Source organism: Georgenia sp. AZ-5, assembly GCF_043952095.1.
Classification (GTDB): Bacteria; Actinomycetota; Actinomycetes; order Actinomycetales; family Actinomycetaceae; genus Georgenia.
Map to the genome: position 1 here is coordinate 278,559 of NZ_JBINOU010000001.1, position 55,616 is coordinate 334,174.

52 protein-coding genes (2 of these 52 cut by a window edge) are annotated in these 55,616 nt (G+C 73.6%); 18 read left to right on the forward strand and 34 right to left on the reverse strand.

The annotated features are described in order from the left end of the window. The 4 genes in view from ACF0H8_RS01350 to ACF0H8_RS01365 are tightly spaced (at most 27 nt apart) and all read left to right on the forward strand, a layout consistent with a single transcriptional unit that may run on beyond the window. Nucleotides 1-744, forward strand: partial view of a dihydrodipicolinate synthase family protein gene (locus ACF0H8_RS01350; RefSeq protein WP_395287201.1) — the 3' portion only. Its footprint begins 177 nt before the window's first position; only the last 744 of its 921 coding nucleotides appear in the window; its start codon lies off the left edge, out of view; the stop codon is at nucleotides 742-744. Beyond that, nucleotides 732-1,232: a tripartite tricarboxylate transporter TctB family protein gene (locus tag ACF0H8_RS01355; protein ID WP_395287202.1), complete on the forward strand. Its 501-nt coding sequence runs from the start codon at nucleotides 732-734 to the stop codon at nucleotides 1,230-1,232. The genes ACF0H8_RS01350 and ACF0H8_RS01355 overlap by 13 nt, the downstream gene beginning before the upstream one ends. After that, nucleotides 1,229-2,737 (forward strand): tripartite tricarboxylate transporter permease, encoded by a 1,509-nt coding sequence (locus tag ACF0H8_RS01360; RefSeq protein WP_395287203.1) that lies wholly within the window; start codon nucleotides 1,229-1,231, stop codon nucleotides 2,735-2,737. The genes ACF0H8_RS01355 and ACF0H8_RS01360 overlap by 4 nt, the downstream gene beginning before the upstream one ends. Before the next feature lie 27 nt (nucleotides 2,738-2,764). Next, on the forward strand, nucleotides 2,765-3,718 hold the full coding sequence (locus ACF0H8_RS01365) for a ribokinase (protein WP_395287204.1): 954 nt from the start codon (nucleotides 2,765-2,767) through the stop codon (nucleotides 3,716-3,718). Between the two features lie 210 nt (nucleotides 3,719-3,928). On the opposite strand, the gene ACF0H8_RS01370 is transcribed toward ACF0H8_RS01365, so the two are convergent. Both ACF0H8_RS01370 and ACF0H8_RS01375 read right to left on the reverse strand, forming a co-directional pair. Next, complete coding sequence (locus ACF0H8_RS01370; protein WP_395287205.1) at nucleotides 3,929-5,293, reverse strand: aspartate aminotransferase family protein; 1,365 nt, start codon at nucleotides 5,291-5,293, stop codon at nucleotides 3,929-3,931. A gap of 20 nt (nucleotides 5,294-5,313) precedes the next feature. Further along, nucleotides 5,314-6,840, reverse strand: a complete 1,527-nt coding sequence (locus tag ACF0H8_RS01375) for a CoA-acylating methylmalonate-semialdehyde dehydrogenase (protein ID WP_395287206.1) — start codon at nucleotides 6,838-6,840, stop codon at nucleotides 5,314-5,316. A gap of 178 nt (nucleotides 6,841-7,018) precedes the next feature. On the opposite strand from ACF0H8_RS01375, the gene ACF0H8_RS01380 reads away from it, so the two are divergent. Beyond that, entirely contained in the window at nucleotides 7,019-8,650 is a 1,632-nt protein-coding gene (locus tag ACF0H8_RS01380) for a PucR family transcriptional regulator (RefSeq protein WP_395290787.1), read from the forward strand. Nucleotides 8,651-8,731: 81 nt separating this feature from the next. Here the strand turns inward: ACF0H8_RS01380 and ACF0H8_RS01385 are convergent, their stop codons facing one another. The 6 genes from ACF0H8_RS01385 to ACF0H8_RS01410 all read right to left on the reverse strand — a co-directional run bounded on the left by ACF0H8_RS01385 (nucleotide 8,732) and on the right by ACF0H8_RS01410 (nucleotide 16,879). Then, on the reverse strand, nucleotides 8,732-10,144 hold the full coding sequence (locus tag ACF0H8_RS01385; RefSeq protein WP_395287207.1) for an amidase: 1,413 nt from the start codon (nucleotides 10,142-10,144) through the stop codon (nucleotides 8,732-8,734). 64 nt (nucleotides 10,145-10,208) lie between these two features. Next, nucleotides 10,209-12,062 carry an ABC transporter ATP-binding protein gene (locus ACF0H8_RS01390; protein WP_395287208.1) on the reverse strand — a complete coding sequence of 618 codons (1,854 nt, stop codon included), beginning with the start codon at nucleotides 12,060-12,062 and terminating at the stop codon, nucleotides 10,209-10,211. Further along, complete coding sequence (locus ACF0H8_RS01395; RefSeq protein ID WP_395287209.1) at nucleotides 12,062-12,943, reverse strand: ABC transporter permease; 882 nt, start codon at nucleotides 12,941-12,943, stop codon at nucleotides 12,062-12,064. The genes ACF0H8_RS01390 and ACF0H8_RS01395 overlap by 1 nt, the downstream gene beginning before the upstream one ends. A 1-nt stretch (nucleotide 12,944) precedes the next feature. Continuing rightward, nucleotides 12,945-13,892, reverse strand: coding sequence for an ABC transporter permease (locus ACF0H8_RS01400; RefSeq protein WP_395287210.1), 948 nt, complete (start codon nucleotides 13,890-13,892; stop codon nucleotides 12,945-12,947). Between the two features lie 270 nt (nucleotides 13,893-14,162). Beyond that, nucleotides 14,163-15,704, reverse strand: a complete 1,542-nt coding sequence (locus ACF0H8_RS01405) for an ABC transporter substrate-binding protein (RefSeq protein ID WP_395287211.1) — start codon at nucleotides 15,702-15,704, stop codon at nucleotides 14,163-14,165. A gap of 416 nt (nucleotides 15,705-16,120) precedes the next feature. After that, nucleotides 16,121-16,879 carry an ArsR/SmtB family transcription factor gene (locus ACF0H8_RS01410; RefSeq protein ID WP_395287212.1) on the reverse strand — a complete coding sequence of 253 codons (759 nt, stop codon included), beginning with the start codon at nucleotides 16,877-16,879 and terminating at the stop codon, nucleotides 16,121-16,123. 194 nt (nucleotides 16,880-17,073) lie between these two features. Between ACF0H8_RS01410 and ACF0H8_RS01415 the strand changes: the two genes are divergently transcribed. Both ACF0H8_RS01415 and ACF0H8_RS01420 read left to right on the forward strand, forming a co-directional pair. Further along, a complete protein-coding gene (locus ACF0H8_RS01415; protein ID WP_395287213.1) occupies nucleotides 17,074-17,541 on the forward strand; it encodes a hypothetical protein in 468 nt (155 codons plus the stop codon). A gap of 44 nt (nucleotides 17,542-17,585) precedes the next feature. Next, nucleotides 17,586-18,464 carry a DUF4870 domain-containing protein gene (locus ACF0H8_RS01420; protein WP_395287214.1) on the forward strand — a complete coding sequence of 293 codons (879 nt, stop codon included), beginning with the start codon at nucleotides 17,586-17,588 and terminating at the stop codon, nucleotides 18,462-18,464. A 69-nt stretch (nucleotides 18,465-18,533) separates the two neighbouring features. On the opposite strand, the gene ACF0H8_RS01425 is transcribed toward ACF0H8_RS01420, so the two are convergent. After that, on the reverse strand, nucleotides 18,534-18,986 hold the full coding sequence (locus ACF0H8_RS01425) for a DoxX family protein (RefSeq protein ID WP_395287215.1): 453 nt from the start codon (nucleotides 18,984-18,986) through the stop codon (nucleotides 18,534-18,536). Nucleotides 18,987-19,290: 304 nt separating this feature from the next. Between ACF0H8_RS01425 and ACF0H8_RS01430 the strand changes: the two genes are divergently transcribed. After that, nucleotides 19,291-20,514, forward strand: coding sequence for an MFS transporter (locus ACF0H8_RS01430; RefSeq protein ID WP_395287216.1), 1,224 nt, complete (start codon nucleotides 19,291-19,293; stop codon nucleotides 20,512-20,514). Between the two features lie 24 nt (nucleotides 20,515-20,538). Here the strand turns inward: ACF0H8_RS01430 and ACF0H8_RS01435 are convergent, their stop codons facing one another. Then, a complete protein-coding gene (locus ACF0H8_RS01435) occupies nucleotides 20,539-21,957 on the reverse strand; it encodes an Nramp family divalent metal transporter (protein ID WP_395287217.1) in 1,419 nt (472 codons plus the stop codon). 223 nt (nucleotides 21,958-22,180) lie between these two features. Between ACF0H8_RS01435 and ACF0H8_RS01440 the strand changes: the two genes are divergently transcribed. From ACF0H8_RS01440 to ACF0H8_RS01450, 3 genes are all read left to right on the forward strand, one after another. After that, nucleotides 22,181-22,957, forward strand: coding sequence for an alpha/beta hydrolase (locus tag ACF0H8_RS01440; protein ID WP_395287218.1), 777 nt, complete (start codon nucleotides 22,181-22,183; stop codon nucleotides 22,955-22,957). A gap of 247 nt (nucleotides 22,958-23,204) precedes the next feature. Further along, a complete protein-coding gene (locus tag ACF0H8_RS01445) occupies nucleotides 23,205-25,337 on the forward strand; it encodes a hypothetical protein (protein ID WP_395287219.1) in 2,133 nt (710 codons plus the stop codon). 308 nt (nucleotides 25,338-25,645) lie between these two features. Next, the gene (locus tag ACF0H8_RS01450) at nucleotides 25,646-26,410 is read left to right on the forward strand and encodes an FkbM family methyltransferase (protein ID WP_395287220.1); all 765 of its coding nucleotides are present in this window, start codon (nucleotides 25,646-25,648) and stop codon (nucleotides 26,408-26,410) included. A gap of 173 nt (nucleotides 26,411-26,583) precedes the next feature. On the opposite strand, the gene ACF0H8_RS01455 is transcribed toward ACF0H8_RS01450, so the two are convergent. Continuing rightward, nucleotides 26,584-27,045 carry a glycosyltransferase gene (locus tag ACF0H8_RS01455; protein WP_395287221.1) on the reverse strand — a complete coding sequence of 154 codons (462 nt, stop codon included), beginning with the start codon at nucleotides 27,043-27,045 and terminating at the stop codon, nucleotides 26,584-26,586. 676 nt (nucleotides 27,046-27,721) lie between these two features. Here ACF0H8_RS01455 and ACF0H8_RS01460 point away from each other — a divergent pair. Next, on the forward strand, nucleotides 27,722-27,901 hold the full coding sequence (locus ACF0H8_RS01460) for a hypothetical protein (RefSeq protein WP_395287222.1): 180 nt from the start codon (nucleotides 27,722-27,724) through the stop codon (nucleotides 27,899-27,901). 6 nt (nucleotides 27,902-27,907) lie between these two features. Here the strand turns inward: ACF0H8_RS01460 and ACF0H8_RS01465 are convergent, their stop codons facing one another. The 4 genes from ACF0H8_RS01465 to ACF0H8_RS01480 form a co-directional block, all read right to left on the reverse strand. Then, complete coding sequence (locus ACF0H8_RS01465; RefSeq protein ID WP_395287223.1) at nucleotides 27,908-28,330, reverse strand: GNAT family N-acetyltransferase; 423 nt, start codon at nucleotides 28,328-28,330, stop codon at nucleotides 27,908-27,910. Nucleotides 28,331-28,451: 121 nt separating this feature from the next. Beyond that, a complete protein-coding gene (locus tag ACF0H8_RS01470; protein ID WP_395287224.1) occupies nucleotides 28,452-29,015 on the reverse strand; it encodes a hypothetical protein in 564 nt (187 codons plus the stop codon). A 199-nt stretch (nucleotides 29,016-29,214) separates the two neighbouring features. Continuing rightward, the gene (locus ACF0H8_RS01475) at nucleotides 29,215-30,243 is read right to left on the reverse strand and encodes an SDR family oxidoreductase (protein ID WP_395287225.1); all 1,029 of its coding nucleotides are present in this window, start codon (nucleotides 30,241-30,243) and stop codon (nucleotides 29,215-29,217) included. 115 nt (nucleotides 30,244-30,358) lie between these two features. Then, nucleotides 30,359-32,323: a glycoside hydrolase family 15 protein gene (locus ACF0H8_RS01480; RefSeq protein ID WP_395287226.1), complete on the reverse strand. Its 1,965-nt coding sequence runs from the start codon at nucleotides 32,321-32,323 to the stop codon at nucleotides 30,359-30,361. A gap of 162 nt (nucleotides 32,324-32,485) precedes the next feature. On the opposite strand from ACF0H8_RS01480, the gene ACF0H8_RS01485 reads away from it, so the two are divergent. From ACF0H8_RS01485 to ACF0H8_RS01495, 3 genes are all read left to right on the forward strand, one after another. After that, nucleotides 32,486-33,577, forward strand: a complete 1,092-nt coding sequence (locus tag ACF0H8_RS01485) for an aromatic acid exporter family protein (protein WP_395287227.1) — start codon at nucleotides 32,486-32,488, stop codon at nucleotides 33,575-33,577. Between the two features lie 110 nt (nucleotides 33,578-33,687). After that, nucleotides 33,688-33,870, forward strand: coding sequence for a hypothetical protein (locus tag ACF0H8_RS01490; protein ID WP_395287228.1), 183 nt, complete (start codon nucleotides 33,688-33,690; stop codon nucleotides 33,868-33,870). Nucleotides 33,871-34,304: 434 nt separating this feature from the next. Then, complete coding sequence (locus ACF0H8_RS01495; RefSeq protein WP_395287229.1) at nucleotides 34,305-34,520, forward strand: hypothetical protein; 216 nt, start codon at nucleotides 34,305-34,307, stop codon at nucleotides 34,518-34,520. A 115-nt stretch (nucleotides 34,521-34,635) separates the two neighbouring features. Here the strand turns inward: ACF0H8_RS01495 and ACF0H8_RS01500 are convergent, their stop codons facing one another. From ACF0H8_RS01500 to ACF0H8_RS01510, 3 genes are read right to left on the reverse strand one after another with little or no spacing between them, the layout of a single operon-like run. Further along, nucleotides 34,636-34,791: a hypothetical protein gene (locus ACF0H8_RS01500; RefSeq protein ID WP_395287230.1), complete on the reverse strand. Its 156-nt coding sequence runs from the start codon at nucleotides 34,789-34,791 to the stop codon at nucleotides 34,636-34,638. A 12-nt stretch (nucleotides 34,792-34,803) separates the two neighbouring features. Further along, nucleotides 34,804-34,962, reverse strand: a complete 159-nt coding sequence (locus ACF0H8_RS01505; RefSeq protein WP_395287231.1) for a hypothetical protein — start codon at nucleotides 34,960-34,962, stop codon at nucleotides 34,804-34,806. 54 nt (nucleotides 34,963-35,016) lie between these two features. Beyond that, the gene (locus ACF0H8_RS01510; protein WP_395287232.1) at nucleotides 35,017-35,184 is read right to left on the reverse strand and encodes a hypothetical protein; all 168 of its coding nucleotides are present in this window, start codon (nucleotides 35,182-35,184) and stop codon (nucleotides 35,017-35,019) included. 309 nt (nucleotides 35,185-35,493) lie between these two features. Between ACF0H8_RS01510 and ACF0H8_RS01515 the strand changes: the two genes are divergently transcribed. After that, entirely contained in the window at nucleotides 35,494-37,062 is a 1,569-nt protein-coding gene (locus ACF0H8_RS01515) for an SIR2 family protein (RefSeq protein ID WP_395287233.1), read from the forward strand. Between the two features lie 344 nt (nucleotides 37,063-37,406). Beyond that, a complete protein-coding gene (locus ACF0H8_RS01520; protein WP_395287234.1) occupies nucleotides 37,407-38,447 on the forward strand; it encodes an esterase-like activity of phytase family protein in 1,041 nt (346 codons plus the stop codon). Nucleotides 38,448-38,645: 198 nt separating this feature from the next. On the opposite strand, the gene ACF0H8_RS01525 is transcribed toward ACF0H8_RS01520, so the two are convergent. The 9 genes from ACF0H8_RS01525 to ACF0H8_RS01565 all read right to left on the reverse strand — a co-directional run bounded on the left by ACF0H8_RS01525 (nucleotide 38,646) and on the right by ACF0H8_RS01565 (nucleotide 47,554). Beyond that, nucleotides 38,646-39,530, reverse strand: coding sequence for a phytanoyl-CoA dioxygenase family protein (locus ACF0H8_RS01525; RefSeq protein ID WP_395287235.1), 885 nt, complete (start codon nucleotides 39,528-39,530; stop codon nucleotides 38,646-38,648). Nucleotides 39,531-39,535: 5 nt separating this feature from the next. Continuing rightward, entirely contained in the window at nucleotides 39,536-40,558 is a 1,023-nt protein-coding gene (locus tag ACF0H8_RS01530) for a PspA/IM30 family protein (protein ID WP_395287236.1), read from the reverse strand. 10 nt (nucleotides 40,559-40,568) lie between these two features. After that, nucleotides 40,569-41,168, reverse strand: coding sequence for a hypothetical protein (locus ACF0H8_RS01535; RefSeq protein ID WP_395287237.1), 600 nt, complete (start codon nucleotides 41,166-41,168; stop codon nucleotides 40,569-40,571). Between the two features lie 190 nt (nucleotides 41,169-41,358). Then, entirely contained in the window at nucleotides 41,359-42,105 is a 747-nt protein-coding gene (locus tag ACF0H8_RS01540) for a fumarylacetoacetate hydrolase family protein (RefSeq protein ID WP_395287238.1), read from the reverse strand. 12 nt (nucleotides 42,106-42,117) lie between these two features. Beyond that, nucleotides 42,118-43,059, reverse strand: a complete 942-nt coding sequence (locus ACF0H8_RS01545; protein WP_395287239.1) for an NAD(P)-dependent oxidoreductase — start codon at nucleotides 43,057-43,059, stop codon at nucleotides 42,118-42,120. Between the two features lie 139 nt (nucleotides 43,060-43,198). Further along, nucleotides 43,199-44,569, reverse strand: a complete 1,371-nt coding sequence (locus ACF0H8_RS01550; protein ID WP_395287240.1) for an MFS transporter — start codon at nucleotides 44,567-44,569, stop codon at nucleotides 43,199-43,201. A gap of 124 nt (nucleotides 44,570-44,693) precedes the next feature. Continuing rightward, nucleotides 44,694-45,770 (reverse strand): sugar kinase, encoded by a 1,077-nt coding sequence (locus tag ACF0H8_RS01555; RefSeq protein ID WP_395287241.1) that lies wholly within the window; start codon nucleotides 45,768-45,770, stop codon nucleotides 44,694-44,696. An 11-nt stretch (nucleotides 45,771-45,781) separates the two neighbouring features. Further along, nucleotides 45,782-46,408 (reverse strand): bifunctional 4-hydroxy-2-oxoglutarate aldolase/2-dehydro-3-deoxy-phosphogluconate aldolase, encoded by a 627-nt coding sequence (gene eda / locus ACF0H8_RS01560; protein WP_395287242.1) that lies wholly within the window; start codon nucleotides 46,406-46,408, stop codon nucleotides 45,782-45,784. A gap of 357 nt (nucleotides 46,409-46,765) precedes the next feature. Next, nucleotides 46,766-47,554 carry an IclR family transcriptional regulator gene (locus ACF0H8_RS01565; protein ID WP_395287243.1) on the reverse strand — a complete coding sequence of 263 codons (789 nt, stop codon included), beginning with the start codon at nucleotides 47,552-47,554 and terminating at the stop codon, nucleotides 46,766-46,768. 124 nt (nucleotides 47,555-47,678) lie between these two features. Between ACF0H8_RS01565 and ACF0H8_RS01570 the strand changes: the two genes are divergently transcribed. Next, on the forward strand, nucleotides 47,679-48,176 hold the full coding sequence (locus ACF0H8_RS01570; protein ID WP_395287244.1) for a hypothetical protein: 498 nt from the start codon (nucleotides 47,679-47,681) through the stop codon (nucleotides 48,174-48,176). Nucleotides 48,177-48,302: 126 nt separating this feature from the next. On the opposite strand, the gene ACF0H8_RS01575 is transcribed toward ACF0H8_RS01570, so the two are convergent. The 7 genes from ACF0H8_RS01575 to ACF0H8_RS01605 form a co-directional block, all read right to left on the reverse strand. Beyond that, nucleotides 48,303-50,030 carry an FAD-dependent oxidoreductase gene (locus ACF0H8_RS01575; RefSeq protein ID WP_395287245.1) on the reverse strand — a complete coding sequence of 576 codons (1,728 nt, stop codon included), beginning with the start codon at nucleotides 50,028-50,030 and terminating at the stop codon, nucleotides 48,303-48,305. Nucleotides 50,031-50,041: 11 nt separating this feature from the next. After that, nucleotides 50,042-50,935 (reverse strand): hypothetical protein, encoded by an 894-nt coding sequence (locus ACF0H8_RS01580; RefSeq protein WP_395287246.1) that lies wholly within the window; start codon nucleotides 50,933-50,935, stop codon nucleotides 50,042-50,044. A 112-nt stretch (nucleotides 50,936-51,047) separates the two neighbouring features. Next, entirely contained in the window at nucleotides 51,048-52,508 is a 1,461-nt protein-coding gene (locus ACF0H8_RS01585; RefSeq protein WP_395287247.1) for an FAD-binding oxidoreductase, read from the reverse strand. A gap of 10 nt (nucleotides 52,509-52,518) precedes the next feature. Then, nucleotides 52,519-52,911, reverse strand: coding sequence for a universal stress protein (locus tag ACF0H8_RS01590; protein ID WP_395287248.1), 393 nt, complete (start codon nucleotides 52,909-52,911; stop codon nucleotides 52,519-52,521). Nucleotides 52,912-52,937: 26 nt separating this feature from the next. Then, nucleotides 52,938-54,458, reverse strand: coding sequence for a tripartite tricarboxylate transporter permease (locus ACF0H8_RS01595; RefSeq protein ID WP_395287249.1), 1,521 nt, complete (start codon nucleotides 54,456-54,458; stop codon nucleotides 52,938-52,940). 55 nt (nucleotides 54,459-54,513) lie between these two features. Beyond that, entirely contained in the window at nucleotides 54,514-55,059 is a 546-nt protein-coding gene (locus ACF0H8_RS01600; RefSeq protein ID WP_395287250.1) for a tripartite tricarboxylate transporter TctB family protein, read from the reverse strand. Next, on the reverse strand, nucleotides 55,056-55,616 hold the 3' portion of the coding sequence (locus ACF0H8_RS01605) for a Bug family tripartite tricarboxylate transporter substrate binding protein (protein ID WP_395287251.1). The gene runs 456 nt beyond the window's last position; 561 of the gene's 1,017 nt are visible here — the last part of the coding sequence; its start codon lies beyond the right edge, outside the window; its stop codon occupies nucleotides 55,056-55,058. The genes ACF0H8_RS01600 and ACF0H8_RS01605 overlap by 4 nt, the downstream gene beginning before the upstream one ends.

Sequence of the window (55,616 nt, forward strand, 5' to 3'; positions counted from 1 at the left end):
GCCGGCACCACCGGTGAGTTCACCACCCTGGAAGACGACGAACGGCTCGCGGTCCTCGAGGCCGGGCTCGAAACCTTCGGCCCCGAGCGGGCCTATCTGCACGTCGGCGCCGCGCACACGCGCCACGCCGTCAACCTGACGCGGGCGGCGGTGTCGCTGGGCGCTCGCAAGCTCGCCGCGATCACCCCGTACTACTTCCCCGCGCCGCTGGAAGCCGTCATCGACTACTTCCGGCAGGTCGTCGACGCCGCCGACGGCGCCGCGGTCTACGCCTACCTGTTCACCGCCCGCACCTGGACTGCCGTGCCGCACGACGCGCTGCCCCGCCTCGCCGAGCTGGGCGTCACCGGCGTGAAGATCAGCGGCGAGACCGACGAATCAGTTGCGGCCTACCTCGCCCACGCCCCGGCCGGGTTCGAGGTGCTCTCCGGCAACGACATCGCCTACGGCGAACTGGTCCAGGCGGGCGGCCAGGGCATCATCTCGGGTGTCTCCTCCGTCTTCCCGCAGCCCTTCCTCAACCTGCGCGGCGCCCTGCGCGCCGGCGATGCCGACGGCGTGAGCGCCGCAAAGGCGGACGTCGCGCGCGCCGTCGGGCTCGTCCGCGCCGGCAGCCTCACTCACCTCAAGGCGGGCCTGGAGCTCCAGGGCCTGTCGGCCGGCCCTGTGCGCGCCGCCGTCGAGGCCATCTCCGACGAGGACCGCGCCGCCATCGCCCGGGAGCTCGAGCGATGGAACGGGTGACCACGCCGCCGGAGGTCGAGCAGCCGGAGGGCTACATCGCCCCGGCCTCCCGGCGTCTCGAGCTGGTGATCGCCGTTCTCGCGGTGGCCCTCTCCGCCGTCGTGCTCGTGCTCAGCCAGGGCATCGAGTCCCAGGTCGACTCCGGGGGCCTCGCCCCGAGCTGGTGGCCCTCCGTCCTGGCCGGCGCCGCGCTCGCCATCTCCGCCGTGCTGCTCATCCTGGCCCTCGTCCGGCGCCCGGCCGAGCGTGGGGACCTCCAGGCGGGCACCCGGCAGGGCTGGTACCGCGTGCTCATCAGCTCGGCGCTCTCGGTGCTCTTCCTCGTCGCCTGGGAGCCGGTCGGCTTCGTCATCGTCTGCCCGCTCTACCTGGCGGCGCTGCTCGCCACGTACGGCCTGCGCGGCCTGCGCGGGCTCCTGATTTTCCCGGTGGCCATCACCGCCCTGATCTACGTCCTCTTCGCCCTGATCCTGAGGGTTCCGCTATGAGCACACTGCTCGAAGGGCTCAGCTCCTTCACCGACCCGACGTTCCTGCTGTGCATGGCGGTCGGCACCGTCCTCGGCCTGCTCGTCGGCTTCTTCCCCGGCGTGACCATGACGATGGCGGCGGCGCTGGCGAGCGGCTTCACCCTCTCCCTGGAGCCCGAGCAGGGCCTCGCCGTCATGCTGACCATCTATGTGGCCGGCCAGTTCGGCGACCGCATTCCGGCGATCCTGGTCAACACCCCCGGCACGCCGTCGTCGATCGCGACCACGCTCGACGGCTACCCGATGGCGAAGAACGGCCAGGCCGGGCTGGCGCTCGTGGTCTCCGCGCTGGTGACCACGGCGGCGTTGCTCGCGAGCATGCTGCTGTTCATCCTCGTGGCCCGGCCGGTGGCGGACTTCGCGCTGAAGTTCGGGCCGGCCGAGATGTTCGCCCTGGTCCTGTTCGGCCTGACGATCATGATCAGCATCGCCTCGAAGTCGATCCTCAAGGGCCTGATCGCCGGGCTCTTCGGGCTGATCATCGCGGTGATTGGCCGGGACCCCATCACGGGCGACGCCCGGTTCACCTTCGCATCCAACGACCTCAGCTCGGGCCTGGAGTTCATCGCCGTCATCATCGGCCTGTTCGGTATCGCTGAGGTGCTCGACCAGATGCTCACCCACCGCGCCACCACGGTGCGGCCCATCTCGAGCCTGGGCCGCTGGTGGCCCACCAAGAAGGAGCTCAAGGAGATCGCCAGGCCCGCCGCCGTGGGCACCGGCGTCGGGCTCGGCGTCGGCATCGTCCCCGCCGCCGGCGGCGACATCGCCGGCCTCGTCGGCTGGGACCGGGCGCGCGCCGCCTCCAAGCACCCGGAGAAGTTCGGCACCGGCTACATCGGCGGCGTGGCGGCCTCGGACAGCGCGTCCAGCGCCACGCTCGGCGGGGCTCTGACCACCACGATGGCCCTGGGAATCCCCGGCGACTCCGTCATGGCGGTGATGATCGGCTCGATGATCATCTGGGGCATCCAGCCCGGTCCGTCGATGTTCACCCAGCACCCGGACATGGTGGTGCTCATCGCGGCCATCATGATCATCGCGACCCTCGTCACCGGCGGGCTGAGCCTGCTGCGGACGAAGGGCATGGTCAGGCTGCTGGACATGAAGCCGCAGCACCTGTGGGTGATCATCCTGATCTTCTGCATGGTGGGCACCTACGCCACGACCAACAACCTGTTCACCGTCGCCACGATGCTGGTCTTCGGGTTCATCGGCCTGGCCCTCAAGCGGGCGGGCATCCCCGCCGGGCCGGTGGTGCTCGGACTGCTGCTGGGCCCGCTTGCGGAGAGCAACCTGCGCCGGGCGCTGGTAATCGGCGGCCCGGAGAGCCTGGTGGGCAGCCCCATCTCGATCACCCTGATCGCCCTGACCGTCGTGGTGCTGCTGGGCACGGTGCTGCGACGTAAGAAGCGCAGCGGCAAGCCGAGCGCGACCCCCGAGCGGGACACGGTCTCGGTCTGAGACCGCTGGGAGAAGGGAGCAGGAGCAATGGAGCAATCGCAGGTCGTCGTCGTGGGGTCAGCCAACGCCGACCTGGTGCTCGACATCGACCACCGCCCCGCGCCGGGCGAGACGATCCTCGCCTCCGACGTCGTCACCACTCCCGGCGGGAAGGGCGCCAACCAGGCGGTCGCCGCCGGGAAGGTGGGCGGGCACGTCGCGTTCCTCGGGTGCGTCGGCGATGACGACCACGGCCGCCTGCTGCGCGGCTCCCTCGCTGGGGCGGGGGTGGACCTCACGGGGCTGCGCACTGTGGACGCACCTACCGGTACGGCCATCATCGCGGTCACCCCCGACGGGGAGAACTCGATCATGGTCTCCCCCGGAGCGAACCGGCACGTCACGCCGGCGATGCTGGACGGGCTGCGGCAGGTGTGGTCGCAGGCCGCGGTAGTAGTGCTGCAGCTGGAGATCCCGATGGAGAGCGTCGCGGCGGTGGCCACCGGGGCCGCGGGCCGCGTGTTGGTCAATGCGGCCCCGGCCGCTCCCCTGCCCGCCGATGTCCTCGCCGCCGCGGATCCATTGGTCGTCAACGAGTCCGAAGCGCGCTTCCTGCTAGGGCTTGACCAGGCGCTCTGGGTCGACATCCCGGATGACGGTCGCGGACGAGACCGACTCGCCCGCGACCTCCTGGCCCTTGGCCCCCGCTCGGTCGTCCTCACCCTTGGCGCGGGCGGCGCGATGATCGCCGATGGCACGCCCGACACCGAGCCCCGGCCGCCGGAGTGGGTGCCGGCCCGGCGTGTCACCGTGACGGACACCACGGGGGCCGGCGACGCGTTCGTCGGCGCGCTCGCCGTCCAGCTGGCTGGAGGTGCGTCGCTGCGCGAGGCGGTTGAGCTGGCCACCGCCGTGGCGGCCGTGGCGGTCACCCGCCGCGGCGCTCAGACCTCCTCGCCCACCCCGGAGGAGGTCGAGGCCATGCTTGGGGCTCTGCCCTGACCCGCCGCGCTGGTACGGGACGACACCGCGCCGTCAAGGCGCGGGGTCATCCCGCGTGGGCCGCTCAAGCTTGGCGTACCGGCGCTGAGGCGCTCGCCACGGGACCCCGCCTCCGCCCGTCCCTCGGTCCCCGAGACATGGGGAGGCACCACGGTGAGGTTGGATCGGTCGGCGAGGTCCAGCTACTCATGGCGCGGACCCCTCTCGGCCTCACACCTTGACCGCCGACCCCGCGGTGGTGTGCGCGTCCGCGAGGGACAGCACGTCGTCCAGGATCCGCAGCCCCTCGTCCAGCTCCGCCTCGGAGACTGTGCACGGCGGGACCACGTGGATGCGGTGGTAGTTGTTGAACAGCAGCAGCCCCGCCCTCTTGGCGGCGCCCATGAGCTCGGCGATGGCCGCGGAGGTGCCGCCGTACGGCGCCAGCGGTTCCTTGGTGCGGCGGTCCGCCACCAGGTCCAGCGCCCAGAACACTCCGAGCCCGCGCACATCCCCGATGACCGGGTGCCGCTCGGCCAGCTCGCGCAGCCGGGGGTCGAGGACGTTCTCCCCCACCGCGGCGGCGTGCTCGACGATGCCCTCCTCCTCCATCGCGGTGATGGTGGCGACGGCGGCGGCGCAGGCCAGCGGGTGGCCGGAGTAGGTCAGCCCGCCGGGGAAGACCCGGTCGTCGAAGGTCGCGGCGATCGCGTCGTTGATGAGGACTCCACCCAGCGGCACGTAGCCGGAGTTGACGCCCTTGGCGAAGGTGATGAGGTCCGGCGTCACGCCGTAGTGCTCGACGGCGAACCACCTCCCGGTGCGGCCGAAGCCGGCCATCACCTCGTCGGCGACGAAGACGATGCCGTACCGGTCGCACAGCTCGCGCACCCCGGCGAGGTAGCCGGGCGGCGGCGGCATGATGCCTGCGGTGCCCGGGATGGTCTCGAGCACGATCGCGGCGATGGTGCCGGGCCCCTCGAAGGCGATGACCTGCTCGAGGTGCTCCAGCGCCCGCTCGGACTCCTCGGCCTCGGTGGTGGCGTGGAACGGGGAGCGGTACAGGAACGGGCCGAAGAAGTGCACGAACCCGGCGTTGCCGAACTCGTTCGGCCACCGGCGCGGGTCGCCGGTGAGGTTGATCGCCGTCGTCGTGGCCCCGTGGTAGCTGCGGTAGGCGGAGAGCACCTTGGCGCGGCCGGTGTGCAGGCGGGCCAGGCGCACGGCGTTCTCCACCGCCTCGGCGCCGCCGTTGGTGAAGAACACCTTGTCCAGGCCCTCGGGCGCGTGGGCGGCGATGAGGCGGGCGGCCTCGCTGCGGGCGGTGTTGGCGTGGCTGGGGCCGATGGTGCACAGCACGTCGGCCTGGGCCTTGACGGCGGCGATGACCTTGGGGTGCTGGTGGCCGATGTTGGTGTTGACGAGCTGGGAGGAGAAGTCGAGGTACCTCGTGCCGTCGGCGTCCCAGACGTAGGAGCCCTCGGCGCGGGACACCACCATGGGGTCCAACGCCCCCTGGGCGGACCAGGAGTGAAAGACGTGGGCGCGGTCGAGCTCGTAGGCGCGCCGGCCGGTGGGGTCGGAGGGTGCGGGCATGAGCGGGTCCTTTCGCGCCGTCAGTGGTTCTGGGGGAAGCCGAGGTTGATGCCGCCGTGGCTGGGGTCGAGCCAGCGCTCGGTGACGACCTTGCCCCGGGTGTAGAAGTGCACGCCCTCGGCGCCGTAGGCGTGGGAGTCGCCGAACAGCGAGGCCTTCCAGCCGCCGAAGGAGTAGTAGCCGACCGGCACGGGGATGGGCACGTTGATGCCCACCATTCCTACCTCGACCTCGTTCCGGAAACGACGGGCGGCGCCGCCGTCGTTGGTGAAGATGGCGGTGCCGTTGCCGTACGGGTTGGCGTTGATGAGCTCCAGGGCCTCCTCGTAGGTCTCCACCCGCACCACCGACAGCACCGGACCGAAGATCTCGTCGGTGTACACGCTCATCTCCGGGGTGACGTGGTCGAGCAGCGTGGGGCCGAGCCAGAAGCCGCCGGCGGCGCCGTCGGGCCGGACCGTTCGGCCGTCGACGACGACGCTGGCGCCGGCTGCCTCGCCGGCCTCGACGTACCCGGCGACCTTGTCACGATGCGCCTGGCTCACGAGGGGGCCCATGTCGCAGCCGCGGCGGCCGTCGCCGGTGCGCAGCGTCGCGGTGCGCTCGGCGATCTTGGCGACGAGGTCGTCGGCCACGGGGCCGACCGCGACGAGGGCGGAGACGGCCATGCACCGCTCCCCCGCCGACCCGAAGCCGGCGTTGACCGCGGCGTCCGCGGCCAGGTCGAGGTCGGCGTCGGGCAGCACGACCATGTGGTTCTTCGCCCCGCCCAGGGCCTGGACGCGCTTGCCGCATCTGGTGGCGGTCTCGTAGACGTACCGGGCGATCGGGGTGGAGCCGACGAAGGAGACGGCCTTGACGTCCGGGTGGGCGAGCAGGGCGTCGACGGCGACCTTGTCGCCCTGCACCACGTTGAACACCCCGGAGGGCAGGCCGGCCTCGGCCCACAGCTCCGCCAGCCAGAGCGAGGCGGACGGGTCCTTCTCGCTGGGCTTGAGCACGACGGTGTTGCCGGCGGCGATGGCGACGGGGAAGAACCACATGGGCACCATGGCCGGGAAGTTGAACGGGGAGATGATCGCCACCGGGCCGAGCGGCTGGCGGATGGAGTACACGTCGACGCCGGTGGAGGCGTTCTCCGTCATGCCCCCCTTGAGCAGTTGCGGGATGCCGCAGGCGAGCTCGACCACCTCCAGGCCTCGAGCCACCTCGCCGAGGGCGTCGGAGAGGACCTTGCCGTGCTCGGCCGTGATGATCTCGGCGAGCTCGTTCTTGCGGGCGTTGAGCAGCTCCCGGAACGCGAAGAGGACCTGCGTGCGCTTGGCGAGCGAGGTGTCGCGCCAGGCGGGGAAGGCCGCCTTGGCGGAGGCGACGGCGGCCGCGACGTCCTGCTCGGAGGCGAACGCCACGAGCGAGGTCACCTCGCCGGTCGCAGGGTTGAACACCTGGCCGCTGCGGGTGGACGTGCCCGCGTAGGGCCCGCCGTCCAGCCAGTGGGAGGCGGGCACCGTCCCCGTCGGGGCGGGCGCGGTCTGCGTGGTGGTCATGATTCTCCTCAGGTCTTGAGCCAGACGTGCCAACCCTGCGCTCCGGCCTGACACCTTCTCGTCGCGGTGCCCGGCGCCGGTGTCGGCGATGTCCCCGATTGTGTGCCGCCGGACCTTGGCGCCGGAAGCGGCACTGTGTCTCACGTGCGCGCCGAATCCGTACACTGTGTCCGTGCCCATGACCGTCAGCCAGGTGCTGGCCAGCCCGGCCGTTCAGGCGGGGCACCCGGAGCTGCTCAGCGCGGCCGACCAGCTCGACCGTCCGGTCCGCTGGGTGCACGTCTTCGAGGGCTCGGACCCGGCCGCGCTGCTCTCCGGCGGGGAGCTCCTGCTCACCACCCTGCTCGCGCTCCCTGACGACCCGGAGGAGCAGCGGGCGTACGTTCGTGCGGTGGCGGCTGCGGGCGCGGTTGGCCTGGTCATCGAGCTGGGCCGGCGCTTCGCCAAGGTGCCCGGCGTCATGGTGGCCCAGGCGGCCTCGGTGGACCTGCCGCTCGTGGCGCTGCACAAGGTCATCAAGTTCGTCACGGTCACCGAGGCGGTGCACGCCCGCATCGTCGACGAGCAGCACGACGTCCTCACCTTCTCCCAGCGGGTCCACGAGGTGTTCACCGAGATCGGGGTCGAGGGTGCCGACGCTCAGGACATCGTCGAGCGCACCGCCGAGATGGCCGGGACCGCCGTCGTCCTGGAGGACCTCGCTCACGACGTCATGGCGCACGCCCTCGCTGGGGCACCGGCGACGGTGGTGCTGCGGGACTGGGCCGCTCGCTCCCGGCTCGTCCCCGGGGGCGGCACGCGGGCGGCTTCCGCGAACGACTGGCTGCTCGCCGACGTGGGCTCGCGCCAGGGGGTGTGGGGACGTCTCGTGCTGGTGGGCGCCCCGACGGTGCCGGAGCCGGCCGCCCGCATGCTGCTCGAGCGCGCGGCCCAGGCTCTCGCCGTCGCCCGCCTCATGGAGCGCGACGTCGCGTCGCTGCGCTCGCGCGCCCAGGCGCGGTTCCTCACCGAGCTGCTGCACGCCCGCAGCGGCGCCGAGGAGGACCTGCGCGCGGCAGCGGAGGTGCTCGGGCTGGCGCGGGCGTCGCGCTACCTGGCGGTGTGCGCGGCGCCGCGTGCCGGCTCCGCGGCGGAGGGCGGCGCGGCCGGGGCCGATGCGTACCTCGAGGGGCAGCGGCGCGACCAGGCGCTCACCGAGGCCGTGGCAGGCGCCGCGAGTGTCGCCGGGCTGTCAGCGCTGGTGGCTCCGCTGGAGAACGGCGTGGTCGGCGCCGTCGTGGCCCTGCCCGGCCGGCTCACCGAGGAGGACGCGCTCACCCGCCTCGCCGCGGCGCTGCGCGCCGGAACCGGTCCGGCGCACGTCCGGGCGGTGGCCCGCGAGCGCGACATGCTCGTCAACGCCGGCGCGGATCTTGCCGAGACCGCCTACGTCGCGCGCGCCGCCGCGATCGTGCCGGACCTGTGCCCGCCGGAGTACTACCGCATCGGGGACATCCGCATCCGTGGCCTGTTGATGCTCCTCGGCGGTGACGCCCGCGTCACCGCCTTCGCCGAGCGGGAACTGCAGCCTCTGCTGCTCTTCGACGCCCGGCACGGGACGGACCTGGTCGGCGTCCTGCGGCTGTACCTCCAGGCGGGCGGCAACATCGCGGCCCTTGCGCGGACCTCGCACCTGAGCAGGCAGGCGCTGTACTCGCGCCTGCGCACTATCGAGCGGGTGCTCGGCGCGGACATCGCGGACGCGGAGACGCGCACGAGCCTGCACGTGGCCCTCCTCGCGAAGGAGGTGGCAGCGGCCCGGGGAGGCTGACCCACCAGCGGTCGGGCTCGCCGCCCGCCGCATCGCGCACCTCGCGCCGGTCGTCTCGTCAGCGACGGCAGGAGGTGGCGCTCATGCCGGCCACACGGGGTCAGCGTCCGCGGGCCGGTTGGCCTCGTACCAGGCGGTCGCCTGGAGGACGGCGAGGTCCTGGAAGGACCGCCCCGCGATCTGCAGGCCGATGGGCCGCCCGTCCGACGTGAAGCCGCAGTTGACCGAGGACGCCGGCTGGCCGGACATGTTGTAGGGAACCGTGAAGGCGATGTGCGTCATCGTCGTCTCCGGGTCGGAGAACGGCATCGGCTGCTCGGCCGGAAACGCCGCCATGGGCGCCACCGGGGAGAGCACGAGGTCGAAGCCGCTGGTGGCGAGGATCGTGGCCCGCCGCATCTCGGCGATGCTGTCGTACTTCTCCACCGCCGTGGCGCCGTCGAGCGTGCCGCCGCGGGCGCACCACTGCGCGATGTACGGCAGCACCTGCCGCTGCTCGGCGGGAGCCATCGCCCGGTACTGCGCGTAGAACCGCACGCGCCAGAAGTCGTCGAGGTCGTCCAGCAGGCCCTGGTTGATGAATGGCGGGATCTCCACGATCTCGGCGCCGGCGTCGGCGAAGACGTCGACGGCCTGCTCCACGGCGGTGGCCACCTCGCGGTCGGTGATCGCCCCGGCGCCGGCATCGGTGTGCACGCCGATGCGCAGCCCGCGCACGTCCCGGTCCAGGTCCGCCCAGTCGATGTCCTGGTACGGCATGCGGGTGTAGTCGCGGACGTCCGGCAGCGACAGGATCCCCATGACCGCGGCCGCGTCGGCGACCGTGCGGGTCAGCGGCCCGGCCGCGCGACCGAGGTACGGGGTGTCGAGGGCGATCCGGCCGGCCGAGGGCTTGAGCGCGACGAGACCCTGCCAGGTGGCGGGCAGCCGCACGGACCCGCCGATGTCGGTGCCGACGTTCAGCGGCGCGTAGCCGGCGGCCGCCGCAGCGCCGGCACCGGCGCTGGAGCCGCCGGTCGTCCACGCCGGGTTCCACGGGTTGCGGCTGATCCCGTGCAGGCTGGAGACGCCGGAGGACAGCATCCCCCAGTCGGGCATGGTGGTGGTGCCGAGCACGACGCCGCCGGCCTCTCGGACCCGTTCGGTGATGGGGGCGTCGTGGTCGGCGACGACGGCGTCCCGTGCCGCGGTGCCACCCGGCATGGGCAGGCCCTTGACGGCGATGTTCTCCTTGAGCGTCACCGGCACACCGTCGAGGGGACCGAGCTGGGCGCCGTCGGCCCAGCGGTGGGCGCTGGCCCGTGCCGCCGCGCGCGCCGCCTCGGGCTCGAAGCGGTAGAAGGCGTTGAGGACCGGCTCCTTCTCCTCGACCCGGGCGATGACGGCCTCGACGACGTCGACCGGGCTGAGGTGGCCGGCCGCATAGCCGGCGGAGAGATCGGCGGCGCTGCGGTGGTGGAGCGGCGTGTCGACGGACTGCGTGCTGGTGGTCATGGGTTCCTCCTGGGCTGCGCGGTGGGTGGTGCGTGGTGGCCGGTGGGGCGGGGCGCCCGTCGGCCTACCCGCCGGTCAGGGCCGCCTCCCGAGCGGCGAGCTCCGCCCGCAACGACATCGAGGAGCCCACGAGGGCGCGCGTGTAGCCGTGCCGGGGCCGGGTGTAGACGTCCTCCGTGGTGCCCGACTCGACGATCTCGCCGGCGTGCATGACCACGACGTTGTCGCAGATGTGACGGACCACGCCGAGGTCGTGGGAGACGAACACCAGGGTGAGGCGGTACTGGTCGACGAGGTCGGCGAGGAGGTTCAGCACCTGGGCGCGCACGGAGACGTCCAGCGCGGAGACGGGCTCGTCAGCCACGAGCACCTGTGGCTGGCAGATGAGCGCGCGGGCGATGGAGATGCGCTGACGCTGGCCGCCGGAGAACTGGTGGGGGTAGCGCTCGGCGGCGTCGGCCGGCAGCCCGACCGCCCCCAGCATGTCCCGCACCATCTTCCTCTCCAGGTTGCGGCCGACGCCGGCTCCCGGGGTCTGCAGCGGCTCGGCGACGACCTGTTCGACGGTCATGCGCGGGTCGAGCGATCCCATGGGGTCCTGGAAGACGATCTGGAGGTTGCGGCGCAGCTCGGTGAGGTCGCGCTCACGCGCTCCCGCGACCTCGTTGCCGGCCACCTTCACGCTGCCGGAGGTGGGCTGGTCGAGACCGGCGAGGATGCGCAGCAGGGTGGACTTGCCCGAGCCGGACTCCCCCACCACGCCGAAGCGTTGCCCGGCGGCGACGTCGAAGGAGATCGCCCCCAGTGCGCGGACCTGCGTGGGCTTGCCGAAGAGGCGGGCCCGGCCGCGTGCGTAGGTCCGCACGAGGTCCTTGACGGAGATGACGGGCGGCTCGTGCGCGACGCCGGGGACGGGGTGCTCGCGCACGACCGGTGCTACGTTCGCGTGTCCGGCCCGGCCGATGCCGGCCGGCCGAGAGGGTGACGCCTCGCCCGTGGGCCCCAGGTCGCCGGCCGGCGGGCGGTCGACGGCGGGCGGGACGTACGCCGCCGCGGAGACGACGGTGAACAGGCGGCCGCGCTCGTCGGTGGAGTCCAGGTCCGAGGCCGCCAGCAGGCCGCGCGTGTACGGGTGCTGCGGGCGGGTGAAGACCTCCTCGGTGGTGCCCTGCTCGACCACCCGACCGCCCGTCATGACGAGCACGCGGTCGCAGACGTTGGCTACGACGGCGAGGTCGTGCGTGATGAACAGCAGCCCGGTTCCCCGCTCGGTCACCGACTCGAGGATGAGGTCGAGCACCTGGCGCTGGACCGTGACGTCCAGGGCGGTGGTGGGCTCGTCGGCCAGCAGGAGCGCCGGGTCGTTGGCCAGCGCCATGGCCAGCATGACCCGCTGGCGCTGCCCGCCGGACAGCTGGTGCGGGTACGCGCGGGCGGCCTGGGCGGGGTCGGGCAGCCGCACCTTGTCCAGCAGCTCCACGGCCCGGGCGCGCGCCTCGGCGCGGGAGGGGGCGGTGCGGTGGACGAGCATGACTTCCTCCACCTGCGCGCCGACACGCATGAGCGGGTTGAGCGCCGTCAGCGGCTCCTGGAAGACCATCGCCACGTCCTTGCCACGCACGCCCTGGAGCTGGCGGTCGGTGGCGGTGACGAGGTCCGGCTCGACGCCCGCGAGGCGGATGGAGCCGGTGGCGGTGACGCCCTCCGGCAGCAGCCCCATGAGCGCCAGGGTGGTCATCGACTTGCCCGATCCGGACTCGCCGATCAGGCCCACCCGCTCGCCGCGGGCCATCGAGAAGCTGACGCCTTGCACGAGCGGGCGCCGCGCGGACGCGACCGAGAGGTCCGCGACGTCGAGGAGGGCGTCGGTGCCGGTGTGACCGGCCCGCGCGGCGGTGGTGGTCGGCGCGAGGGACATCAGCGCTCTCCGTTCAGCTTGGGGTCGAAGCGGTCACGCAGGCCGTCACCGAGCAGGTTGAAGCCGAGGACGGCGACGGCGATGGCTAGACCGGGCCAGACCGCGAGCATCGGCTCGGTGCCCAGGAACTGCTGGGACTCCTGGAGCATCCGGCCCCAGGACGGCACGGGCGGCGGCGTGCCCAGCCCCAGGAAGGACAGGCCCGCCTCCGCCAGGACGGCCAGGGCGAAGGACGTCGAGCTCTGCACGATGACCATGCCGACGATGTTGGGAAGGATGTGCCGGCGTGCGATCCGCACGGGGCGCTGGCTGGCGGCGCGGGCCGCCATGACGAACTCCAGGCTCATCACCTGGAGGGTGCCGCTCCGGGCGACGCGCGCGAAGGCGGGGATCGAGGCGATGCCGATGGCGACCATCGCCGTCGTCGTGCTGGCGCCGAACACGGCGCCGAACATGATGGCGAGGAGCAGGGCGGGGAAGGCGAGCATGACGTCGGAGGCGCGCATGACGAGCTCCTCGAGCCATCCTCCCCGCATGCCCGCGGCGATCCCCAGCGGGGTGCCCACGAGCAGCGCGATGCCGACGGCGACCACACCCACCAGCAGGGTGATCTGCGAGCCGGCGAGGATGGCGGAGAAGATGTCGCGGCCGTAGCGGTCGGTGCCCATGAGATGTGCGGCGCTGGAGCCCTGGAGCCGGTCGGCCGGGCTGGCCTGGGTCGGGTCGTACGGCGTCCAGACGAAGGACAGAAGCGCAGCCGCCACGACGACGGCGACCAGGGCGGCGCCGACGATCAGGGTGGGTGCGAGGGGGCGACGGGCCGTGGGGGCGACCGCGGCGGGCAGCGCGGCCGGGTCCGTGGTGGTCGGGGTCAGGGACATGTCAGGCCTTCTTCCGGATCCGCGGGTCGAGGACGGTGTAGAGGACGTCGACGACGAGGTTGATGGTCAGCACGATGGCGACGAGGACCATGACGACGCTCTGGACTGCGAGGAGGTCGCGGTTGCCGACGGAGTCGAGCAGCATCGAGCCGAGGCCGGGGATGACGAAGACCCGCTCGATGACGACGGCCCCGATGACCAGGGCGGCGAGCTGCACGCCGGAGACGGTCAGCACGGGGACGGCCGCGTTGCGCAAGCCGTGGCGCACGAGTGCCCGGGTCGGGCTCAGGCCCTTCGCACGGGCGGTGCGCAGGTAGTCCTCGCTCATCACCTCCAGCACCGCCGAACGCACGTACCGGGTCATCACCGCGCCCTGCACCGAGGCGAGGGCGAGGACCGGCAGGGTGACGCGGCGCAGGAAGTCTGCAGGGTCGATGGCCGGGGCGGTCCAGCCGTTCGAGGGCAGCCAGCCGAGGGACACGGCGAAGACGACGACGAGCAGGATGCCGGCGAGGAAGCTGGGGATGGCCACACCCACCGGGGACAGGCCGGAGAGCAGCACCCCGCTGAGCCTGCGGTGCCGGACGGCCGCGATGGTGCCCAGCGGGACGGCGACGATCAGCGCCACGAGCATCGCCAGGCACACGAGGATGAGGCTGACCTGGACCCGGTCGAGGATGAGGGGGCTGAGGTCCTGCTGGGTGACGAAGGAGCTGCCGAAGTCACCGAGCGGCAGCCCCAGCGCCCAGTCGAGGTACTGCACGACGAGCGGCCGGTCGGTGCCGAACTCCGCACGGGTCTGCGCGAGCAGCTCGGGGGTGGCGTTGACGCCGAGAGCGATCTGGGCTGGATCGCCGGGGATGAGTCGCATGAAGAGGAACACCGCCACGGACGCCGCCACAAGGGTGGCGACGAACCGTGCGACGTAGACCAGGACCTGCTGGGTCACGGAACATCCTTTCTCTCGCCTGACGGTGGCGGAACGGCCTGTGCCGCCGACGATCGCTTCGGGCGGGCATGGTCGACACGCGTCCGCTGACGCTGGGCGCTTCCCAATGCCTGCGGGCGCCGGGGGTGACGGCGACGAGCCGGGCAACGGCCACGCGGTGCCCTGGGCGAGCACGCGGACGTCCACTGCGGGACGGTCGCCCGGACGATCGCACGGCCGCGCGAGCCTGGTGCCCGCCGGGCGCGCCGCTGGGGGCGCGCCCGGCGGCCGTCAGGCGCGGCCCATCTCGGTCAGGTCCAGCGCCTCGGTGACGGAGTTGGCGGGGATCCCGGTGACGTCCGCCTTGGCGATGATGATGTTCGGGAAGAGGAACAGCGTGTCGGCGGGGGCGTCGTCGACGACCGTGCGGACGACCTCCTGCATCTTCGAGACGTACTCCTCCTCGTCCACGGCGGCGTCGGCCTCCGCGGCGAGCGTGGCGATCTTGGAGTTGTCGTAGCCGATGTAGTAGTCGGGGTTGTTGAAGATGGTGAGGAAGTCCTTGGCCTCGACAGCCAGGACCACCGACATCTGGTAGTCGTGCTGTGTGAAGACCTTGTCCAGCCAGACGGCCGGGAACTCCGCCGACGCGATGGTGGCGTTGATGCCGACCTCGGCGAGCTGGGAGACGACGATCTCCGAGACCGCTGTGGCGTAGGGCCGGGTCGGGACGTCGAAGACGATGTCGAGCCCGTCCGCGTAGCCGGCTTCCGCCAGGAGCTCCCGCGCCCTCTCAGGGTCGTAGGAGTAGGCGTCGGTCTCCTCGTAGTACGGCTCGGTGGGCGGGACGGCCGCGCCGCCCACGTCCGTGCCGTAGCCGTTCCAGGCGGTGTCGATGACCGCCTGGCGGTCGATGGCGTACATGACGGCCTGGCGCACCCGGACGTCGTCGAAGGGAGCGGCCTGGTTGTTCATCGACAGGATGATCTCGCCGTTCGAGGTGCCCTCGATGACCTGGAACTGGTCGTCGGACTCGAAGGTCTCGAGCAGCTCGGGGGCCTGCATGTTGTAGACGACGTCGACGTCGCCCGAGCGCAGGGCGTTGGTGGTGGCGACGGCGTCGGCGAAATAGCGCAGGACGGCGGTGTCGACCTTCGGGGCCTCGCCCCAGTAGTCCTCGCGCGCGGCCATCGTGATGGACTCGCCGCGCGCCCACTCCTCGATGGTGAAGGGTCCGGTGCCGACGGCCGCGTTGGCGAGGTCGCCCACACCGGAGGGGTCGAACATGGCGCCGACGAGGGTGCCCATGCTGAACAGCCAGGCGTTGGACGGCCGCGACAGGTTCACCGCTACCTCGGTGTCCGAGAGCACCTCGACGGACTCGACGACGTCCATCTGCTTCTTCAGCGAGGACACCCAGGCGTCGGACTTCACACGCTCGATGCTGAACTTCACGTCCTCGGCGGTGAAGGCCTCACCGTTGGAGAAAGTCACGCCCGACTGGAGCTCGAAGGTGTAGGTCCGCCCGTCCTCGCTGACCGCCCAGGACTCGGCGAGCAGCGGCTGGATCTCGCCGTCCTGGTCGATCTCCACCAGGCCCTCGTAGACGTTGGACATCAGCGCCTGGGGGATCGCCGAGCCTGCGGTGGTGGTGAAGTCGAGGTTGGTGGGCTCGCCGGTGAGTGCGACCGTGATCGTGCCACCGTCAGCGGCGCCGGCACCGGTGGAGTCGGGCGCGGACTCGCTGTTGGCGGCGCCGGCGCTGCAGGCGGCCAGAGCGGTGGCGGCCACGGCGGCCAGGGCGGCCGTCCGCGTGACCTTCTTGTGTGTCATGTGCGTTCCTTCGAGGGGCGCCGGTGGGTGGGCTGTCGCCTGATCCTGTGCGCCCCACGTTTCGGCCCCGTTACGGGCCGGTGCCGGAGTCGTAAAACCTGACCACATCCGTCCTGAAAACTGCGCACATGACACTATTTATTTGAACAAAAAGCGCCCGGATCGTTTCATCGGCGCGGAGACGGAAATTCTGCCGCGCCGCCCCGTCACACACACGCATAGACGAAGGCGGACCGGCATGGGCGCCCCGCCCACGGCGGCGACCCAGCGGCCGTCGCCGCCGTCGGGCAACCGTGACGGCCTCCCAGGAAGACGCCGCCGACCGTGCCACCCACGGTCAGGTCGGGCGGGCGCACGCCGTGAGCTCGGCGGCCGCAGACCAGGCCGGACCCCACAAAGCCGTGGCCGGCCGCGACTCAGCTGCCGGAGGCGTACATGATCGACCCCGGCGTGGTCAGGATCTCCCCCGTCTCCAGCCAGGTCTTCAGGCCGGAAAGGATCATCGGCCAGCCACCGTAGAGCTGCTCGTTGGCGCCCTCGCGCAGCTGGTCGTGGATGAGGGTCAGCCGGCAGGAGTCCTGGACCTGCTCGATCTCCCAGGTGACGCGCGAGAAGCCCTCGCCCTCGACGTCCTCGCCCCACAGGGCGCGCATGGTGTGCACGAGCCGGCGGGGCGGGTCGGCCTCGAGCACCTCGCCGTCGCCGAGGACCTCCCCGTTGCCGGGTCGCATCTCGATGCGTGAGCCCACCTTCCAGTCCGACTCGGACCGCATGCCGAAGCTGTACTTCGCGCGGATCTCCGGGTCGGTGATCGCCTCCCACAGACGATCGGGGGTGGTGCGGATGTAGATCTCGAAGACCTTCTCCATCGGAGTCTCCAGCCTGCTCTTGAGGTCGCTGAGCGTCGCCGCCCACGGCTCGGCGTACTTGCTCACCCACCGGTCGTGGATGAGCCGGATGGGAACTGCGTTGAGGAAGTGGAGCTTCTCCCGGCCCCGGCGCCGGACGACGACGAGGCCCGCCTCCTCCAGCTGCCTCAGGTGCTTGGCCACACCGAAGCGACTCATCTCGAAGTGCTGCTCGAGCTCGGTCATGGACTGGCCGTCCCGGCGGAAGAGCAAGTCCAGGAGCCGCCGGCGGGTCGGGTCGGCGAGCGCCCTGAACACCTCGTCCACACGAACCATTATGTGACCATGTGGTCACATGTCGATGTCGCTCGATGCCCGAGCCCCGACTGGCCCCTCGAGCCACCGTCGCCCCACGGCGGGCCGGCTGGCTCATGTCCGTGCGCCCCGGCCGCTGACCCGAGGATCCGCCACGTGGGCGGACTCTGCCCGGGCTCGCGCCGGGACCACTACCGTCCGAAGTCATGAGCCCCCGCACCCACGTCGCGTCGCTGCCGGTGGCTGTGGCGGGCGCGCTCGTGCTGGCCGGGTGCACCCTGTCCGTGCGGCCGGGCCCGCGCGACGTCGCGATCACCGAGTGCCGGCAGATGGCCGACAAGCAGACCGAGCTCGAGACGCCCGGCCGGATCACCGACATCCGCGCCCTCGCCGTCGAGGGCGACGAGGGCTGGCAGGGCTGGGAGATCACCGGTCGGCACGAGGAGACGGATCTGCACCTGGAAGACCAGGAGCACCGCCGGCGGGACGTACGTCGAGACGGAGATCGACACCCGGCCGGCGAACGAGCCCACCGCCTGACGACAGGACCGCTCAGGGGCCCGGACGTGCGGGCGGCACTCTGGGAGCCGCCGCGTTGGCCGACACGGCGGGACCGCCCCGTCGTCCGAAAATCGCAACGTTCTGTACGTTGTGCCGTGACCGCGGGATGCTGATAACCAGTGCACCGCCCAATCCGACCGTGAAGTGGTGACGACCGATGAGCAGCAACCCCTGGGACGCACAGCACGGCCAGAACCCTGACGAGGCCGGCCAGCAGCAGGGCGGCGCGTCGGGCGCACCGCAGGAGGGCGAGGCGGGCGCGACGGCGGCCGGCGAGCACCCCGGCTACGGCGCGACCGGCCAGCCGGCCGGGCAGGACGGTGAGACGTCGTACGGCCAGGAGGGCGCGACGGCGTACGACCAGGCACCGGAGTCAGGCTACGGCGCGGACCAGAGCGGCCAGCCTGGCGGAGGCCAGTACGTGCAGGGCCAGTACGGGCAGCCGGGCGAGGGGCAGTACGGGCAGGGCCAGTACGGGCAGCCGGGCGAGGGGCAGTACGGGCAGGGCCAGTACGGGCAGCCCTACGGCCCGGGCCAGCCGGGTTACGCGGCTCCGCCGTCGGGCGCCCCCTACGGGCAGCAGTACGGTCAGGGCCAGTACGGCCAGCCCTATGACCAGTACGGCCAGGGCCAGCAGGGCCAGTACGGACAGGGCCAGTACGGACAGCAGCAGTACGGCTACGGATACCAGCAGGGCTACCGCCCGGTCATGAGCGACGCCGACCAGCGCCTCTGGGCCACCCTGACCCACCTGAGCGGCCTGGTGTTCCTGCTCTTCGGCCCGCTCATCGCCTACCTGGTGCTCAAGGACCGCGGCGCGTTCGTCGAGGACCAGACCAAGGAGGCGCTGAACTTCAACATCACGCTCGCCATCCTCGGCGTGGTGTTCACGATCGTCACGATCGTGACCTTCGGCATCGGCGGGCTGCTGTTCTTCTACTTCATCGCCGCCATCGTCTTCATGATCCTGGCGGCCGTGGCCGCCAACCGCGGCGAGCGCTACCGCTACCCGCTCACCATCCGCCTCGTGAAGTGAGCCGCCGGTAGTCACATGCCCACGAGGGGGCGCGACGACGTCGCGCCCCCTCGTGCCGTCTCCCGGCCGTCAGCGGGCGGCGACGGTCTCACGATCGCCGGTCGCCCGCTTGGCGAGGACGCCGTCGAGGCTGAGGCGACCGGCACCGAGGGCACCCACGGCCAGCGCCCCGGCGGCCAGCGCCAGGACGAGCTCGTAGCCGTTCTCGGTCACCCAGATGCCGTTGGGCAGGTGCACGATCAGCACCGCGGCGATCATCTCGACAGCGAGGAGCAGCGAGAAGACGGGGGTGAGCAGCCCGAGGATGAGCGCAGCTCCGCCGACCGTCTCCAGGAGGGCGGCGACCCACGCGGAGAGCGTCGGCACGGGCACTCCCATCGCCGCGAACCCCTCGGCCGTGCCGGCCATGCCGTTCGAGACGAGCTTCTGCAGCCCGTGCGCGAGGAAGACGGCGCCGAGGCCCACCCGCGCCAGCAGCAGCAGGATGTCGGTCAGGGCGCGGTTCGGCTGGATGAGTCGCATGTGTTGGTCCTTCGCGTTCGTAGGAGGCCGCTTGGAGCGGCTTTCGATCGGCCTGGGCGAGGACGTCGGGTCAGGGCGACCGCAGGGCGCGGTGACATCCACACGCACCGACCGGCACCACGGGCGCAGCGCGCCCACGTCCCCCCGGCGCGCGTGCGCCGGCCAGCCATCCGCACCCTAACCGGATTTAATTGATGCATCAACTAAGCGGCTAGCTGCGCCGCCCTCCGTGACCATCCCGACAGCGGCGGGAGCCACGTGACGCCGCTCCGCCGCGCTCGCGTGGGGGATGATCGACCACGCCATGCTCACCACCCGCCGGACGCCTGCCGCCCTACCCCGCGAGATCTGGGTCCTCGTCGCCGCCGCGTTCGTGATCGCGATGGGCTACGGCCTCGTCGCCCCGGTGCTGCCGCAGTTCGCCCGCAGCTTCGACGTCGGCGTCACCGCCGCCTCCGTCGTCGTGAGTGCCTTCGCGTTCTTCCGCCTGGTGTTCGCCCCGGCCGGCGGGCGGCTGGCCGGCCGGCTCGGCGAGCGCCCGGTCTACCTCGCCGGGCTGCTCATCGTGGCCCTCTCGACCGGGGTGACGGCCTTCGCGCAGAGCTACGCCCAGCTGCTGATCTTCCGTGGCCTGGGCGGCATCGGCTCGACGATGTTCACCATCTCCGCCATGGGCCTGATCGTCCGGCTCGCGCCGCCCGCCGCCCGCGGGCGCGCCTCCTCCGCCTACGGCACGGCGTTCCTGCTGGGCAACATCGGCGGCCCGCTGCTCGGCGGCCTGCTCGGCGGCGCCGGGCTGCGGGTGCCGTTCCTCGTCTACGCCGCCGCCCTGCTGGTGGCCATCGCGGTGGTCGCCCTGGCACTGCGCCCCGCGGCGCTGCGGCTGCCGGCGGGCACGACGGCGCAGCCGCCCATGGCCCTGCGGGAGGCCCTGGCGCACCCCTCCTACCGCGCGGCGCTGGGCTCCGCCTTCGCCAACGGCTGGTCGAACCTGGGCGTGCGGGTGGCGATCGTGCCGCTGTTCGCCGCGGCGGCCGTCACCACCGCCCCATGGGTGGCCGGCGTCGCGCTGGCCGCGTTCGCCGTCGGCAACGCCCTCGCCCTGACGCTGGCCGGGCACCTCGCCGACGCCCGCGGCCGCAAGCCCCTGGCGCTGGTCGGCCTGGTCGTGAACGGCACGCTCACCGCCGTCACCGGGCTGGCCGGCGCCGTGGGGCCGCTGCTCGTGGTCTCCGTGCTCGCCGGGATCGGCGCGGGGCTGCTCAGCCCCGCCCAGCAGGCCACGGTCGCGGACGTCGTCGGCCGCGAGCGCTCCGGCGGCCAGGTGCTCGCGGGGTTCCAGATGGCCGGGGACGCCGGGCAGATCGCCGGCCCGATCCTCGCCGGGCTGCTGGTGGACCACGTCGGCTACGGCGCCGCCTTCGCCCTCTCCGGCGCGATCGCACTGCTCGCAGCGGTGCTGTGGCTGCCGGCGCGCGAGACGCTGGCGCCGCACGTGGTCGACGGCCGGGGCAGGACCACGTCCTGACACCCGGCCGCCCACCACACCGGGTCAGCCGACGCTGATCAGCCCCGCCGAGCTCAGGGCGCTGTAGACGCCGAGGGCGATGATGGCGACGGCGCTCACCGCCAGCGCGACGGCGGAGCCGCGGCCCCCGCGCAGCTCCGGATCCACCTCGTGCCGGCGCAGCCACCAGGCCGCCACGGCGACGGCCGCGAGGAAGATGCCGCCCGCGATGCCGCCGACCAGGATCATGACGAACGGCGAGGAGATCCACAGGTAGGTCGCCAGCCACGTCAGCGGCAGCGCGACGATGAAGACGCGCATCCAGCGGTTGCGCCGCTCGGCGTCCGCCCAGTCGAAGACGCCCACGATGGACAGCGCGTTGGCCCAGGAGCGCGACCACGAGGGGATGGCCGCCCAGATGGTCGAGCCGAGGGCGGCCAGCGCGCCGGCCAGGTAGAGGTACTTGCCCCAGTCCCCCAGGGTGCTGGAGTAGGTGTTGGAGAGCACGAGGATCATGTCGTTGCCCTGCGGAAGGAGCCCCTGGGGGTGCAGCACCGCGGCGCCCATGATGTAGAAGGACATCGTGCTGACCGTGTAGATCACCCAGGACGTCGCGGCGTCCTTCTGCATGACGGCGATCCAGCCCTTGGCGCGGCGCTTGTAGCCCTCGGAGCCGTCGTTGGGACCGGTCCAGCGGGCGTAGCCCTTCTCCAGGCACCAGTAGGTGTAGGCGGTGATCTCCTCCGAGCCCACGCCGGTCAGGCCGAACATGGCGATCGCGACGCCGATCGCCCCGACGGGCAGCTGGAGCGACAGGCCGCTCGCGAGGTCGCCGCCGGTGTAGCCGTACTCCGTCATCGGCAGGCCGAGCGTGATCACCAGGGTCACGACCACGAAGAGCATCGTCAGGAAGACGGCGCCCTTCTCGATGATCCCGTAGTTGTTCTTGTACAGCGTCAGGATGGCGACGGCCGTGACGATGACCGCCCAGATCGTCAGGCTGGTGGCCTCGAGCGGGCCCGAGCCGATTGGCAGGAGGATGGACAGCGCCGCCGCCATGCCGCCGATGAGGCCGCCGGTCTGGATGAGCTTGGAGATCGCCATGAGGGCCCACATGAGGAGGACCCACCCGGTCTTCCCGAACCGCGGCGGGACCTTGTTGTAGCCCTCCAGCGCGCCCTGGCCGGTCGCGATGGACCACCGCGCCATCTCGACCTGGACGGCGACCTTAACCAGCGTCGAGAAGACGACGAGCCAGAGGAGCACGAACCCGACCTCGGCGCCGAGCGCGGTGGCGGTGATCAGCTCGCCGGCGCCCACGATCGAGGCCGAGACGATCAGCCCGGGGCCGAAGAACTTCATCGACGCGCGCCAGCCCCGCGGCGGCTCCTGCACCGCGGCGGGATCGAGGTGGTACGGGTCGTCGGTGACCGCGTGGGCCTGCTTCTCCAGCGTCTTCGCCATGATGTCCTCTGAGTTTTCCGCGGCATCCCGCGCCGGCTGCGCGGGGGCCTGTGATGAGCGACATGCAACATAGGCATTCGGGACGAATCGGGGCGAATTGGTTGCCGCCGCTTGCCGAGCCGCACAGGAGGAGGGCTGCGGCTCACGGCCGACCGGGCTTGCCCGTGAGCGGACGGCGGCGCCCGCCGCGCCGCGGACCGCTCGGCCTGCGAGGCTTGGCGGTGTGCTGACGCGACGTCAGTTCCTGGGCGCCGCCGGCTGCGGCGCGCTGGCCGTGGCGCTGCCGGGGTGCGGCTTGGACGAGTGGCGAGACCGGCTCCGGGCCGGCGGCTCCGACGCGGTGCTGACGGCGCGCCCCGGTACCGGGGAGGCTGAGCCCATGGGTCCAGGGACGCACCCGTTGCTGCTCGCGGGCTCGCACGAGTTCCTCGTCCACGTGCCCCCGACCGCGGTCGCGCCCACCCCGCTGGTCGTCTCGCTGCACGGGGCCGGGGGCGACGCCCAGGGCGGGCTCTCCCTCCTCGCCGCCTCCGCCGACGCCCACGGCTTCGCGCTGCTCGCCCCCGCCTCGCGGGGCAGCACCTGGGACGCGATCCGGGGCCGGTACGGCGAGGACGTCGCGGCCATCGACGAGGCGCTGCGCCGCGTCTTCGGCGGCGTGGAGGTCGACCCCGGGCGGGTCGTCGTCGCCGGCTTCTCCGACGGCGCCTCCTACGCCCTGGGCCTCGGCCTCGCCAACGGCGGGCTGTTCCGGCACGTCGTCGCGTTCTCCCCCGGTTTCGTCCCGGCGGCCGCGCGCGCCGGCCGTCCCGCCGTCTTCGTGTCCCACGGCGTGCACGACGACGTCCTCCCGGTCGCCTCCACGAGCCGGCGGATCGTGCCGGCGCTGGAGGAGGACGGCTACGACGTCACCTACCGCGAGTTCGACGGCGGGCACGAGATCCCGCCCGACGTCGTCGCCGAGGCGGTGGCGTGGCTCGGGTGGGACGCATGGGCCTGACGAGGCCGTAGGTGCCTCGCAGCAAACATGGCGTTCGCGTCCGCAACGGCACACTTCCCCGTCAGAGCGTCAAGCCAAGGGACAACAAGGGCGTCCGGAACTCCTGGTCCAGACGCAGGTCCACCACTACGTTGTCCCTCAGCCGAGTCCGGATTCCCGGCCGCGGCGCAGTCGGGCCGGGGCACCGTACGCCCCCGCTCACGAGGCGACCTTCAGGTCGACGACAGGGGGATTCATGAGAGCTTCCATGCGTCGCACGCTCGTTGCGACGACGGCGGCCAGCGCGCTGGCGGTGACCGGCCTGGCCGCGCCGGCGACGGCCGACCACACCTACGAGCCGCCGGCGGACCTCGGCAGCGCCGGGGACGACGTCATCACCGTGCCGATCAACGACTCCGCCGCGGGCGGGACCTACTACCAGCCGTTCGAGCGCGCCTACGCGGGCGAGACGGCTGAGGGCACGCCTGTCTACGTCTACGTGCCGGTCGGCGCCATGGACGGCGTCGAGGGCGTGCACAGCCTCGACCCGGCCTTCGACCACAACCCCGGCGACGAGTTCGTGCCCTGTGCGGACTCCAGCGCCGCGGAGTTCACGCTGACCCAGGAGCAGATCGACTACCTGGGCGACGAGCTCGCCGGCCAGATCGTGCACGTCAACGAGCAGCACTTCGGCGAGATGGGCCCGGCCAACCCGGACGACCCCCAGAGCGAGTCGCTGGTGACGCTGGTGTACAACGTCCAGGACGAGATGTACTACGACTGCGCGCAGACGTCCTACACGGCGGGGTACTTCGCGCCGGACTTCATGCAGTCCCTGGGCATGAACGTGATCGTGCTGGACGCCTTCGACTGGGCCAACCGTGTCGGCGAGGACCCGTCGGCCGCGCCGTGGGGCGACGGTGACGCCAGCAACGACCGCCCCGAGCTGTACGAGGGCGTCATCGCCCACGAGCTCGAGCACCTGCTGATGAACTACTCCGACCCGGGCGAGCTGTCCTGGGTGGACGAGGGCCTGGCCGACGTCGCCGCCTTCCTCAACGGCTACGACATGACCGGCAGCCACCTGATGTACCAGCAGGTCTTCCACCGCGAGACCTCACTGACCCGCTGGGGCGGCGGCCTGGAGAACTACGGCGCCTCGTTCAGCTACTTCGCGTACCTCTGGGAGCAGGCCGGCGGCAACGGCGACGGCGACCTGACGCCCGACACCGTCTACGACGACGCGGCCGGCGACCTGCTCATCAAGCTCGTCTTCGCCGAGCAGGCCGACAGCATGGAGGGCGTGCAGAACGCCATCGACGAGTTCAACGCCCGCACCGGCGCCGACCTCGGGTCGGCGGCCGAGCTCTTCCAGGACTGGGCCGTGACGATGCGGCTCGACGACGAGGCCTCGGCGCTGTGGGACCTGGAGAACTTCGACCTGGGCCCGGCCTCGGGCGGCTGGACCGTCGACGTCGCCAACGACGTCTTCTGGGACGACCGCGGCAGCTACCGGGGCGCCCAGCCGTCGGCGAAGTGGGACAAGGTGCCCAACCGGCCCGACAGCACCGCGCTGCCCTTCGGCGTCTCCTACGAGACCTTCCGCAACCCCGGCCCGAAAGTCACGATCGAGTTCGACGGTGAGGACGCCGCGCAGGTGGCGCCGCACACCGGCGAGACGCACTGGTGGGGCGGCTACGCCAGCCAGTCCGACCACGTGCTCGGCCTCGACGCCTCGCTCAGCGGGGGCGAGACCGTGAGCTTCTGGAACTGGCACTTCATCGAGGAGGGCTGGGACTACGCCTTCGTCGAGGCCCTCGTGGGCGGCGAGTGGGTGACCGTCCCGGTCACGGAGGTCGCCTCGGGCGCGGTCGTCTCCACCGGCGACAACCCGCACGGCAACAACACCGAGGGCAACGGCATCACCGGCACCTCGGGCGGGGCGTACTTCGTCGACGAGCCGCAGTACCTGCAGTACTCAGTCACCGTGCCCGCGGGCGCGACCGACCTGCGGTTCCGCTACTCCACCGACGCGGCGTACCTCGACACCGGCTGGTTCATCGACGACGTGACGGTGAACGGCGCGGCCGCCGCGGTCAGCTCCGAGCTGGGCTGGATCGAGACCACCGGCGAGCAGGACAACAACTGGACCGTGCAGGTCATCTCCGAGTGCGACCTCACCCCTGGAGCGACCAGCGCGAACGAGATCACCGACGGCGTCGGCAACTTCGTCTACCGGTACACGGGTGACTCGTTCTCGACGGACGTCTTCAACACCAAGTGCGCCAACGGCGCCAACAGCGACTTCGTCGTCGCCATCTCGAACCTGCCGACCGGGGACCTCAGCGTCCTCGACGCGGGCTACGACTTCGACGTCGTGAAGCAGAACAAGAAGGGCTGAGCCAGCCCTGGGCGTGGGGGCCGGACCTGCGGGTCCGGCCCCCACCGCTGTGTGCTGACGCCGCTGCCCGCCTTCTCCCCGCCGCCCGCTGCACGCCCAGCGCGCCCAGCGCGCAGGCGCTGGACCCGCACCCGCTCCCCCACTTCCCAGCCGCTCTGCCCCGCGAATCGCACCAAGGGCGCCTCGACACGTCGATGGCCACAATTGGAAGAGGCGCGCTGGACGTGTCGAGGCGCCCTCGCGTGCCCAGCCGGTGCCGTCCGCTCGTTCGGCAGGCCGCCCGCCGAGCGCCGTGCGAGGCTGCGGCGATGGGTAACCGTCTCGCCCGTGCCCAGGGCATGGCCCGTTCGCTCGCCTGGTCCTACGGCACCGACTGGGGGCAGCGCCACAAGGCGGCCTTCTACCGCGCCTTCGTCGGCCCGGGCGACCTCGTGTTCGACGTCGGCGCACACGCCGGCAACCGGGTCCGCGCCCTCCGCCGGATCGGCGCCCGCGTGGTGGCGGTCGAGCCGCAGCCCGACTTCGTCAGGGTGCTGCGCCTGCTCTACGGCCGGGACCGGGACGTGCGCATCGAGGCGTGCGCGGTCGGCGCGGCGCCCGGCGAGGGCCGGCTGCGGCTGAGCACCCGCACGCCGACGGTCTCGACCCTGGAGCCCTCGTGGATCCAGGACGTCCAGCGCGACGCCACCTTCCGGGACACTCGCTGGGACGAGGAGGTCACGGTTCCCGTGCGAACGCTGGACCAGCTCATCGACCGTCACGGCGAGCCGCGGTTCTGCAAGGTCGACGTCGAGGGGTTCGAGCTGGACACGCTGCGGGGGCTGAGCCGGCCGCTGGCCGCGCTGTCCTTCGAGTACATCCCGGTGGTGATGGACCGGGCCGTCGCCTGCGTGGAGCGGCTGACGGCGCTGGGCGAGTACCGGTTCACCTTCTCCCGGCTCGAGTCCTTCCGCTTCGCCACGCCCGGCTGGCTCGACGGTGACGGCGTCACGGCCGCGCTGCGCGGGCTGTCGCCCGACGAGCGGCCCGGCGACGTCTACGCCGTCAGGGCCGACGTGCCGGCGCCTGCGTGAACGCCAACCGCGGCGGGCGGCACGTTCGACCATCCTCGGTCGAGAATGGCCTAGCTGCCCGTTCTGGGCGGAGAGGACCAATTAGGGCATTCTCGACGGCACGGGCCCGCGCCGGTGTCCGGGCTCCGTGGTCGAGAATTGCCTGACTGCCCGTTCTGCGCCGAGACGGCCACTCAGGGCATTCTCGGTGGCGCGGGCCCCGGCGGCGCGGGGTCCGAACCTCCGTGTGCCGCCGCCTCGATGACGTCGCACGCCTCCTCGGCCGCGCGGGCGAAGTCCACCCGGGCGGCGTACACGGCGCACCGGGCGCGAACCTGCACGTCTCCCAGAAGCCCGTCGAGGGCGCGGGCGGCGCGCTCGGCCGTGAAGCGACGCCGGTCGAGCCGCTCGGCGATCCCGAGCGCCCGCACGCGGTTGGCGTTGTCCGGCTGGTCGTGCGCGAAGGGCACGATGAGCTGCGGGACGCCGGCCCGGATCGCGTGGGCCAAGGTGCCGATGCCGCCGTGGTGCACGAGCCCGGCGGTGCGCGGCAGCAGGCGCGCCAGCGGCGTCCACCCCACGTGGAGAACGTCCGGCGGCAGGGTCGAGGGCAGCTGGTGAACAACCCGACGACGGCCTCGGGCGAGTGGACCCACCGCCCGAGCACCCGGCGGACCGGCGGGAGGCCGAGGTCGGCGCGGAAGGCGTTGAGGGTCGGGGCGAGCAGCGGGTCGGAGACGCGCTTCTCGACCTGCTCGAGCCGCCCACGCGTGGACGCCGACCGGCAGCCATTCCGGCGCCTTGACACGGGCCCATCTCGGCGTTGTCGTACGCGCTGAGGAAGAGGGTCGGTTGCAGGTGGATGGTGACGAGCCGGAACCCGAGCCGCTCGTGGCCCACCCGGGCGCCGAGGGCCAGGCCCGACGCGACCACCACCGTGCGGCCGGGGTCCAGGCCGGCGATGTGGTCGTACACCGGCCGCAGCCCGGGCAGGATCGCCTCGCGCGCCACCGCCGAGAGCGCCCGGGACGGGTGCCACAGGTCCGGGTCGCGCATGGCGCGGACGAAATCCGCCGCCGTCCCCACCGGCGCCAGCTCCAGGCCGGCGCCTTCGATCGTGTCCCGGAAGTAGGGGTTGGTCAGGACCGTGACCCGGTGCCCGCGGGCACGCAGCCGGGTGCCCAGCCCGACGACGGGGAGGGAGAACGTCGCCGGCGCTCCCGACGGTCGCGAGGACGGCGTGCACGTGACCTCCCTGTCCGTCCGCACCGATGCTCGTAGTGTGGCCCGCTCCGCGATGCGGCGCGCCGCACTCGGTGCCACGGTGGGGCCATGAGCGAGCAGACACCGCGGGAGTCGCCGGACCAGGGCGGCGAGGAGAGCGCGACGAGCCAGGGCGCCGAGGAGCGGCAGGGCTCGCAGGATTCGAGCGGCGCACGCCGTCCCGACGACGCCGCCCGCTTCGGGGACGAGGACGCCGCCCGCGAGGCTGTCGAGACCGGCAACGACTGACGGCGCTCAGCCCGTCGCGGCGGGCCGGACCATGGCGGTGCGGTCCGGCTCGGTGAAGCCGAAGCGGCGGTACAGCTCGTGCGCGTCCTCGGTGAACAGCGTCCACCGAAAGTGCGCGCCCGGGCCGTCCTCCACCATCGCCCGCACGAGGCGCTGACCAAGCCCCGCGCCCCGGTGCCCGGGCAGCAAGTAGACGTCGGCCAGGTACGCGAACGCCACGCCGTCGGAGACCGCCCGGGCGAAGCCCACCTGCTCGCCGGTGGCGGCGGCGTACACGCCGACCACGCGCCAGGCCGCGCGCACCTGGGCCTCGACGTCCGCACGCGAGCGCCAGCGGCCCCAGTACGCCTCGGTCGAGAGGAAGCGCCAGACGGCGTCCAGGTCGAGCCGGGCCGGATCGTCGTCGAAGTCGTAGTCCACGACGGACATTGTGGCTGCCGCGGCGCTGCCCGCCACGACGCCAGTGCCAGCACGAAGGGGCCGGCACCCACCGGGCACCGGCCCCTCCGAAGCTCTCAGCGGCGGGCGGCCGCAGCCGCCCGCCAGGGCATCACTTCTTGAGCCCGCGCATGCTCGTCCGCTGCCACCAGCCCGCAACGGGCCGCTGCTGCTCCCCCTGCTGGGCGGCCAGGACCACCAGGGTGCCGGTCAGGAAGGGGATTGCCCACTGCATTGCCTTGAGCTGCTTCTGCGCGGCAGTCAGCTTGGTCGAGGAGCCCGGCGCCGGCTCGGTGGCCCCTTCGCCGACCTCGCCCTCGCTGCCCTGCTTGGCGACCTTCGTCCCGAGCATCCCGCTGTAGGCCGTCACCCCGGCGGCCACCACCGTCAGCACACCCTTGACGACGGTGTTGGTCATGGCTTCTGGCTGGGCCATCAGCCGGGCCTTGTTGCCGGCGATGAGACCGATGCTGCCGATGACGTGCGTGCCGACGGCCGCCGCGTTCACCGGCGCCCACATCCCCCAGCCCTTCGACGACAGGGTCAGGCGCTCCCGTGGGTCCTTGGCCTGTGACGTCGCCCCGTTGAGGCCGACGGCCCCCATGAGCGAGCCACCGAACCACGCGGCCAGCCCGAGGTCGTGCATGCTCCGCGACAGTGTGTTGCGTTCAGTCATGAGTCTTCCCCCTGCGAGTTCGTGGAACCGGACGCGCCGCCCCGTGTGGCCGGCGACACAAGTAGTCTCGCCAGCCGCACGGGCCGTGTCGCGTCGAGAGCGTCGCGGCAGGTCCCGGCATCGCAGGCCGCGGCACCTTTCGGCATCGGAAGCCGCGGCACCTATCGGCAGAAGCCGCGGCGGGTTGCGGCGCGGGTCCTCAGGGCCGCCCCATGCTGCGCTGCCGCCTGCGGCGCCGACCTCCGCCGGCGCCGGTGGCGTCCGACGCGCGCACGACGGCGAGCGCGGCGCCCGCCAGCGCAGCCGCCCGGACCGCCCGGCGCGCCGCCGTCCGGCGGAACCCTCCCCAGCCGCCGGTGGCGCGGGTGGTGCGCGGGTCCCCCAACGGTTCGTAGAGGTTGCCCGTCGACGGCGCGGTGACCGCCTCCGCGGAGACGTGCCGCTTGTCCACCATCTCCGCCATCACCGTGTCGGCCGTGCGCGGCGCGATCTTGTGCTGGACGACGAAGCCGCGCCCGCCGGTGCCGATGGTGACCTCGCGCCGCGGCGACCGGGCGAGCCTGACGATGGCGCGGGCGACCCGCTGCGGGGTGTAGAGCGGCGGGACGGGGCGGATCCGCTGGCCGGTGTAGTTCGCCACCTGCTGGTAGTAGGGCGTGTCGATGCTCGCCGGCAGCACCGTGCAGACGTGGATGTCCTTGGCGCCGTCGAGCCTGAGCTCCGAGCGCAGGCTCCCGCCCAGCGCCCGGACGGCGGCCTTGGAGACCGAGTACGCCGAGGTGTACGGCTGCGCCACCTCGGCGACGATCGACGCGACGTTGATCAGCACGCCGCTGCCCTGGCGCCGCATCTGCCGCAGCGCCGCGCGGGCGCCATGCACGTAGCCCATGACGTTGACCTCGAGCACGCGGCGGAAGTCCTCGACGGGCAGGTCCAGGAACGGCGCCACGGCCCCGACCGCGGCGTTGTTGACCCACACGTCGATGCGGCCGAACTCCCGGACGGCGAGCTCGGCGAGCCCGTCGACGGCGGCGCCGTCGGTGACGTCGGTGGGCACGGCGACGGCACGGCCGCCCTTGCGCTCGCACTCCTCGACGAGCGACGCGAGCGCCTCCTCGCGCCGCGCCGCGAGCACGACGTCGGCGCCCTGCCGCGCGAACCGCCGGGCGGTGGCCCGCCCGATGCCGCTGGACGCCCCGGTAATGACGACGACGGGACCTGTGCGCATGACGTCCTCCTCCTCGTTGAGCATTCCGTGGTCGGCCGCACCCTATGGCGGCCACCCGCCGCGCGCTCCCCGGCGGCCGGGCACGCATCGGCTCTCGAAGCCGCTCCCGGTCCGCTCACGACGCCGGCCCCCGCGCGGCCGTGGCCGGGCGAGTGCCGCTGAGGTGGCGGGCTGCGTTGACCAGCGCCACGTGGCTGAAGGCTTGCGGGGTGTTGCCCAGCTGGCGGCGCGCCCGCGGGTCGTACTCCTCGCTGAGGATGCCCAGGTCGTTTCGCAGCGCCAGCAGCCGCCGGAACAGCGCCACCGCCTCGTCCCGCCGGCCGATGCCGAACAGGGCGTCGGCGAGCCAGAAGCTGCACGCCAGGAACGCCCCCTCGGCGCCGGGGAGCCCGTCCGCGGCGTCGCCGGTGCGGTAGCGCAGCACGAAGCCGTCCTCCACCAGCTCGCGCCGGACGGCCTCCACGGTCCCGGCCACGCGGGCGTCGTCCCAGGGCAGGAACCCAACCTGCGGGATGAGCAGCAGGGCGGCGTCCAGGGCCCGGGAGCCGTAGGACTGGGTGAAGGTGCCCCGATCCGCGTCGAAGCCCTCGGCGCAGACCTCCGCGTGGATCTCCTCCCGCAGCGCCCGCCACCGGTCCACCGGCCCCTCGAGCCCGAAGCGCTCGACGGCCTGCACCGCGCGGTCGACGCCGGCCCAGGCCATGACCTTGGAGTGGACGAAGTCCCGGCGGGCGCCGCGGACCTCCCACAGGCCGTTGTCCGGGTCGCGCCAGTGGCCCTCGAGGTGGTCCAGCAGCGCCCGCTGGAGGTCCCACGCCTCTGCGACGCCGGCCAGGCCGGCAGCGCGGGCGACGTGCAGCCCGTCGAGGACCTCGCCCCACACGTCCAGCTGGAGCTGGCCGACGGCGGCGTTACCCACGCGCACGGGGCGGGAGCCCTCGTACCCGGACAGCCAGCCGATCTCGTACTCGGGCAGCCGGCGGGTGCCGTCGATGCCGTACATGATCTGCAGGTCGGCGGGGTCCCCGGCCACCGCGCGCAGCAGCCACTCGCGCCACGCGGCGGCCTCCTCGACGAACCCGGTGCCGAGCAGCGCCTGCAGCGTGAAGGTGGCGTCGCGCAGCCAGCAGTAGCGGTAGTCCCAGTTCCGCACCCCGCCGAGCTGCTCGGGCAGCGACGTCGTCGCCGCCGCCACGATGCCGCCGGTAGGTGCGTAGGTGAGCGCCTTCAGCGTCACCAGCGACCGGCGCACCGCCTCCTCCCAGCCGCCGTCGTAGCGCAGCCGGCCGATCCACCGCCGCCAGAAGGTCTCGGTGTGCTCCAGCACCCGCCGGGCGGCGCGCGGCTCCGGGGCGGGCTCGTGCGAGGGGTGGTGGGTGAGCACGAACGGCACCCGCTGGCCCGCGCCGACCTCGAACTTCGACACCGTCCGCATGTCCCGGCCCTCCAGCGGCGCGGGCGTGTCCAGCCAGACGGCGTCCGGCCCGGCGATCGCGGAGAGCTGGCTCCCGTGGCGGCGGACCCACGGGACGACGTGGCCGTAGTCGAAGCGCAGCCGGAGCTCCATGCGCATCGGGACGCGGCCGGAGACGCCCTCCACGATGCGCACGAGGTCCGCGGCACGGTCGCGCACCGGCATGAGGTCGACCAGCCGCACCCGCCCCTCCTGGGTGTCCCACTCCGACTCCAGGACCAGGCTGTCCTCGCGGTACCGGCGGCGGGTGCACGGCCCGCCGGCGGCCGGCGCGATCCGCCAGAACCCCGCCTCGTCGTCGTCCAGCAGCCGCGCGAAGCAGGCCGGCGAGTCGAACCTGGGCAGGCACAGCCAGTCGACGGACCCGTCGCGGCCCACGAGCGCCATGGTGTGCAGGTCCCCGACCGGGCCGTAGTCCTCGATGCGCTGGTGCACGGCCCCACCCCGTCCCGCCCGCCGCCGTCGGCCATCCGGTGCTCCTTGGTAAGCCCGGGCGATGCCGCCCGCAACCCCGGCGTCCGCCCGGGTGCGGCCGGTCGGCGCCGTCGTTACGGTCGAAGACGCCCTGACGGTGGCGCCGCGGGACCGTCGCGCCGCCGTCTCCACGCGCGTGATCGGAGGATGCGGTGAAGACCCGCGAGATGATGCAGAGCTACCCGGCGAAGATCAAGCTCGACTGCGATCTGCTGGTCGCGATCGCTTGAGCCGCGCCAGGCCTTCGCGTGCCCGTCGCCAGGCGGGCGAGTCCCGGCGCGGCAGGTGTCCGGGATGAGCGCCGGCCGTTCCTGGGCCGTGCGGCTCTCCCGGTCGTTCGTCCGCCACCCCCGGGCAGCCATGGCGGTACGGGCGGCCCTGGCCGCCGCGATCGCGTGGTACGTGGCCGGGCTGCTGCCCGGCCCGGCGGCGGAGTACCCGTACTACGCGCCCATGGGTGCCGTCATCGCCACGTCCTTCACGCTCGCCGGGTCAGCCCGGGAGTCGCTCCAGGCGGTGGCGAGCATCGCGCTGGGCGGCGTGATCGCCACGGGCGCGCAGCTGCTCGGCCAGCCGGCGAACCCGGTCATCATCGCCCTTGCCGTCGCGCTCGCTGTGATGGTGGCCGGCTGGCCCAGACTGGGGGCGATGGGCAGCTGGGTCCCCACGGCGGCACTGTTCACACTCGTCGTCGGGCAGGGCGAGATGGCCTACGTCGGCGCCTATGCCGGTCTGGTGCTCCTGGGGGCGCTCATCGGCCTGGCCGTCACCTTGGTCATGCCCCAGGTGCCCCTGGCCCCGGCCCGGGAAGCCGTCGGACGGGTCCGCGCCGTGCTGACCGACCAGCTGGTGGACCTGGCGGACGCCCTGGACCAGCGAGAGCCACCCGACCGTGAGGAGTGGGAGGAGCGACGCCACCGCATCCGCCCCTACCTCATCAACATGCGCTCCGCCGTCGCCCAGGCCGAGGAGTCCACCCGCGCCAACGTGCGCGCCCGCCGCTACGCCGCCGCCCTTCACGCCCTGCGGCGGCAGGCCCATGAGCTCGACCAGGCGGCGGACCTGGTGCGGGAGCTGGCCGACGTGCTCGCCGAGGAGGAGACCCGGGGGGCGGAGGTGCCCGCCCTCGGCCCCGAGCTACGGCCGGTCACGGCCGAGGTCCTGCGCCGGCTGGCCACGACGCTCGAGAGCATCGACGACGGCGCCGCAGACGCCGAGGCCGTCGCCGACGCCCGGTCCGCGGTGGAGGAGCTCACCCGCCGCACCGACGCCACCCGCCGCAGCGACATGCCCGGAGGCGGCACGCTGGCGGCCAGCACGCTGATACTGACGGTCAGCCGGTGCCTGAACTCGGTCGACCCGGCACGCGTCCCCGACGGGGCTTGAGGTCCGGATCGGCAGCCACGGGCACCCGGGCCGGGGCCGTCCACCCGCGATGTCAGTGGGCAGCCGGATGATCGTCAGCGACCGAGCAGGATCGAGCGGAAGGCATGTTGATGGTGCTCCAGCACACACGGACCGAGACCACGGGCCGCGACGTCCAGCACTGCCGCGGGACGTACATCCTCCATCTGGACGGCAGCGTCGAGTGCACCGACCCCGGCTGCGAGACCGCGAACGAGGGCCACCCGCTCGTCACCTGGTGCACTGACGTCGAGCCGGCATGCGCTTGCGGCTGAGCGCCGGTCGCAGGACCTGAGCACACGAGAGACCTTGAGGAATGGGCCGTCCGCATGGCCCCACTGAGCTCGCGAGGAGGAACCCATGACCGACCGAAACGCCGCCGACGTCATCGCCGGGTGGCCGGAGGAGTCCCGTGAAGCGGCCCAGCTGGTCCTCGACGCCTACGGGGAGCCGCACGAGGTGACGGAGTCGCTGCTGATCTGGCACAACCCCGGCCCCTGGAAGCGCGTGGTGGCCTCCAGGGACTTCGACGAGCACCGGTTCCCCGCCCCGCACCACGACTCGGTGCAGTCGGTGATCGACTACCGCGTCCCGCCCGAGAAGGTCGGCGAGCTCGCCCGGTTCGACGGCAGCGTCGTGGTGGACCGGACGCGGGGAGAGGTCGGCGCGCTGCCACGACGAGGAGGCGAACAACCTCGCCCTCAACCTCATGCACGACATCGTGACCGGCGCCCGCACGGCGGAGGAGGCACGCAAGTACTACGCCGAGGAGTTCCTGGGCTACCGGCGCGGCGACCCGACCCCCTACATGGAGAAGCTGCGGGTCTCCCCGGGCACCGGCACCGCCGACCCGGACGAGGCGCTGCTCACCGACGCCGACCTCGAGCAGGCCGTGGAGGAGGGCCGCCGCAGGCAGGAGGCCTGACGTCGGCGTCGCCCGCGCTCAGCTGACCAGCACCTGCGTGGAGGACTCCCCACCTCCCGCCGTACGGCCTCCGCCTCGCCCACGCGGCTCGGCGCTTGGCCGCCGCCCGGCGCGGTCAGTGGGCGCGGAGGTACCGTGCGTAGGCGGGCAGCGTGCCGTCCAGGACGGGGATGGGGACCTCCACCACCTCCGCCGGGCCCACCCCGGCGACGGCGACGGTGGCCGGCAGCGTCGCGCCCGGCGGGGCGCCGAACGTCCCGACGGGGCGCACGTCAGTCCCTCATCACTTGTTGCCCGGCTCGTTGCGCCGGGTGTCGAACTCGGTGTGGCCGTTCGGGCACTTCGGGATGGTGTCCCCCCGTGTGACGTGGACCTTCTCGCCGCACGTCGCGCAGTAGAAGTCCCCCGTCTTCTGCGCCTTCTCGCCTGCGTGCGCGGCCATGGCGACCTCCCTCGCTCCCACCATGCGGGAGACCGGGCACCGACGCATCCGGGGCTAGCCGGCCAGCGCCGCCTGCCCCGCCGGCTCGGCCCGCCGGGCCTGCTGGTCGCCCTCGTCGAGGGTGTCGAACAGCAGGTTCAGGCCCTCCCCCATCGTCGGGTGGCTGAGCACGGCGTCGCGGACCTGCTGGTAGCGCAGGTGGCCGAGCATGGCCATCTGCACCGAGGGACTTGCCGGCCTTGCCGCCGCCCACGACGAGCAGGTCGACGTCCTCGATGTCCGCACCCATGGGGTACCTCCAATGCTCCGGGGCGCCGGTCCGGCGCTCTCCCAACGTTCTCTCCTGAGCGGGGGCGTCCGCCTCCGCGCCCCGGCATCCTGTGAGAAGGGGAACGGGAGGAGGAGACTCAGCCCCTGCTCGGCGGTGGCGAGGCGGCCGCACGCACGACGAGCGGGAACGAACCGCACGACGAGCGGGAACGAACCGCCCGGAGAGCCGAACCTGCGGCAGGCACCCTAGCCTCGGGTGCCATGAACACCGGGCACGTCTTCGTCATCCAAGGTCTCCTGGAGCACCTCGACTGCGACGCCGTCATCGTGCCGTCGGACGACCGGTTCGCCATCGAGCCGGCCTGGGACGACGTCATCGGCCGCTCCGGCGGCGCCGACGCCTCCGCCCTGCGTCCGGCGAACTGGGGCACCAAGCGCTACGGCCGGGCGCGGACCGGCGGGGAGTGCGCGCCGCCGCTGCCCATCTGGTTCATCGATGCCGTCTGGTACGAGGGGCAGGACGCCGCCACCGCCGCCCGCACGCTCGCGGACCGGCTCGCCGCCACGCTGCGCGAGGTCGCCGAGGCCGGGCTCGAGCCCAGCCACCAGCGCCCGCACCCGCTCGTGGCCCTGCCCGCGCTCGGCACCGGCGGCGGCGGCTTCGACGAGATCCGCGGGCGCCTCGTCGACCTGCTGCTGCAGACCTGCCAGGAGGTGGTGGCCAGCGCGGCGCTCGACGTCGCCGTCGTCGCCAAGCACCCGGCCGACTACTCCGCCTTCCAGGAGATCCGGCGCCGCCGTCCCACGCCCGAGCGGCACCTCAGCCCCGAGCTCCAGGACGTCGCTCAGCGCATCGCCGCCTCGGCCCGCGAGGGCGAGCTGGCCCTGTTCCTCGGAGCCGGCGTCGGCGTGGCCGCCGGGCTGCCGTCCTGGAACGAGCTGCTCCGCCGGCTCGAGCGCCGCACCGACGCACCCTTCGACGACCTCTCCCCGCTGGACCAGGCGGAGCTGCTGCGCCGGGAGCTCGGCGAGTCCTTCGGGCAGGAGGTGGCGGCGGAGCTCTCGGGCGCCGACCGCTACGCGCTGACCCACGCGTGCCTGGCCGCCCTCGGGTGCACCGAGGTCATCACCACCAACTACGACCACCTGTACGAGCTCGCCGCCGGCGACATGATGCGGGAGCCGGTGCCGGTGCTGCCCGGCGGCTCCGCGCGGCCCGGCCTGCCGTGGGTACTGAAGATGCACGGCGACCTCGACGCGCCGGAGACGATCGTCCTCTCCCGCAGCGACGTCGTCTCTTACGACGCGCTGGCCCGGCCGATGGGCTCGATGGTCCAGGCGCTGATGGTGATCCGGCACCTGCTGGTGGTGGGCACCTCGATGACCGACGACAACTTCCTGCGGCTGGCCCACGAGGTGACCTCCTTCCAGGACCGGCGGGCCCGGCGCGCCGGCTCCGGGCAGGAGGACGGCGCCTCGCTCATCGGCACGGTCGTCACGCTCTCGCCCAAGCCCGCGCAGGAGCGGCTGTGGCAGGGCCGGTTCCGGTACGTCGCCACCTCCGCCGACGGCGACAGCCAGCCGGGCGCCGCGCGGCGCCTGGCGATCTTCCTCGACCTGGTCGCGATGCTGGCGGCCGACCGGGAGGGCTACCTGCTCGACCCGCGGTACGACGAGATGCTCACCTCGGCGCCGGAGCGCCGGGCCGCCGAGCTGGCGCGCGAGCTGGCCGGGGCGGTCGCCGCCGTGCCGGAGGAGCACGCCGCCGCGTGGCGGGGCCTGCGCGAGCAGCTTCGGGCGCTCGGGGCCCGCGCGCCGGGGCCCGCGTGAGGGGCTGAGGAGTCACCGCCGGCGGGGACGCGCCGGAACTGTTCCCCCTCCGGACACCTCCGCGCCCGGACCCCGTCACCTCCGTGCGGTGGACTGCCGGCGCAACCACCAAGGGGGAGACATGCGCAGATCCACGCTCACGGGGGCCCTCGCCCTCGCCATCACCGCTGCCACCGCCACCGCCGGCCTCGCGGCCCAGCCGCCGCCGGCCCCGACGACGTGCGGCTCACCGGCCGCTCCGTCCTGCCGGCGGACACCTTCGTCCGGGGCAGCGAGCCCTCAGGCTCCTTCACCGGCAACCCCGAGGCCCCGTTTCCGGGCCAGCCGGTCCAGGCTTCTCCGCCGTGCACGCCCTCGGGGACGGCAGCCTCCTGGCGATGAGCGACAACGGCTTCGGCAACAAGCAGAACAGCCGGGACTTCCTGCTCGCCGTGCACCGGATCGCCCCGGACACCGGGAGCGGCGAGACCACCGTGCTGGACGGCGGGTTCAACCTCTCGGACCCCGAGGGCCACGTGCCGTGGACGATCTGGCGCGACGGCGGCTGCGCAGAGGCCGGTGACCTGCCCGCGGGCTACACCTGCCCCGACCCGGACCGGCTGCTGACCGGGTGGGACTTCGACATCGAGTCCATGCAGGTCGCGAAGGACGGCACCTTCTGGTTCGGGGACGAGTTCGGCCCGTTCCTGCTGCACACCGACGCCAAGGGCCGCCTGCTCGAGGCGCCGATCCCGACACCGGGCGTGGCGTCGCCGTCGAACCCGACCCTCGGTACGGCTGCGGCCACGCTGGCGAGCTCCAAGGGCTTCGAGGGCATGGCCGTCGGGCCGAACGGCCGCCACCTTTACCCGATGCTCGAGGGCGCGACGGAGGAGGACAAAGCCGCCGGCCGGGCCGCCGACCTGCGGATCTACGATGTCGCGCTGCACCCGGAGAAGGGCGCGGCGTTCACCGGTGACTACCTGCGGTACCGGATAGAGTCCGCCGAGCACGCGATCGGCGACCTCATCGCCGTCAACGCCCACCAGCTCCTTGTCATCGAGCGCGACAGCCTCGAGGGCGACGCCGCGCGGTTCAAGGCGATCTACCTGGTGGACACGCGCGACAGGGACGGCGACGGCTACGTCGAGAAGGAGCTGCTCGTGGATCTCCTCGCCGTGCCGGACCCCGACGGCGTCGGCGGCACGGGCGGGACGTTCGCCTTCCCGTTCTTCACGATCGAGGACGTCGAGATCCTCGACGAGCGGACCATCGCCGTGCTCAACGACAACAACTACCCCGACCACGGCGGCCGCGGCGACGACGTGCTGGACGCCAACGAGCTCATCACGATCGAGCTCGCCGAGCCGCTGCGCGTCGACCACCGGCTCCTGCCGCGCGGCTGACGGCGGCGGGCGCCCTCAGTGCGCCGCGGGGCGCTCACCGGGCGCCCCGGGTGCCGCCGCGAGGCTGCCGACCTCCGGGCGCCCACGGCGGGGTGACCGGATCACCGGGCGCCCCGGCGGGGCTGCCCGGACCACCGGGCGCGCCGCGGGGCGTTCACCGGCGAGCGTCGGGTGGCGATGGCACCCGCCGCCGTCGGCTCAGGCGTGCGGACCGCCCATCCGCAGCCCCTCGAAGCTGTGCTCGGTGCGGTGGGGCGGCAGGGTCGCCCTCGTCTCCGCGACGATCTCGGCGGAGACGTGACCGCGGAGGGTGGCCGGCAGCCGGTCGTGGTACTCCCGCGACATCCGGACCCGCGGCGGCACCCGGTCGGCCGGGTCGCGGAGACGGTCCGCGACGGCGCCGTCGTCCGGGGAGACGATCCCGACGATGGCCACGGGCCGCATCCGGGAGTGGATGCTCATCGCCGATCCGCGGTGCAGCATCAGGCCCGAGCGCACGGAGAAGTTGCCCATCCGGGCGTAGAAGGACTGCATGCGGGCCTCGAGCTCCCCCGCGCGTTCGGCGGGCGGGAACATCCCGTCGTCGAAGTCCGCGTCGTCCAGGTGGGTGCCGAGCACGGCCTGGAACGGCGCGTCGACGACGTCCATCGACGGCACGTTCACCGCGATCGACGTCAGGCGGCGGTGGCGGCGCGTGTACTCGGGCATGGGGAAGTCACGGTGCCAGGGCTGGTTCAGGGCGCCGGGCAGCGGGATGTCGCAGCCGAGCTCGACCACCTGCCACTCCGGACCGAACAGCTCCGCCGCCAGCGCGGTCAGGACCGGGTGCTGCACCAGGTCGAGCAACCCCCGCACCCGCTCGGCGTAGGGCTCGAAGTAGAAGCGGTTCCAGCCCCGGGGCGCCACGCCGTCGGGGCTCCGGAGCGCGTTCATGAACTCAGCGGAGAGGTCGTCGTCCAGAGCCGACGCCCACTCGCGCGGGAAGGCCCCGCGGACGACGGCGATGCCGTCCCGGTAGAGGGCGTCGCTGAGCTCAAGCGGATCGAAGCGGGGGGCCTGCTCGGTGCCGAGCACCGTTCCCATCGTGATCACCTGTCCACGCCGACGGCTGGCTCCAGCGTAGGCAGGTGCTCCGTCGGCGCTGAAGATCCGTGACCGAAACGCAACGCGCCGGGCGCCCGGCGTCGCGGGCCGCCCTGCCCGGGCGCACGCACGCCGCGGGACGGTAATTGTGAAACATTCGTCAGGCTATGCCTGACAGAGGTTCGCCAGAGACTTGGTCCGCACGGGTGCGCTCGATGGCGATCTGGGAGTGAGGTCCGGATGGCAGTCCTCGAGGGTGTGGTCCGGATGGTGGCCCTCAACGATGCGGTCCGCACGGCGGCCCCTGGCGGGTTCCCAGCGATCCGCCTCCCGGCGGCGACGGCGGGAGGCGGAGGCGTCAGCCGCCGATGCCCCCTGCGGCGCTCGGCGTCGGCCTGGTCGCGCTGAAGCTGCTCGAGCGCCTCGCGCACCTGCGGCGCGTCGGCGTCCGACCACGCCAGCTCCGCGTGCCCGGCCTCTGTGGCGGCGATGCGGCGGGCCTCACGCTCCGCCTGGAGCGCGGCCGTCCGGAGCGACTCCGCCTCCTGCCCGGAGGCGCGGGCGGCCTCCCGCACCTCGCGCGCGGCCCGGGCGGCGTCCTCGCCGGCGCGGAGCCGCGCGACGCGCACCCGTGACTCCTCCACCCGCTCCTCGACCCGCCCCAGCGAACGCTGCAGCCGGCGCACGTGCCCGTCGAGCGCCTCACGCTCGGCCTGCAGCTTCTCCCGGCGCTCGCGCGCGACGATCGCCCCCCGCAGGTGCTCCCGAGCGGCGGCGTCGTCGCCGCGGGCGACGGCCTCCTCGGCCTGCCGGCCCAGCCGCGCGATCTCGTCGGACTCCCGCACGGCGAGCAGCTCGACCCGGCGGCGCTGCGCGGCCAGGTCGGCCACGGCCCGGCGAGCGCCGTCCAGCCGGTCCTGCTGCGCCCGCTGCGCGGCTGCCAGCGCCTCGCGCGGGTCCTGCTTCGGCTCGCGAACGGCGTTCCGCCTGTCGCGCAGGAGCCGGCCGAGGCGGCTGGTGATCGACATGGCGCGCGCCTCAGCGGCCGGCGCCGTAGGACGTCCGGTAGGAGCGGCCCCACGCCTCCAGCGCGCCGGCCTCGACCGCGAGGTCGTCGGCGGCGCCGCGCAGCCGGACGGCGCCCACGCTCAGCCGGGCGTCGAGCACGGCGGCGCGCAGGCCCGCCGAGAGCCGGCCGTGCTCGGCCACGCGCGGGTCCAGCCCGGCCGAGAGCGAGCGCCGCAGCGCGGGGTCCGGCTCCCGCTCGGCGAGGCCCAGCTCGGCGTCCAGCGCCCTGGCGGCCTCCGCCAGCCGGTCGGCGACGGCGGACATCTCCCCGACCGGCCGGCCCGCGGCCGCCGCGCCGCCGAGCACGCGCGCGGTGGCCTCGACGGAGCGGTCGAGGATGAGACGCTGCCGCGCCAGGTGCCGGCTCGTGCGGTCCCCCGCCACCGACCGCAGCGCCAGCGTGCCGCGCCGGTAGGCCCGGGACCGGCGGACCCGGCGCACCAGCCACCACGTCACCAGCCCGGCGGCGAGGGCCAGGGCGAGGGTCACGGAGCCGACGACGAGCAGGACGGTGGTCAGCACGTCGGCGAGCTCGGCGGCAGCGCTTGCCTCGGCTGGGAGTGGTGTCACGGCAGGTCACTCTCTCGGTCGTCGGGGGCGGTGCCCTTCTCCCACTGTAGGTCTGACGAACGGCCGCCGCCCCAGGTTCCCGGGCGCCGTGACCTGCCAGCGGCGGGCTGCCCGTCCGCCCGCGGCGGGGCGCCAGCCGAGCCGCGGGCCGCCAGCCGAGCCGCGGGCCGCCAGCCGAGGCGCGGGCGGTCTACAGCGCCGCCCGCACCACCGGGTTCGTGAGCGTGCCGATCCCGGCGAGGGTGATCGCGGCGCGGTCCCCGGGCACGACGGTCGCGCCGGTGCCGGGCGCCCCGGTCAGGACCACGTCGCCGGGGCCGAGGTCCAGGTGCGCCGTGAGGTACACGAGCAGCTCGACGACATCGCGCGCGAGCCCGGAGGTGGAGCCGGCGGCTGCGACCTCGTCACCCACGCGGACCTCGATGGCGACGTCGCGCGGGTCCAGCTCGGTCTCGACCCAGGGCCCGAGAGGGGTGAAGCCGTCGCCGTTCTTGGACTGGGTCATCTTCTCGTCCAGCGCCACCTGGTCCACGGCCGTGACGTCGTTGCCCACCGTCCAGCCGAGCACGGCGTCCGGCACCTCCTCGGGCGCGAGGTTCCGGCACTGCCGCCGCACGACGACCGCCAGCTCGCCCTCGACCTTCACCTCGCCGCGGCGCGGGTCCAGGCGGATGGCGTCTCCGGGGCCGACGACGGTGCGGGCGGACTTCATGAACGCCTGCGGGGGGAGCTCGCGGTCGGCCGGGCCGGTGTTGTGCGCCATGCCGAGAACGACGCGCGGCTCGACCGGCGCGAGCAGGCGCGCGCCGTCCTGCGGGTGACGCTCGCCGGTGGGCACCAGCGGGCGGGCGAAGACGTCCTCCACGACGGCCCAGTCGGCGCCGTCGGCGACGGCGTGCCGGGGCCCGGCGGGGGTGGCGATGCGGGCGAGGCGCACGAGTTCTTCCTCTCAGCGCGCCACGACGTTGCGCAGCGGCTCGCCGTCGAGCAGGGCGGCGACGTTGTGGGCGACGAGCGCGTCGGCGCCGACCGGGCGGCCGCCGGCGGCGTGCGGGGTGATGAGCAGGTTCGGCACGTCCCACAGCGGCGAGGCGGCGGGCAGCGGCTCGACGACGGTGACGTCCAGCGCGGCGCCGGCGATCTCGCCGGCCGTGAGCGCGGCGGCGAGGGCGTCCTCGTCCACGGTGGTGCCGCGACCGACGTTGACCACGTGGGCGTGCGCGGGCAGCGCCGCCAGGCGGGTCGCGTCCAGCGCCCGCGCCGTCTCCGGCGTGGCGGGCAGGATCATGACGAGCACGTCGGTGCTTGCCAGCTCGGCGTCGAGGTCCGCCTCGGCGACGACGTCGAAGCCGGCGCGCCGTCCGGCGGTCCGGGCGACGCCGCGCACCTCGGCGCCGAGCTGGCGCAGCAGCGGCGCGAGGGTCTGGCCGATGTTGCCGAAGCCCCACACCAGCACGCGGGAGCCGATGAGCGTGGTGACCGCGCCGCGCGGGCGCAGCGGCTGGACGCCGCCGAGCTCCGGGGCCCAGCGGTGCTCCGCCTGGGCCGCGGCCGCCTGCGGCAGGCGCCGCAGCAGGGCGAGGGTGAGAGCCAGGGCGTGCTCGGTGACGGTGGCGTCGTGCAGGCCGGAGCCCGAGGTCACGACCACGTCGCCGGGGAAGCCGGCGGCGAGGACGGCGTCGGGCCCGGCCGCCAGGGTCTGCACCCAGCGCAGGTTGGGCATCCGGCCGGCCACCGCGGCCAGGTCCGCCCGGGAGCTGCCCCACACCACCAGCGCCTCGGCGTCGAGGTGCTCCTCGGGCACGGGGGCGGCGGCGTCGTAGACGACGGCGGTGACGCCCGCGGGCAGCGTGGGTGCCAGGGGCAGGGAGTCGGGCAGGAGGAGCTTCATGGGGTCCTTCTCTGGTTCGGGCGCCGACGGCCGGCGTGCTGGCAGGCTACGGCCGGCGCGGGCCCGGTTCGGGCCCGCGCCGGTCCGTGGTCGGGCGGCGGCGGTCAGGCGGCGGCGCCGTCGGGCGGAGCGCCCGCGGTCAGGCGGCGGCGACCTCGGCGGCCGCGCGGCGGCTGTCGAGCGCATCGGTCTCGACCCGCAGGTCGCGCCCGCGGGTCTCCGGGGAGAGCAGCGCGCCGACGATCGACAGGCCGATCATCGCCATCATGTAGATCGCCACCGGCCACCAGCTGCCCGACGCCCAGGTGATGAGCGCGGAGGAGACCAGCGGGGCGATGCCGCCGCCGAAGACCGAGGAGAACTCGCGGGCGAGCGAGATGCCGGCGTAGCGGTAGCGCGAGCCGAACATCTCGGCGTAGAAGGCGCCCTGGCTGCCCACGGTGGCGTACCCGGCCACCATGAAGCCGATGACGACCACGAGCCCGATGAGGAAGGGCTCCCTGGTGTCGATCATCATGAACGCGGGGATGGGGAAGAGGAACAGGAAGACCAGCACCGCGATGATGACCGGCTTGCGGCCCAGGGCGTCCGTGGCCCGGCCGGCCACGACCGCCGCGAGGCAGGCGCCGATGCCGCCGTAGAGGAGGATCTGCGGGATGAAGTCCGCCTCCACGCCCAGCCAGGTGACCAGGTAGCTGCCCATGAACACCTGGTAGATGTAGCTCTGCCCGTTGGAGCCCATGTTGATCAGGAACACGCGGATCAGGCTGGGGCGGCCGTTCTTCCACACGTCCTTGACCGGAGTGTCCTCGGCGCCGATGCGGGCCTTCTTGGTCTCCTGGAACACCGGGGACTCGTTGAGCTTGCGGCGCAGGACGTAGGCGGCGATCGTCACGAACGCCGAGGAGAAGAACACCAGGCGCCAGCCGTAGGACATCAGGGCCTCGTCGGAGAGGCGCTGGGCGAGGATCCACGCCACGGCACCCAGCACGGAGCCCAGCGCCGCGCCGACGAAGACCAGCGAGGAGTAGAAGCCGCGCTTGCTCCGGTGGGCGGTCTCGGCCAGCAGCGTCACGCCGCCGGCCTGCTCGGCGCCGGCGCCGAAGCCCTGCAGGAACCGGCAGACCACCAGCAGGATCGGGGCGAGGATGCCCACCTGGGAGTAGCTGGGCAGCAGGCCGATGCAGAAGGTCGCGATGCCCATGAGGAACAAGGTGGAGACCAGGACCCACTTGCGGCCCAGCCGGTCGCCGAACCGGGCGAAGAACAGGCCACCGAGCGGCCGCGCCGCGAAGCCGACGGCGTAGGCGCCGAGGGAGGCTATGACGCCGACCGCCGGGGAGACGTCCGGGAAGAACAGCGTGTTGAAGATGATGGCGGCGGCGGTACCGTAGATGACGAAGTCGTACTGCTCCAGCGCCGTGCCCACCAGGCCGGCGAAGGCGGCCCGGCGGACGTTCGCCTGGTCGACGGGCGGGTCGTCCGTCGCCGTCGCGTCGTGGGTGGTCATGCGTCCTCCTCGAGGAAGTGGGGACGAGGCTTCCTTGCTGCCCGTCCCGCGGTCGGTGATGTGTCGTGTGGTTCGTGGGGGCCGTGCGCCGGGGTCGGCACCGGCGGCCGCGGTGGCGCGGGGCTCAGCGCACGGCGTGGGCGGTGGCCCCGCCGGCGAGCGCGAGCACCTCGGCCTTGGTGGCCATCGAGGTGTCGCCCGGGGTGGTCATCGCCAGGGCGCCGTGGGCCGCGCCGTACTCGACGGCGGTGCGCAGGTCGGCGCCCTCCAGCAGGCCGTAGACCAGCCCGGAGGCCAGGCCGTCGCCGCCCCCGACGCGGTCGAGGATCTCCAGGCCGGGCCGGTCGGTGGCCCGCACGAGCCCGTCCTCGCGCGACCAGGCGAGGGCGCCGAAGTCGTTGACGGAGGCGGAGCGCACGGTGCGCACGGTGGTGGCCAGCACCTTGACGCCCGGGTGGGCGGCCACGGTGTGGTCGACCAGCGCCTGGACGCCGGCGTCGTCGAGCTCGGCCAGGGGTGTGTCGAGGTCGAGGTAGGCGGCGAAGTCGAGCAGCACGTCGACGTTGCCCAGGACCTCGCGGTTGACCGCCAGCGCGCGCGCCCGCCCGCCGCGGGTGGCCCACAGGCTGGGCCGGTAGTTGAAGTCGTAGGAGACGACCGTGCCGTGCCGCTTGGCGGCGGCGGTGGCGGCCAGCACCGTCTCGGCGGTGGTGTCGCTGAGCCCGGCGAAGATGCCGCCGGTGTGCAGCCAGCGCACGCCGAGCTCGCCGAAGAGGTGGTCCCAGTCCACGTCGTCGGGCGCGAGCTGGGACGCGGCGGTGTGGCCGCGGTCGGAGACGCCGACGGCGCCGCGCACGCCGAAGCCGCGCTCGGTGAAGTTCAGCCCGTTGCGGACGCGCCGGCCGATGCCGTCGTAGTCGGCCCAGCGAATCAGCGAGGTGTCGAGGCCGCCGGCGAGGACGAGGTCCTCGACGAGGCGGCCGACCTCGTTCTCGGCGAGGGCGGTGACGATTGCGCCGCGCAGGCCGAAGGTCTTGCGCAGGGCGCGCACGACGTTGTACTCGCCGCCGCCCTCCCAGGCGCGGAAGTGGCGTGCGGTGCGGATGCGGTCCTCGCCCGGGTCCAGGCGCAGCATGACCTCCCCGAGGGCGACCGCGTCGTAGCGGCACTCGGCGGCGGGGCGCAGGGTCAGGTTCGTCATCCCGGCGCTCCTCAGGCCCGCGCCGCGAGCGCGACGGCGTCGGTGGTGAGCCGGGTGATGCCGGCGAAGTCCCCGGCGGCGACGCGGTCCCGCGGCACCATCCACGAGCCGCCGACGGCGGCGACGGCGGGCACGCCGAGGTAGTCGTGGAGGTTGCCGGGCCCGATGCCGCCGGTGGGGATGAACCGCACCGCACCGAACGGCGCGGCGAGCGCCTTGATGGCGGCGGCGCCGCCGGAGGTCCCGGCCGGGAAGAACTTGACGGTGTCGAGCCCGAGCTCGAGGGCGGCGAGGACCTCCGTGGCGGTCACGGCGCCGGGCAGGGGCAGCACGCCGCGCTCCCGGCAGCGCTCGACCACGGCGCGGCTCAGGCCGGGCGAGACGACGAAGGCGGCGCCGGCGTCGACGGCCCGGTCCACCTGCTCGGGGGTGACGACGGTGCCGGCGCCGACCAGCACGTCGCCGCGCGCGGCCATCGCCGCGATGGCGTCGGCGGCCGCGTTCGTGCGGAACGTGACCTCGGCGACCGGCAGCCCGCCGGCGGCGAGCGCCGCGGCGAGCGGGTCGGCGTCGGCCGCGTCGTCGAGCACGACGACGGGCACGAGGCGTGAGGCGGAGAGGGCCGAGAGCGGGTCCACGGGATCCCATTTCGCTGATCGGAACGTCTGTGTCGTCTAGCGCAACGAGACTGCCACATGTGGCCCAAGCGACAAAATCGGGCGCCGCGTTGGCTCCGCACCCTCGCCGCCTTGCTGCTCGACCGCCCGGCACACCGCCCGCCGCCAAGACAGAGGCACCGCCCTCGGCGCGCGAGATCGTGCCACATCTGGTGCCCGTGTGACGGCCCGCGGCTCCGGAGTGCGCTGCACCTGTCCCACCGGCCCCAGTTGTGGCGCGATTCGCACGCGGCGCAGGTGCCCTCCGCGCAGCGCCGGCCGAACGCGGGGGCACGGAGCTGCGCGGACGCGATCTTTCGGCTGCGAGCGGCGAGGAACTCAGCGGGGCGGGCCCGAGGGCAGCTGGAGGCCGTTGGGAAGGAGCGGCGGCAGCACCGTCTGCATGCGCTGGTGCAGCCAGTCGATGCGCTCGGGCGTCATGCGCTCGGCGGGGGCGCTGACGCTCACGGCGGCGACCGCCGTCCCGCCGCGCAGCAGCGGGACGGCGACGCACGCGATGCCCGGCTCGTTCTCCTGCTCCTCCAGCGCGTAGCCGGTGGCCCGGGCCCGCTCGAGCACGTCCCAGACGTGCTCGGCGTCGACGTCGCGGTCGGTGGCGCGGACGTACGCGTCTAGCATCGCCCGCTCGGTGCCGCGGTAGGCCAGCAGCGCGCGGCCGAGGGCGGTGGTCACCGCGGGCATCCGCCGCCCGACGGCGGACCACACCCGGATGGCCCGGTCGGGCTCGACCTTGTCCAGGTACAGCACGTGGGCGCCGGTGAGGGACCCGAGGTGGACGAGCTCGTCGACCTCGGCGACGAGGGCGAGGAGCGCCGGGTGGACCAGCGCGGGGAGGTTCTCCTCGCCGAAGAACCGGTCGGCGAGGCCGGCGGCGGCGGGCCCGAGCAGGTAGTGGCCGGTGGCGAGGTCCTGGACGACGAAGTCGCGGTACTTCAGGGCGGCGAGCACGCGGTGGGCGGTCGTCTTGTTCAGCCGCAGCCGGGCGGCGAGGTCCGCCAGCGCGCAGCCGTCGGGCCCCACGAGCGCCAGCTCCTGCAGGACCAGGAGGGCGCGGTCGACCGCCTCCAGCGGCGATCCGGTGCGCCCGCCCGGCGCCGTCGTCCTCATGTGGCGAGCGTATGTCACGCCCGGCGCGCGGCTGGGCCGCCGGCCGCCCGGGCCCGGCCCGGCCCGCCGGGCCGCGAGGCTCCCCGCTTGGCACAATGGACCTCCCGACCAGGAGGAGCCGAACGTGTTCGACAAGCCCATCAGCGCCATCCCCGCGGCCCGGCTGCGGCGGGTCGACCGCTCCCGGAAGCCGCTCCTCCTGCCGGCCCTGGCGGGCCTCGGGCTGGTCCTCGCGGGTTGCTCGGACGGCCAGACGCCGAGCGTCGACGAGGTGCGCGAGTCGGTCTCCTCGGCGGTGGACCGGGCCCAGGGCAGCATCGAGGACGCGCGGGGGACCATCGGCGACCTCCGCGACCAGCTCGAGGGCATCACGTCGGAGGACGCCCGCGCGACCGTCGAGGACGCGGTGGACTCGGCGTCGGGCGCGGTGGACAAGGCCCGCGCCGCTCTCGAGGAGACCGACGGCGAGGCCGCCCGCCAGGAGGCCGAGCAGGCGCTGGCGGACGCGCGGGAGAAGCTGGAGAACGCCTCCTCCTCCGCCGAGGGGGCGACGCGCGACGGCCTGGAGTCCCTGCGGGGCACGATCGACGACCTCTCTGAGCAGCTGCAGAACCAGGGCTGAACGGGCTGCGCGCGAGCCGGGCGCCGGCCGTGTCGGGCCCGGCGCGCTCGCGCCGCAACTGACCGGCCGCGCCGCAACTGATCGCTCGCGACGTAACTGACCGCTCGCGCCAGCTGGGGGCGCGGGTCAGCCGAGCGTGGGGTGCTCCGCCAGGTACGCGTGCAGCACGCTGACCGCGAGCGCCCCCTCGCCGACGGCGGAGGCGACGCGCTTGACCGACCCGTGGCGCACGTCCCCGACGGCGAACACGCCCGGCATGGACGTCTCGAGCATGAGCGGGTTGCGGCTCTCGGGCCACCCGTGCCCGCCGTCGGCCATGACGTCCGGCCCGGTGAGCACGTAGCCGGCGGGGTCCCGCGCGACGTCCTCGCGCAGGCACTGCGAGTGAGGTTCGGCGCCGATGAGGACGAACAGCACCCCGGGGGCCCTCTCCTCGGCGCCCGTGCCCAGGTCGCGCAGCACGACGCTGCGCAGGAAGTCGTCGCCCTCCCCGCCGACGACCTCGGTGCGGTAGCGCATGTCGATGTTGGGGATCGCCTCGAGCTCCTTGATGAGGTACTCGGACATGGTCTCGACGAGCGAGGCCCGCCTTACCACCACGGTGACCTGGTCGGCGTACCGGGCCAGGTGGACGGCGGCCTGGCCGGCGGAGTTGCCGCCGCCGGCGACGAACACGCGCTGGCCGGTCATGGCGGCGGCCTCGGAGACGGTGGCGCCGTAGAAGACTCCCTTCCCCTGCAGGGCGTCGAGGGCGGGGATGCGCAGGCGCCGGTACGCCGCGCCGGTGGCCACCACGACCGCGCGGGCGCGCACCTCGGTGCCGTCCGTGAGCGCGACCCGGCACCAGCCGTTGTCGCGGCGCACGTCCCGGGCCGAGCGCAGGAAGTGGAAGCGGCAGCCGAAGGACCACGCCTGCTCGTAGGCCGCCACCGCGAGCCGGTCGCCCGAGATCCCGGCCGGGAAGCCGAGGTAGTTGCGGATCAGCGACGACGAGCCCGCCTGCCCGCCGGCGGCCTCCTGCTCGATGACGATGGTGCGCAGCCCCTCGGAGGCGGCGTACACGGCGGCGCCGAGGCCGGAGGGGCCGGCGCCGACGATGGCGACGTCGAACTCCTCGTCGGGGCGCACCGGCTCGAAGATGCCGAAGGCGTCGGCGAGCTCGAAGTCGCCGGGGTCCTGCAGCACCGGTTGCCCTGGCCGGAAGCGCAGCACCACCACGGGCAGCGCGGGGTCGGACAGGCCCAGGGAGTCCAGGAGCTTGCGGCCGGCCTCGGAGTCGTGGTCGTAGAAGCCGTGCGGGATGTGGTTGCGGGTGAACTGGTCGCGCAGCTGCTGCGAGCGCGGCGCCCAGTGCTCCCCGATCAGGCGCACGGCCTCGAAGCCGTGCCCGCGCCGGCTCGCCGACTCCTCGAGGAACTCGGTGACCGCCCGGTGGAACTGCTCGTCGCCGGGCACCTCCGGGCGGGGCAGGCGGCGGTCGACGGCGCCCAGGCCGATCGCCTCGAACAGCGGCCGGGCGACGTCCCAGTCCCCCCACCGCACCAGCGCCACGCGCAGCGCCGTGCGGTCCACCGGCGCGAGGCCGGTCAGCACCTCCAGCCCGTCGCCGTCCTCGCCGCCCACCCCGCCGATCACCAGGGCGACCGGTGCCGAGCGGGCGGCCATCTCCGTGAGGTCGGTGCACGCGGCCGCCATGCCCTCGTGCACGCGCACGTCGTAGTCGGCGAGGTATCGGCGGCGCAGCTCCTCACCCACCGGGCCGCGCACCGCGGCATCGCGGCTGACGAGCAGGATCACCGGCCGGCCGTCGCCGGTCGCCTCGTGGGTCGCCTCGTGGGAGGCTCGCCCGGTCACGACCGGGTCCCTCACGCCCGCCGGCGCCGGCGCTGCCCGGCGGGTTCCCGCGCTGCGGAGCGGGCCAGCAGGAAGCCGGCGGCCCCCGTGAGCGCCACCGCCGCGGCGGCGGCGAGGAAGCCGGTCCCCGCCGGGCGGGCCCAGTCGACGTCGCCCGCGAAGCGCAGCGCCACCACAAGCTGGCCGCCGCCGAAGACGGTGTAGGCGACGGCGTTGGTGCGCAGCCGGCGCAGGTCGTTCTCCGCCGTCACGAGCGCGGTGGCCAGGGCGTACGCGAGCAGCCAGGCGGCGACGGCCCTGGCGGTCAGCGGGGTCAGCGGCCACGGCCAGAGCCGCTCGGCGTTGGCGGGGGCGACGAACAGCAGCGCGCCGACGACGCCGATCACCAGCCCCTCGGCGGGCAGGGTGGCGCGCAGCCAGCCGGGCAGCGGCCAACCGGCCGGGCCGCGCGCAGGCGGCACCTCGGCCCGGCGGGTGCGGCGCGCCTCGGCGACCATGACGGCCGCCATCCCCACCGGCACGACGACGTAGACCACCAGCCACAGCCAGGCGGCGAAGCGGGCCAGCCCGCCCGGCGCCGCGAGATGGAAGCGGTCCAGGTGGACCAGCGTGGCGACCAGGGTGATGACCGTGAAGACGAGGATCGTGGCGAGCGGGACGCGGGCGTCACCCCACCGACCGCGCCGCAGGACCAGGACGTCGAGCACCGCGCCGGAGAGGAACCCCACGCCGAGGAACGCCGCCGTGGCGGGCGGCGCGATCGTCCACGCGAAGGTCTCGTCGGTGCGGTCGGGCGCCGGGAACAGCGCGAGGAACCCCAGGAGGGTGAGCGCGGTGAACACCACGAGCATCCAGCGCGTGGCGGGGAGGAGGGCGGCCGGGCCGTCCTTGTGCGTCCGGTCCATGGGGGCTCCGCCGTCGCCAGGTGGCGGCGCCCGCGCCGCCACGGTCCAGGCTACTCCGACGGCGACACGCGTCGAACTCCCTGCCGATGAGGCGCGGCACCTCCCACGGCGGTCATCTCGGCCCCTTCTCGACGGCGAGGAAGGAGTCGGGCGCGAGGATGCCGAGCGGGTCGAACGCGGCCTTGACGGCGCGCTGCAGGTCCAGCTGTCGCTCACCGAGCTCGGTCGTGAGCCAGGGCCGCTTGAGGGTGCCGACCCCGTGCTCTCCCGTGACCGTTCCACCGAGGTCCAGGGCCGTGCGGACCACCTGGTCCGCGGCCGCGTGGACGGCGGCGGGCGGCTCGGCCTCGCCCGGTCGCATCGGCCGGGACAGGCCGACGTGGAGGTTGCCGTCCCCGGCGTGCGCGACGCAGCCCACGTCCACCCGGTAGCGGGCGCCGATGTCCTCGATCGCGCCGATCATCTCCACCAGCCTCGAGCGCGGCACGGCGACGTCCTCGCCGAGGCGCCAGGCGTCGCGCCGGCTGCCACGCCCGGAGCGGCGCAGCTCGACGTAGTGCTCCGCCTCCGCGCCGTGCACCCGCCTGGCCGACACCCCCGCGGCGGCCACCACCCGCTCGAGCTCGGCCATCTCCGCGGCGGCCCCGTGCCCGTCCGTCTGGACCAGCAGCATCGCGCGCCCGCGGCTCGCCAGGTCCGTGCCGCGGTTGTCGTCGATGCTGCGCAGCGACGCCTCGTCGAGGAGCTCGACGGCGGAGGGCTGCACGTGCGCGCGGGTGATGGCCTCGACGGCCCCGCCGACCGCGGCGAGGGAGTCGGCGAACGCGACCATGGTCTCGGTGGCCACCGGCAGCGGGCGCAGCCGCAGCGTGGCGGAGACGACGACGCCGAGCGTGCCCTCGCTGCCCACCAGCAGGCCCACGAGGTCCAGGCCGGTGACGCCCTTGATGGTGCGGTGGCCCACCCGCATGAGCGTGCCGTCGGCCAGCACGACGTCAAGCGCGAGCACGGACTCGCGTGTCACGCCGTACTTGCAGCAGCGCAGCCCGCCGGCGTTGGTGGCGATGTTGCCGCCGATCGTGGAGTACTCCGCACTGGCCGGGTCCGGCGCGTAGCGCAGCCCGTGGGGCGTGACCGCGCGGTCGAGCGCGGCGGTGACCACGCCCGCCTCGACGACGGCGAGCTCGTCCTCCGGGCGGATCTCCAGGATCCGGTCCAGCGCCTCGGTCGTCAGCACGATGCCGCCGGGTGAGGCCGTGGCGCCGCCGGCGAGCCCGCTGCCGGCGCCCCGGACGACCACGGGTGCGCGCAGCGCGGTGGCGATCCGCATGACGGCCTGCACCTCAGGGACCGTCCGGGGCGCCGCGACCGCCGCCGGCGGCCCGGCCGGGAGCAGCCCGGAGGCGTCGCCGGCGTACGCCGCGAGCGTGTCGGCGTCCGCGCGCACCCGGTCGGCGGGGAGCTCCCGCCGGAGCGCGGCGAGCACGCGCGCCGCGCGGGGGTCGGGGGCGGCGCCGTCCCACCGGGGCCCGCCCCGCACCAGCACCGGCGTCGTGCCCGGGATCTGTGACATGTTCCGGGGGTCAGCCGTGCTTGACGGCGAGCACGGGGCACCGGGCGTCCAGCAGCAGCCGCTGGGCCGCGCTGCCGAGCAGGAACTTGCCCACGGGGCTACGGCGGCGCATCCCGATGACGAGCAGCTCGGCCCCGACCTCCTCGACGACGGCGAGGATCTGGTCGACCGGGTCGGCGTCGCCGTCGCCGCTGCGGATCTCGTGGTCCACGCCCCGCGCGGTGAGCCGCTCGGCGATGGCGGCGCGCTCCTCCTCCCCGAGCAGGTCGCCGTCCACGTAGGCGCCGGCGCGGGCGGCGTTGACGACGACGAGGCGGGAGCCGCGCCACACCGCTTCCTCGGCCGCCTCGTCGAGGGCGGCGCGGGCGGCGGGGGTGGGCACGAGCCCGACGACGATGGTCATGACTTCTCCTTGTGAGGTGGTGCCGGTCAGCGGCCGGCGTCGGCGGTGTCCTTCGGGGCGGCGGCCCGCCGGGCGCGCAGCGCCCGCACCCCGGGCAGCACCACCACGAGCACGAAGACGAGCGCCAGCAGCGCGCCGGAGATGGGCCGGGTGAAGAAGCTCGTCGCGTCCCCGCCGAACATGCGCATGGACTGGCGGAAGGAGGTCTCCAGCAGGCTGCCCAGCACGAACGCGAGGACCAGCGGGCCGGGCTCGAAGCCGAGCTTCTTCATGAGGTAGCCCAGCACCCCGAACGCGACGACGACGAGCATGTCGAAGGCGTTGTTGCGGACGGTGTAGACGCCGACCATCGCGATGAGCACGGTCAGCCCGGCGAGGACGTCGGTGCGGACCTTGAGGATCTTCACGAAGATCCCGATCAACGGGATGCTCAGGACCAGCAGGAAGATGTTGCCGATGTACATCGAGTTGATGACGCCCCAGAACACGTCGGGGTGCTCGGACATCAACAGCGGCCCGGGCGTGATGCCCTGCAGCAGCAGCGCACCGAAGAGCACCGCCATCGTCGCGTTCGCCGGCACGCCGAGGGTCAGCAGCGGGATGAAGGAGGAGGTCGCGGCGGCGTTGTTCGCCGTCTCCGGCCCGGCGACGCCCTCGATGGCTCCGCGTCCGAACCGCTCCGGGGTCTTCGACGTGCGTTTCTCCACGGCGTAGGACACCAGCGAGGACATCGCCGCGCCGCCGCCCGGGAGCACGCCGAGGAAGAAGCCGATCACCGAGCCGCGGGCGATGGCGCCCTTGGACTCCTTCACGTCCGCGCGGGTCGGCAGCGCCCGGCCAAAGGAGGGGACCGCGGCCTGCGGGCGGGCGCGGTGCTCGAGGTTGTAGAGCAGCTCGCCGACGCCGAAGAGGCCCATCGCGATGATGACGAAGTCGAAGCCGTCGGCGAGCTGGTCGCTGCCGAACGTGAACCGGTTGGCGCCCAGCAGGGGGTCGCGGCCCACCGTCGCGAGCAGCAGCCCGAGCGTCGCCGCGGCGGCGTTCTTCAGGGCCGACCCGTTGCCCAGGGTGGCCACCAGCAGGATGCCGAGCAGGGCGAGGACGGCGTACTCGGGCGGGCCGAACCTCAGCGCGAAGCCGGCGACGAGCGGCGCGACGAGCGTCAGGCCCAGGATCGCCACGGTGCCGCCGGCGAAGGAGCCGATGGCGGCGATGCCCAGCGCGGAACCGGCCCGCCCCTGTCGGGCCATCTTGTAGCCGTCGAGCGCGGTGACGACGCTCGAGGCCTCACCGGGCAGCTGGAGCAGCACCGAGGTGATCGTGCCGCCGTACTGGGCGCCGTAGAAGATGCCCGCGAGCATGATCACCGCCGTGGTGGGGTCCACGCTGTAGGTGACCGGCAGCAGGATCGAGATGGTGGCTGCGGAGCCGAGGCCGGGCAGCACGCCGATGAGCATGCCCACCGTCACGCCGATGAGGCAGAAGAGCAGGTTCTGCGGCTCGAAGACGACCGCGAACCCCTCCACCGCAGTCTGAATGATGTCCATGGGTTCCTCTTCTCGCCGGGCGGGGCGCTGACGCGCCGACCACCCGGGCGCGGTCTTACCAGGCGATGAGGTGCGGCAGGTTGACGCTCAGCGCGCCGACGAAGCCCAGGTGGAGGGCGGCGACCGCCCCGAGGGTGATCACGGCCGTCGACCGCCACGTCTCGCTGCCGATGACCTTCAGCCAGACGACGAGCAGCAGCGCGGTCGGGATCTCGAAGCCCACCAGCTCGAACAGCAGCCCGAAGGCCACCAGGCTCGCCGCGCCCAGGACCACGCCGACGGTGCCGCGGGTGAACCGCTCGGTGTCCGTGGTGGTCCGGGCGCGCAGCAGCAGCGCCAGGCCGGTGAGCGTCATGGCCACGCCCAGCACGAACGGCCACATGCCCGACCCCGGGTCGCCCAGCCGGCCGAGGCCGAGCTGCCACGACAGCGCGGTGCCCGCGGCACCGACGGCGACGACGGCGCCGGCCGCGACCGCGGCGAGCACCGTGCCGCCGGCCCGCAGCTGCTCGGGCTCGTCGGTGACCGGGGAGAGGAAGAGGTCCGGCTGGGCCGGCGACGCGAGGTCCGCGCCGCCGGCCGGGGAAGACGACGTCGTCACGACCCGCTCTTCAGGTCGATGCCGAGCTCGTCGACCAGGGTGGCGTACTGCTCCTTGGCCTCGGCGAGCGCCTCCTCGGCCTCCTCCGGGCCGACCTCCCAGCGGGAGGCGTAGTTCTCCTCCAGGAACTCCCCGTACGCCGGGTCCTCGAACGCCGTCGCGAAGGACTCCTCGAGGTGGCTGCGCACGTTGTCCGGCAGCCCGGCCGGGGCGGCGACGAAGCGCCGCTGCTCGACGACGACGTCGAAGCCCGCCTCGGTCGCGGTCGGGACGTCGGGCAGGTACTCGCTGCGCTCGGCGGCGAAGACGACCAGCGGGCGGAACTTGCCGGACTCGATGTGCGGCATGGCCTCGAGCAGCTGGGTGGAGACGGCGTCGACCTGGGAGCCGAGCAGCGCGGTGACCGCCGGGCCGCCGCCCTCGAACGGCACGGTGTTGTGCTCCACGCCGGACAGGGTGGTCAGCGCCGCCGCGGACAGGTGGCTGCCGCTGCCCACGCCGGTGTTGCCGTAGCTCAGGCCCGGGGTCGCCAGCAGATCGTCGATGGTCTGGTACGG

What these genes read in the sequence shown, in the direction of transcription:
- ACF0H8_RS01530 (WP_395287236.1), bottom strand. Translation starts at nt 40,558, where the DNA reads ATGTCGATCACCAGCCGCCTCGGCCGGCTCCTGCGCGACAGGCGGAAC.
- ACF0H8_RS01395 (WP_395287209.1), bottom strand. Translation starts at nt 12,943, where the DNA reads ATGTCCCTGACCCCGACCACCACGGACCCGGCCGCGCTGCCCGCCGCG.
- ACF0H8_RS01465 (WP_395287223.1), bottom strand. Translation starts at nt 28,330, where the DNA reads ATGTCCGTCGTGGACTACGACTTCGACGACGATCCGGCCCGGCTCGAC.
- ACF0H8_RS01370 (WP_395287205.1), bottom strand. Translation starts at nt 5,293, where the DNA reads ATGCCCGCACCCTCCGACCCCACCGGCCGGCGCGCCTACGAGCTCGAC.
- ACF0H8_RS01375 (WP_395287206.1), bottom strand. Translation starts at nt 6,840, where the DNA reads ATGACCACCACGCAGACCGCGCCCGCCCCGACGGGGACGGTGCCCGCC.
- ACF0H8_RS01420 (WP_395287214.1), top strand. Translation starts at nt 17,586, where the DNA reads ATGAGCAGCAACCCCTGGGACGCACAGCACGGCCAGAACCCTGACGAG.
- ACF0H8_RS01495 (WP_395287229.1), top strand. Translation starts at nt 34,305, where the DNA reads ATGCACGACATCGTGACCGGCGCCCGCACGGCGGAGGAGGCACGCAAG.
- ACF0H8_RS01545 (WP_395287239.1), bottom strand. Translation starts at nt 43,059, where the DNA reads ATGAAGCTCCTCCTGCCCGACTCCCTGCCCCTGGCACCCACGCTGCCC.
- ACF0H8_RS01460 (WP_395287222.1), top strand. Translation starts at nt 27,722, where the DNA reads ATGAGCGAGCAGACACCGCGGGAGTCGCCGGACCAGGGCGGCGAGGAG.
- ACF0H8_RS01505 (WP_395287231.1), bottom strand. Translation starts at nt 34,962, where the DNA reads ATGGCCGCGCACGCAGGCGAGAAGGCGCAGAAGACGGGGGACTTCTAC.
- ACF0H8_RS01365 (WP_395287204.1), top strand. Translation starts at nt 2,765, where the DNA reads ATGGAGCAATCGCAGGTCGTCGTCGTGGGGTCAGCCAACGCCGACCTG.
- ACF0H8_RS01355 (WP_395287202.1), top strand. Translation starts at nt 732, where the DNA reads ATGGAACGGGTGACCACGCCGCCGGAGGTCGAGCAGCCGGAGGGCTAC.
- ACF0H8_RS01470 (WP_395287224.1), bottom strand. Translation starts at nt 29,015, where the DNA reads ATGACTGAACGCAACACACTGTCGCGGAGCATGCACGACCTCGGGCTG.
- ACF0H8_RS01415 (WP_395287213.1), top strand. Translation starts at nt 17,074, where the DNA reads ATGAGCCCCCGCACCCACGTCGCGTCGCTGCCGGTGGCTGTGGCGGGC.
- ACF0H8_RS01445 (WP_395287219.1), top strand. Translation starts at nt 23,205, where the DNA reads ATGCGTCGCACGCTCGTTGCGACGACGGCGGCCAGCGCGCTGGCGGTG.
- ACF0H8_RS01555 (WP_395287241.1), bottom strand. Translation starts at nt 45,770, where the DNA reads ATGACGAACCTGACCCTGCGCCCCGCCGCCGAGTGCCGCTACGACGCG.
- ACF0H8_RS01565 (WP_395287243.1), bottom strand. Translation starts at nt 47,554, where the DNA reads ATGAGGACGACGGCGCCGGGCGGGCGCACCGGATCGCCGCTGGAGGCG.
- ACF0H8_RS01525 (WP_395287235.1), bottom strand. Translation starts at nt 39,530, where the DNA reads ATGGGAACGGTGCTCGGCACCGAGCAGGCCCCCCGCTTCGATCCGCTT.
- ACF0H8_RS01590 (WP_395287248.1), bottom strand. Translation starts at nt 52,911, where the DNA reads ATGACCATCGTCGTCGGGCTCGTGCCCACCCCCGCCGCCCGCGCCGCC.
- ACF0H8_RS01585 (WP_395287247.1), bottom strand. Translation starts at nt 52,508, where the DNA reads ATGTCACAGATCCCGGGCACGACGCCGGTGCTGGTGCGGGGCGGGCCC.
- ACF0H8_RS01360 (WP_395287203.1), top strand. Translation starts at nt 1,229, where the DNA reads ATGAGCACACTGCTCGAAGGGCTCAGCTCCTTCACCGACCCGACGTTC.
- ACF0H8_RS01385 (WP_395287207.1), bottom strand. Translation starts at nt 10,144, where the DNA reads ATGACCACCAGCACGCAGTCCGTCGACACGCCGCTCCACCACCGCAGC.
- ACF0H8_RS01380 (WP_395290787.1), top strand. Translation starts at nt 7,019, where the DNA reads ATGACCGTCAGCCAGGTGCTGGCCAGCCCGGCCGTTCAGGCGGGGCAC.
- ACF0H8_RS01435 (WP_395287217.1), bottom strand. Translation starts at nt 21,957, where the DNA reads ATGGCGAAGACGCTGGAGAAGCAGGCCCACGCGGTCACCGACGACCCG.
- ACF0H8_RS01450 (WP_395287220.1), top strand. Translation starts at nt 25,646, where the DNA reads ATGGGTAACCGTCTCGCCCGTGCCCAGGGCATGGCCCGTTCGCTCGCC.
- ACF0H8_RS01580 (WP_395287246.1), bottom strand. Translation starts at nt 50,935, where the DNA reads ATGGACCGGACGCACAAGGACGGCCCGGCCGCCCTCCTCCCCGCCACG.
- ACF0H8_RS01490 (WP_395287228.1), top strand. Translation starts at nt 33,688, where the DNA reads ATGGTGCTCCAGCACACACGGACCGAGACCACGGGCCGCGACGTCCAG.
- ACF0H8_RS01390 (WP_395287208.1), bottom strand. Translation starts at nt 12,062, where the DNA reads ATGTCCCTCGCGCCGACCACCACCGCCGCGCGGGCCGGTCACACCGGC.
- ACF0H8_RS01595 (WP_395287249.1), bottom strand. Translation starts at nt 54,458, where the DNA reads ATGGACATCATTCAGACTGCGGTGGAGGGGTTCGCGGTCGTCTTCGAG.
- ACF0H8_RS01515 (WP_395287233.1), top strand. Translation starts at nt 35,494, where the DNA reads ATGAACACCGGGCACGTCTTCGTCATCCAAGGTCTCCTGGAGCACCTC.
- ACF0H8_RS01405 (WP_395287211.1), bottom strand. Translation starts at nt 15,704, where the DNA reads ATGACACACAAGAAGGTCACGCGGACGGCCGCCCTGGCCGCCGTGGCC.
- ACF0H8_RS01475 (WP_395287225.1), bottom strand. Translation starts at nt 30,243, where the DNA reads ATGCGCACAGGTCCCGTCGTCGTCATTACCGGGGCGTCCAGCGGCATC.
- ACF0H8_RS01485 (WP_395287227.1), top strand. Translation starts at nt 32,486, where the DNA reads ATGAGCGCCGGCCGTTCCTGGGCCGTGCGGCTCTCCCGGTCGTTCGTC.
- ACF0H8_RS01430 (WP_395287216.1), top strand. Translation starts at nt 19,291, where the DNA reads ATGCTCACCACCCGCCGGACGCCTGCCGCCCTACCCCGCGAGATCTGG.
- ACF0H8_RS01550 (WP_395287240.1), bottom strand. Translation starts at nt 44,569, where the DNA reads ATGACCACCCACGACGCGACGGCGACGGACGACCCGCCCGTCGACCAG.
- ACF0H8_RS01425 (WP_395287215.1), bottom strand. Translation starts at nt 18,986, where the DNA reads ATGCGACTCATCCAGCCGAACCGCGCCCTGACCGACATCCTGCTGCTG.